At 66.7% G+C, this 55837-nt stretch carries 58 protein-coding genes (1 of these 58 cut by a window edge); 20 read left to right on the top strand and 38 right to left on the bottom strand.

Annotation, left to right across the window (positions count from 1 at the left end):
• The 4 genes in view from A9X01_RS19950 to A9X01_RS19935 are tightly spaced (at most 43 nt apart) and all read right to left on the bottom strand, a layout consistent with a single transcriptional unit that may run on beyond the window.
• Positions 1-758 carry the start of a glycoside hydrolase family 3 C-terminal domain-containing protein gene (locus tag A9X01_RS19950; protein ID WP_253849230.1) on the bottom strand. It extends 1342 nt beyond the left edge of the window, so 758 of the gene's 2100 nt are visible here — the first part of the coding sequence; its start codon is at positions 756-758; the stop codon falls past the left edge of the window.
• Complete coding sequence (locus A9X01_RS19945) at positions 755-1267, bottom strand: TIGR04338 family metallohydrolase (protein ID WP_065122403.1); 513 nt, start codon at positions 1265-1267, stop codon at positions 755-757. Before A9X01_RS19945 ends, A9X01_RS19950 begins: the two co-directional genes overlap by 4 nt.
• Positions 1264-2013: a DUF2786 domain-containing protein gene (locus A9X01_RS19940; RefSeq protein ID WP_065122402.1), complete on the bottom strand. Its 750-nt coding sequence runs from the start codon at positions 2011-2013 to the stop codon at positions 1264-1266. The genes A9X01_RS19945 and A9X01_RS19940 overlap by 4 nt, the downstream gene beginning before the upstream one ends.
• 43 nt (positions 2014-2056) lie before the next feature.
• Positions 2057-2896: an alpha/beta hydrolase gene (locus A9X01_RS19935; RefSeq protein ID WP_065122401.1), complete on the bottom strand. Its 840-nt coding sequence runs from the start codon at positions 2894-2896 to the stop codon at positions 2057-2059.
• Here A9X01_RS19935 and A9X01_RS19930 point away from each other — a divergent pair.
• Positions 2844-3959 carry a sigma-70 family RNA polymerase sigma factor gene (locus A9X01_RS19930; protein ID WP_081282489.1) on the top strand — a complete coding sequence of 372 codons (1116 nt, stop codon included), beginning with the start codon at positions 2844-2846 and terminating at the stop codon, positions 3957-3959. The genes A9X01_RS19935 and A9X01_RS19930 overlap by 53 nt on opposite strands.
• Positions 3956-5374, top strand: a complete 1419-nt coding sequence (locus A9X01_RS19925) for an alpha/beta hydrolase domain-containing protein (RefSeq protein WP_155772184.1) — start codon at positions 3956-3958, stop codon at positions 5372-5374. Before A9X01_RS19930 ends, A9X01_RS19925 begins: the two co-directional genes overlap by 4 nt.
• On the opposite strand, the gene A9X01_RS19920 is transcribed toward A9X01_RS19925, so the two are convergent.
• On the bottom strand, positions 5371-6513 hold the full coding sequence (locus A9X01_RS19920) for an NAD(P)H-dependent amine dehydrogenase family protein (RefSeq protein ID WP_081282488.1): 1143 nt from the start codon (positions 6511-6513) through the stop codon (positions 5371-5373). The genes A9X01_RS19925 and A9X01_RS19920 overlap by 4 nt on opposite strands.
• Positions 6514-6615: 102 nt before the next feature.
• Between A9X01_RS19920 and A9X01_RS19915 the strand changes: the two genes are divergently transcribed.
• From A9X01_RS19915 to A9X01_RS19900, 4 genes are all read left to right on the top strand, one after another.
• Complete coding sequence (locus A9X01_RS19915) at positions 6616-7437, top strand: MarR family transcriptional regulator (RefSeq protein WP_065122398.1); 822 nt, start codon at positions 6616-6618, stop codon at positions 7435-7437.
• A 20-nt stretch (positions 7438-7457) separates the two neighbouring features.
• Complete coding sequence (locus A9X01_RS19910; RefSeq protein WP_065122397.1) at positions 7458-8183, top strand: pirin family protein; 726 nt, start codon at positions 7458-7460, stop codon at positions 8181-8183.
• Between the two features lie 36 nt (positions 8184-8219).
• Positions 8220-9680 carry a YhgE/Pip domain-containing protein gene (locus tag A9X01_RS19905; RefSeq protein WP_065122396.1) on the top strand — a complete coding sequence of 487 codons (1461 nt, stop codon included), beginning with the start codon at positions 8220-8222 and terminating at the stop codon, positions 9678-9680.
• Between the two features lie 84 nt (positions 9681-9764).
• Complete coding sequence (locus tag A9X01_RS19900; protein WP_172832570.1) at positions 9765-10871, top strand: phosphodiester glycosidase family protein; 1107 nt, start codon at positions 9765-9767, stop codon at positions 10869-10871.
• Here A9X01_RS19900 and A9X01_RS19895 read toward each other — a convergent pair.
• From A9X01_RS19895 to fadD5, 14 genes are all read right to left on the bottom strand, one after another.
• A complete protein-coding gene (locus tag A9X01_RS19895; RefSeq protein WP_065122394.1) occupies positions 10845-11540 on the bottom strand; it encodes a YoaK family protein in 696 nt (231 codons plus the stop codon). The two genes, A9X01_RS19900 and A9X01_RS19895, sit on opposite strands and share 27 nt — an antisense overlap.
• 15 nt (positions 11541-11555) lie before the next feature.
• Positions 11556-12299 (bottom strand): mammalian cell entry protein, encoded by a 744-nt coding sequence (locus tag A9X01_RS19890; protein ID WP_065122393.1) that lies wholly within the window; start codon positions 12297-12299, stop codon positions 11556-11558.
• Positions 12266-12817 carry an Rv1363c family protein gene (locus A9X01_RS19885; protein ID WP_065122392.1) on the bottom strand — a complete coding sequence of 184 codons (552 nt, stop codon included), beginning with the start codon at positions 12815-12817 and terminating at the stop codon, positions 12266-12268. Before A9X01_RS19885 ends, A9X01_RS19890 begins: the two co-directional genes overlap by 34 nt.
• Positions 12814-13791 (bottom strand): RDD family protein, encoded by a 978-nt coding sequence (locus tag A9X01_RS19880; protein WP_065122391.1) that lies wholly within the window; start codon positions 13789-13791, stop codon positions 12814-12816. The genes A9X01_RS19885 and A9X01_RS19880 overlap by 4 nt, the downstream gene beginning before the upstream one ends.
• A complete protein-coding gene (locus A9X01_RS19875) occupies positions 13788-14522 on the bottom strand; it encodes an Rv1363c family protein (RefSeq protein ID WP_065122390.1) in 735 nt (244 codons plus the stop codon). The genes A9X01_RS19880 and A9X01_RS19875 overlap by 4 nt, the downstream gene beginning before the upstream one ends.
• Positions 14492-16051: a virulence factor Mce family protein gene (locus A9X01_RS19870; protein WP_065122389.1), complete on the bottom strand. Its 1560-nt coding sequence runs from the start codon at positions 16049-16051 to the stop codon at positions 14492-14494. The genes A9X01_RS19875 and A9X01_RS19870 overlap by 31 nt, the downstream gene beginning before the upstream one ends.
• On the bottom strand, positions 16045-17205 hold the full coding sequence (locus A9X01_RS19865) for a virulence factor Mce family protein (protein ID WP_065122388.1): 1161 nt from the start codon (positions 17203-17205) through the stop codon (positions 16045-16047). Before A9X01_RS19865 ends, A9X01_RS19870 begins: the two co-directional genes overlap by 7 nt.
• The gene (locus tag A9X01_RS19860) at positions 17205-18812 is read right to left on the bottom strand and encodes a virulence factor Mce family protein (protein WP_065122387.1); all 1608 of its coding nucleotides are present in this window, start codon (positions 18810-18812) and stop codon (positions 17205-17207) included. The genes A9X01_RS19865 and A9X01_RS19860 overlap by 1 nt, the downstream gene beginning before the upstream one ends.
• Positions 18809-20371 carry a virulence factor Mce family protein gene (locus tag A9X01_RS19855; RefSeq protein ID WP_065122386.1) on the bottom strand — a complete coding sequence of 521 codons (1563 nt, stop codon included), beginning with the start codon at positions 20369-20371 and terminating at the stop codon, positions 18809-18811. The genes A9X01_RS19860 and A9X01_RS19855 overlap by 4 nt, the downstream gene beginning before the upstream one ends.
• Entirely contained in the window at positions 20368-21408 is a 1041-nt protein-coding gene (locus A9X01_RS19850; protein ID WP_036361415.1) for a virulence factor Mce family protein, read from the bottom strand. The genes A9X01_RS19855 and A9X01_RS19850 overlap by 4 nt, the downstream gene beginning before the upstream one ends.
• Positions 21405-22733 (bottom strand): MCE family protein, encoded by a 1329-nt coding sequence (locus A9X01_RS19845; RefSeq protein ID WP_065122385.1) that lies wholly within the window; start codon positions 22731-22733, stop codon positions 21405-21407. The genes A9X01_RS19850 and A9X01_RS19845 overlap by 4 nt, the downstream gene beginning before the upstream one ends.
• Positions 22734-22737: 4 nt before the next feature.
• Positions 22738-23607 carry an MlaE family ABC transporter permease gene (locus tag A9X01_RS19840; protein WP_065034648.1) on the bottom strand — a complete coding sequence of 290 codons (870 nt, stop codon included), beginning with the start codon at positions 23605-23607 and terminating at the stop codon, positions 22738-22740.
• A 1-nt stretch (position 23608) separates the two neighbouring features.
• Positions 23609-24346 (bottom strand): MlaE family ABC transporter permease, encoded by a 738-nt coding sequence (locus A9X01_RS19835; RefSeq protein ID WP_390176232.1) that lies wholly within the window; start codon positions 24344-24346, stop codon positions 23609-23611.
• A gap of 298 nt (positions 24347-24644) precedes the next feature.
• Entirely contained in the window at positions 24645-26309 is a 1665-nt protein-coding gene (gene fadD5 / locus A9X01_RS19830) for a fatty-acid--CoA ligase FadD5 (protein WP_065122383.1), read from the bottom strand.
• 169 nt (positions 26310-26478) lie between these two features.
• Here fadD5 and A9X01_RS19825 point away from each other — a divergent pair, with 169 nt between their 5' ends.
• On the top strand, positions 26479-27186 hold the full coding sequence (locus tag A9X01_RS19825) for a GntR family transcriptional regulator (RefSeq protein ID WP_065122382.1): 708 nt from the start codon (positions 26479-26481) through the stop codon (positions 27184-27186).
• On the opposite strand, the gene A9X01_RS19820 is transcribed toward A9X01_RS19825, so the two are convergent.
• Both A9X01_RS19820 and A9X01_RS19815 read right to left on the bottom strand, forming a co-directional pair.
• Positions 27187-27624: an SRPBCC family protein gene (locus A9X01_RS19820; RefSeq protein WP_036361427.1), complete on the bottom strand. Its 438-nt coding sequence runs from the start codon at positions 27622-27624 to the stop codon at positions 27187-27189.
• A 29-nt stretch (positions 27625-27653) separates the two neighbouring features.
• Entirely contained in the window at positions 27654-28115 is a 462-nt protein-coding gene (locus A9X01_RS19815; RefSeq protein ID WP_065122381.1) for an acyl-CoA thioesterase, read from the bottom strand.
• Positions 28116-28129: 14 nt separating this feature from the next.
• On the opposite strand from A9X01_RS19815, the gene A9X01_RS19810 reads away from it, so the two are divergent.
• Positions 28130-29230 (top strand): alcohol dehydrogenase catalytic domain-containing protein, encoded by a 1101-nt coding sequence (locus A9X01_RS19810; RefSeq protein WP_065122408.1) that lies wholly within the window; start codon positions 28130-28132, stop codon positions 29228-29230.
• Here A9X01_RS19810 and A9X01_RS19805 read toward each other — a convergent pair.
• The 9 genes from A9X01_RS19805 to A9X01_RS19765 all read right to left on the bottom strand — a co-directional run bounded on the left by A9X01_RS19805 (position 29220) and on the right by A9X01_RS19765 (position 36680).
• Complete coding sequence (locus tag A9X01_RS19805) at positions 29220-30146, bottom strand: alpha/beta hydrolase (protein ID WP_065122380.1); 927 nt, start codon at positions 30144-30146, stop codon at positions 29220-29222. The genes A9X01_RS19810 and A9X01_RS19805 overlap by 11 nt on opposite strands.
• Positions 30128-30847: an SDR family NAD(P)-dependent oxidoreductase gene (locus A9X01_RS19800; RefSeq protein ID WP_065122379.1), complete on the bottom strand. Its 720-nt coding sequence runs from the start codon at positions 30845-30847 to the stop codon at positions 30128-30130. The genes A9X01_RS19805 and A9X01_RS19800 overlap by 19 nt, the downstream gene beginning before the upstream one ends.
• Before the next feature lie 2 nt (positions 30848-30849).
• On the bottom strand, positions 30850-31251 hold the full coding sequence (locus A9X01_RS19795; protein ID WP_065122378.1) for a nuclear transport factor 2 family protein: 402 nt from the start codon (positions 31249-31251) through the stop codon (positions 30850-30852).
• Positions 31248-31988, bottom strand: coding sequence for an HpcH/HpaI aldolase family protein (locus A9X01_RS19790; protein ID WP_065122377.1), 741 nt, complete (start codon positions 31986-31988; stop codon positions 31248-31250). Before A9X01_RS19790 ends, A9X01_RS19795 begins: the two co-directional genes overlap by 4 nt.
• Positions 31985-32953, bottom strand: a complete 969-nt coding sequence (locus A9X01_RS19785) for a zinc-binding dehydrogenase (protein WP_065122376.1) — start codon at positions 32951-32953, stop codon at positions 31985-31987. Before A9X01_RS19785 ends, A9X01_RS19790 begins: the two co-directional genes overlap by 4 nt.
• Position 32954: 1 nt before the next feature.
• Positions 32955-34163: a cytochrome P450 gene (locus A9X01_RS19780; RefSeq protein ID WP_065122375.1), complete on the bottom strand. Its 1209-nt coding sequence runs from the start codon at positions 34161-34163 to the stop codon at positions 32955-32957.
• Positions 34160-34864, bottom strand: a complete 705-nt coding sequence (locus A9X01_RS19775; RefSeq protein WP_065122374.1) for an NIPSNAP family protein — start codon at positions 34862-34864, stop codon at positions 34160-34162. Before A9X01_RS19775 ends, A9X01_RS19780 begins: the two co-directional genes overlap by 4 nt.
• A gap of 9 nt (positions 34865-34873) precedes the next feature.
• The gene (locus tag A9X01_RS19770) at positions 34874-35431 is read right to left on the bottom strand and encodes a hypothetical protein (RefSeq protein WP_065122373.1); all 558 of its coding nucleotides are present in this window, start codon (positions 35429-35431) and stop codon (positions 34874-34876) included.
• A 79-nt stretch (positions 35432-35510) separates the two neighbouring features.
• Positions 35511-36680, bottom strand: a complete 1170-nt coding sequence (locus A9X01_RS19765; RefSeq protein ID WP_065122372.1) for a CaiB/BaiF CoA transferase family protein — start codon at positions 36678-36680, stop codon at positions 35511-35513.
• 98 nt (positions 36681-36778) lie between these two features.
• Between A9X01_RS19765 and A9X01_RS19760 the strand changes: the two genes are divergently transcribed.
• The gene (locus tag A9X01_RS19760) at positions 36779-37462 is read left to right on the top strand and encodes a DUF427 domain-containing protein (protein ID WP_065122371.1); all 684 of its coding nucleotides are present in this window, start codon (positions 36779-36781) and stop codon (positions 37460-37462) included.
• Here the strand turns inward: A9X01_RS19760 and A9X01_RS19755 are convergent.
• Genes A9X01_RS19755 through A9X01_RS19745 form a run of 3 tightly spaced genes read right to left on the bottom strand, consistent with a single transcriptional unit; the run spans position 37429 to position 40409 of the window.
• Positions 37429-38601, bottom strand: coding sequence for an acyl-CoA dehydrogenase family protein (locus tag A9X01_RS19755; RefSeq protein WP_065122370.1), 1173 nt, complete (start codon positions 38599-38601; stop codon positions 37429-37431). The genes A9X01_RS19760 and A9X01_RS19755 overlap by 34 nt on opposite strands.
• Complete coding sequence (locus A9X01_RS19750; protein ID WP_065122369.1) at positions 38602-39522, bottom strand: LLM class F420-dependent oxidoreductase; 921 nt, start codon at positions 39520-39522, stop codon at positions 38602-38604.
• Positions 39523-39527: 5 nt separating this feature from the next.
• A complete protein-coding gene (locus tag A9X01_RS19745; RefSeq protein WP_065122407.1) occupies positions 39528-40409 on the bottom strand; it encodes an acyl-CoA thioesterase in 882 nt (293 codons plus the stop codon).
• 90 nt (positions 40410-40499) lie between these two features.
• Here A9X01_RS19745 and A9X01_RS19740 point away from each other — a divergent pair, with 90 nt between their 5' ends.
• From A9X01_RS19740 to A9X01_RS19730, 3 genes are read left to right on the top strand one after another with little or no spacing between them, the layout of a single operon-like run.
• A complete protein-coding gene (locus A9X01_RS19740; protein WP_065122368.1) occupies positions 40500-41357 on the top strand; it encodes an SMP-30/gluconolactonase/LRE family protein in 858 nt (285 codons plus the stop codon).
• Between the two features lie 18 nt (positions 41358-41375).
• The gene (locus A9X01_RS19735) at positions 41376-42218 is read left to right on the top strand and encodes a thioesterase family protein (protein ID WP_065122367.1); all 843 of its coding nucleotides are present in this window, start codon (positions 41376-41378) and stop codon (positions 42216-42218) included.
• A complete protein-coding gene (locus A9X01_RS19730) occupies positions 42218-42766 on the top strand; it encodes a TetR/AcrR family transcriptional regulator (protein ID WP_065122366.1) in 549 nt (182 codons plus the stop codon). The genes A9X01_RS19735 and A9X01_RS19730 overlap by 1 nt, the downstream gene beginning before the upstream one ends.
• Here the strand turns inward: A9X01_RS19730 and A9X01_RS19725 are convergent.
• From A9X01_RS19725 to A9X01_RS19715, 3 genes are read right to left on the bottom strand one after another with little or no spacing between them, the layout of a single operon-like run.
• A complete protein-coding gene (locus tag A9X01_RS19725) occupies positions 42763-44106 on the bottom strand; it encodes an FAD-binding oxidoreductase (RefSeq protein ID WP_065122365.1) in 1344 nt (447 codons plus the stop codon). The two genes, A9X01_RS19730 and A9X01_RS19725, sit on opposite strands and share 4 nt — an antisense overlap.
• Positions 44107-44117: 11 nt before the next feature.
• Positions 44118-44867 carry a glucose 1-dehydrogenase gene (locus tag A9X01_RS19720; protein WP_065122364.1) on the bottom strand — a complete coding sequence of 250 codons (750 nt, stop codon included), beginning with the start codon at positions 44865-44867 and terminating at the stop codon, positions 44118-44120.
• An 18-nt stretch (positions 44868-44885) separates the two neighbouring features.
• Complete coding sequence (locus A9X01_RS19715) at positions 44886-45971, bottom strand: NAD(P)H-dependent amine dehydrogenase family protein (RefSeq protein ID WP_065122363.1); 1086 nt, start codon at positions 45969-45971, stop codon at positions 44886-44888.
• Positions 45972-46055: 84 nt separating this feature from the next.
• On the opposite strand from A9X01_RS19715, the gene A9X01_RS19710 reads away from it, so the two are divergent.
• Positions 46056-46952: an alpha/beta hydrolase gene (locus tag A9X01_RS19710; protein WP_065122362.1), complete on the top strand. Its 897-nt coding sequence runs from the start codon at positions 46056-46058 to the stop codon at positions 46950-46952.
• Positions 46953-47043: 91 nt separating this feature from the next.
• Complete coding sequence (locus tag A9X01_RS19705; protein WP_065122361.1) at positions 47044-48477, top strand: PE family protein; 1434 nt, start codon at positions 47044-47046, stop codon at positions 48475-48477.
• Between the two features lie 4 nt (positions 48478-48481).
• Here the strand turns inward: A9X01_RS19705 and A9X01_RS19700 are convergent, their stop codons facing one another.
• On the bottom strand, positions 48482-49105 hold the full coding sequence (locus A9X01_RS19700; RefSeq protein WP_036363418.1) for a TetR/AcrR family transcriptional regulator: 624 nt from the start codon (positions 49103-49105) through the stop codon (positions 48482-48484).
• A gap of 130 nt (positions 49106-49235) precedes the next feature.
• Between A9X01_RS19700 and A9X01_RS30065 the strand changes: the two genes are divergently transcribed.
• Entirely contained in the window at positions 49236-49361 is a 126-nt protein-coding gene (locus A9X01_RS30065; RefSeq protein WP_099051159.1) for a hypothetical protein, read from the top strand.
• 3 nt (positions 49362-49364) lie between these two features.
• Here A9X01_RS30065 and A9X01_RS19695 read toward each other — a convergent pair whose 3' ends face one another.
• On the bottom strand, positions 49365-49817 hold the full coding sequence (locus A9X01_RS19695; protein ID WP_065122360.1) for a nuclear transport factor 2 family protein: 453 nt from the start codon (positions 49815-49817) through the stop codon (positions 49365-49367).
• A gap of 118 nt (positions 49818-49935) precedes the next feature.
• Between A9X01_RS19695 and A9X01_RS19690 the strand changes: the two genes are divergently transcribed.
• The 5 genes from A9X01_RS19690 to A9X01_RS30060 form a co-directional block, all read left to right on the top strand.
• Positions 49936-51156 carry an acyl-CoA dehydrogenase family protein gene (locus tag A9X01_RS19690; RefSeq protein WP_065122406.1) on the top strand — a complete coding sequence of 407 codons (1221 nt, stop codon included), beginning with the start codon at positions 49936-49938 and terminating at the stop codon, positions 51154-51156.
• Positions 51149-51979 carry a tyrosine-protein phosphatase gene (locus tag A9X01_RS19685; RefSeq protein ID WP_065122359.1) on the top strand — a complete coding sequence of 277 codons (831 nt, stop codon included), beginning with the start codon at positions 51149-51151 and terminating at the stop codon, positions 51977-51979. Before A9X01_RS19690 ends, A9X01_RS19685 begins: the two co-directional genes overlap by 8 nt.
• 78 nt (positions 51980-52057) lie before the next feature.
• Positions 52058-53698: a PE family protein gene (locus tag A9X01_RS19680; RefSeq protein WP_065122358.1), complete on the top strand. Its 1641-nt coding sequence runs from the start codon at positions 52058-52060 to the stop codon at positions 53696-53698.
• A gap of 166 nt (positions 53699-53864) precedes the next feature.
• Positions 53865-55520, top strand: coding sequence for a PE family protein (locus tag A9X01_RS19675; protein ID WP_065122357.1), 1656 nt, complete (start codon positions 53865-53867; stop codon positions 55518-55520).
• A 90-nt stretch (positions 55521-55610) separates the two neighbouring features.
• A partial coding sequence (locus A9X01_RS30060) for a PE domain-containing protein (protein WP_155772182.1) occupies positions 55611-55837 on the top strand: 227 nt, incomplete at its 3' end.

The raw sequence follows: 55837 nt of genomic DNA, 5'->3' as shown, positions 1-55837 counted from the left end.
CCACCCCAGTCCGACATCACCCAGCCCCGAAATCCCCAGGCGCCCTTGAGTATCCGATTGAGCAGGACGTCGTTCGAGGCGGCGTATTCACCGTTGATTTTGTTGTAGGCCGCCATCACCGCGCCGGGCTCACCGCGCTCGATGGCGATCTCGAAGGCCAGCAGGTCGGATTCGCGGTGCGCGTCGGGATCGATCACCGCGTCCAGCCAGTGCCGGTTCGTCTCATTGCAGTTCAGCGAGAAGTGCTTGACCGTGGAGACGACCCCGTGCCGCTGGATCCCGATGATCTGCTCGGCGGCCAGCAGCCCGGTCAGCCACGGATCCTCGGAGAAGTACTCGAAGTTGCGGCCATTACGCGGGTCGCGGGCCAGGTTCATGGCGCCGGCCAGCTGTACGTTGAGGCCGCGGCTGCGCGCCTCCGCCCCGATCACCGCCCCGGCGGCCCGGGCCAGCGCCGGATTGAAGGTGGCCGCCAACGCCAGTCCCGCCGGCAGCGCGGTGGCGGAGTCGCCGGGCCGGAACCCGGGATTGGTCACGCCCAGGCCGGCGTCACTCATCCGCAGCGCGGGCACGCCCAGCCGGGGAACGCCAGGCACGTATGCGGCGCTCATCGGCACGTCCGGCGGTATCCGCTCGTCGCGCAGCGGCCAGAAGTCCCCGGCGCCCATCACGCCGACCACCAGGGCGAGGCGCTCGTCGTCGGTCAGCTCCGCTTCAACTTCGCGCGCCCGCGCATCAGGATCGGCCCGTTCGTTCACCGCACCCCTTCCTTCGCGTAGACGACACGCAGCACATGGCCCACCTCGGGCCCCATCACCAGCTCGGTCAGCGTGCACATGGTCGTCACGAAGGCCGGGCCGTGCGGCGGGGGTTCCTGACACAGGTGATGGGCGACCTCATGCAGTATCACCAGCTCGCGCATCGCCCAGCCGGCGCTCACCCGGTCGGGGACAGCGATAACGCCTGCGCCGCCGCGGTTTTCGTAGTGCGCGGCGGTGGCGGCCCGCCGGGCCCGCACCCGCGGCGCCGAGACGCCGGGCCATTGTTGGCGCACCGCCGGCAGATCCAGCACCTCGTCGACGTACCGCTGCGCCGAGGCCACCGAGGCGAACCGGCCCTCGGGCGGCAAAGTCAGCTGGGTGCCGAAGAACTCCACGCTGGGCGAGCCGCGCTCGGTGGCACGGTCGAACATCAGCCGCACGAATTCCTCGGCCGCGTAAACCTTGGCGCGCTGCGAGTCGCGCCCGGATGGTTCGGCCCGCGTCACCGGCCCAGCGCGGTGCGCGCCCCGGGCAGCTCGGGACTGTCGCCCAACCGGGCCCGGCGGCCGGCCCGGTCACCGGCGCGGCGCGCCGCCGACGAGTATCCGGCCGAGGCCCGGTGCGCCTGCCAGGTACCGCGCGCCTTCGATGCGCTGCGGTAGTAATCTTTCAGCTCAAGTTCCTTGTCCCGCAACGCGATCGCGGTGCCCGGCGCGCGACTGCGGTCCTTGGTCACCTCCTCGCGGGCCTGCTCGCGAGCCTCGGCCAGCCGCTGGCCCACGCGCGCCCCGAAGGCCAGCTGGAAATTGAGCCGCGCGGTGATGGTCGGGGTGGGCCGGTGTGCACCCGTGGCCAGGTAGGCATCGGAGGCCCGGACCATCTGCACCACCAGGCTGGCGTAGAGGGCATGCGTGGCGTCGATGTCCTCGGCGAAGCCATACGCATAGAGGAACGTCGAGTTGGACGCGATGTCGCAGCGCACGTCGTTGGCGGCGGCAATCAGCACGAACAGCTGCACGTAGGTACGCAGGCCACGAGTGCCCGCCTCACCGATGGTGATGGTGCGCTGGGTCGGGGCCTGGGCGGCCGAGCGGTTCGCCGAATGGGAGCGCGCCACCGCCAGGTCGATGGACGATGCGGTGGCCAACCGCTGGGCGGTGCTGAGGAAAGCGTCCGCCTCGTGGGAATTGTCGGTGCCTTCGGCCTGACGCAGCAACGCCGCGATACGGGACAACATCTTGTCGTCGGTCATGTCGCCAAACTAACGCAGCCCCCGGACATCTCGAGTTCGCTATTCACAGGCGCAGATTGATCCACGACACCACGTCGTCGAGCACCTGGTTCTGCTCGGGCTCGTTGAACACCTCGTGGTACAGCCCGGGGTATTCCTTCAGCGCGACGTCGGCCGAACCCACGCACTGCACCAGGCGGCGGCTGCCCTCGATGGGTATCAGCGTGTCCCCGGTGCCGTGCACCACCAGCATGGGGGCCGTCAGGGCCGGGGCCCGCTGCGGCATCGTCTCGCCCACCTGCAGCAACGCGCGGCCGGTCCCGGCTGGGACCTTGCCGTGGTAGACGAGCGGGTCGTTGTTGTAGGCGCTCACCACGTCGGGGTCCCGTGAGATGGCGTTGAAGTCCAGAGCCTGCACCGGCAGGCCGGGCGCCAGCACGCCGAGCACCTTGGCGGCCAGCGCCACCACGCCCGGCACCATCTCCTGGGCGGCGATCGCCGGCGCGGACAGCACCATCAGGTCGTAGTTGTCCGGCCGTTCCACTCCGTAGGCGAACACGATCGCGCCACCCATGCTGTGCCCGAGCACGATGCGCTTGGCGCCCGGGTTCTCCCGGGTGGCGATGCCGACCAGGGTGTCGAAGTCGGCGGTGAACTCCGCGACGTCCTTTACCAACACCCGCTTGCCGCCGGAGCGGCCGTGGCCCCGGTGATCGAGGGCGTAGGTGATCAGGCCGGCCGCGCCCAACCGCTGCGTGACGTGGTCGTAGCGGCGGGCGTGTTCGCCGAAGCCGTGCGCAAGGATCACCACTGCACGCGCCGGAACATCCGGGGTCCAAACGTCGTAGACGATGCGCACGCCGCCGACGCCGTCGAAGGTCCGTTCAGAACGGGTGGTAGTCATCACGGGCAGCTTACGGGTTTGCCGAACGCTCCTCTCGCTGTGTTTGTCAGAGACGCTGCGTAACCTCAGACGGGTGAGTGTCCTCGCTGAGAATCCAATTGGCGAAAGCCCGGGCGGGCCCGGTGGGGATTTCTCCGCCCATGCCGAGCCCTTCCGTCGTGAACTGCTCGCGCACTGCTACCGGATGACCGGCTCCCTGCATGACGCGGAGGATCTGGTGCAGGAGACGCTGCTGCGGGCCTGGAAATCCTTCGACCGGTTCGAGGGGAAGTCCTCGGTGCGCACCTGGCTGCACCGGATCGCCACCAACACCTGCCTCACCGCACTGGAGGGCAGGCAGCGGCGGCCGTTGCCGACGGGGCTGGGCGCGCCCAGCTCAGACCCCACGGACGAGCTGGTTGAGCGCGCCGAAGTGCCCTGGCTGGAACCACTTCCGCAAGCGGCAGAGGACCCGTCGGACATCGTCGGTTCCCGGGAATCGGTGCGGCTGGCCTTCGTCGCCGCGCTGCAGCATCTGTCGCCTCGGCAGCGCGCGGTGCTGTTGCTGCGCGACGTGCTGCAGTGGAAGGCGGCTGAGGTCGCCGAAGCGATCGGCACCTCCACGGTCGCCGTCAACAGTCTGCTGCAACGGGCCCGCAGCCAGATGGACGCCGTCGCGCCCAGCGCCGACGATCGGTTGGTGGCGCCGGATTCGGCCGAGGCACAAGACCTGCTGGCCCGTTACATCGCCGCCTTCGAGTCCTATGACATCGACAAGCTGGTCGACCTGTTCACCGCCGAGGCGATCTGGGAGATGCCGCCCTACACCGGCTGGTACCAGGGCGCGCGTGACATCATCGCCCTCATCCATCAGCAGTGCCCGGCCGAGCTGCCCGGCGACATGCGGATGATCCCGTTCGAAGCCAACGGGCAGCCCGGCGCCGCCATGTACATGCGCGCCGGCGAGCACCACGTGCCGTTCCAGCTGCACGTGCTCGACATCCGGCCGGACGGGGTGTCCCACGTGGTGGCCTTCCTCGACGGCTCCCTGTTCGCCAAATTCGGCCTGCCGGAGTCGCTGTGAAGCCGGATGTGACGCCGGTGGCCGGGACGCCGACGCTGCTGCTGGGCGGCTTCGACCTCGGCGAGGCGGGCTACGTCGCGCAGGAATTCTTCGTGTCCGGGACGGCCTCGTCCTTCGCCCCGGATTCCGAACCGGGCCAAGACGGCCGGTGGAGCGTAACCCCCAAGGACACCGCCGAATACACCACCCGGATCGTGGTTCTCACCCCGGCCGATCCGGCCCGGTTCAACGGGACGGCGCTGGTGGAATGGCTCAACGTCAGCGGCGGCATCGACGCTCCCGCGGTGTGGATGATGGCCCACCGCGAGGTGCTGCGCGCAGGCTATGCCTACGTCACCGTCTCGGCGCAGAAGGTGGGCGTGGACGGCGGGCAGAACCTGCTCGGTTTCGATCTGTCCCTCAAGAGCCAGAACCCGACGCGCTACGCCGCCCTGAGCCATCCCGGTGACGCGTTCGCCTACGACATCTTTTCCCAGATCGGCGACCTGGTCCGGGACAGTGGGGCTGACGGCGTGCTGGGCGGGGTGACCGCCGAACACGTGATCGCGCTGGGCGAATCTCAGTCGGCGATGTTCCTCACCACTTACATCAACGCGGTCGACCCGCTGGTTGAGGCGTATGACGGTTTCCTGGTGCATTCCCGGCTGGGGCCCGTCGGGCCGCTGGACAGCAGCTCGATCTTCGACGAACTGCAAAACGCCAGCGCGGCACCCGCGGTGAAGTTCCGGCCGGATCTGCGGGTACCGCTGATGGCGATCATCACCGAAACCGACCTGTACGGCGCCGGACGGCAGGGCTATTACGGGGCACGCCAACCCGACCACGACCTGCTGCGGGTGTGGGAGATCGCCGGCGCCGCGCACGCCGACAACTACACGATCCAGGTCGCGGCCATCGATTCGGGCTCCGCGCCGCTCGAAGCGCTGGTGGCCGCATGGGCGCCGACCGACAACCTGATGGGTCAGCAGCTCGAGCACTTCATCAATTTCGGCCCGCAACATCACTACGTGGTCCAGGCATCGTTGGCCGCGCTCGACACCTGGGTGCGCACCGGCGCCCCGCCGCCGAGCGGCCCGCCGCTCACCGTGCGCGACAGTAACCATCGCGACGGCCATCCCGAGCCGGTGCTCGATGCCCACGGCATCGCCGAGGGCGGCGTGCGCACCCCGTGGGTGGATGTACCGATCGCCCGCACCACCGGGGTCACCAGCGACGAGAACATCATGGCGGCCATCTTCGGGTCCGGTGAGCCCTTCGACGACGCGACCTTGCAACGCCTCTACCCAGGCGGAGCCGAGGACTACGTCGCAAGCTTCACCGACGCACTCGACCGGGCCATCCAATCCGGTTTCATCCTGGCCGCAGATCGCGAGGAGATCCTGCAGCTCGCGGCCGCGTCCTACCCAGGCCGCTAGAACAGCCGACTGTCCGGCGGCGGGCCGTCCACCGCGCGCACCAGGCCCGCGCCGGTGACCAACGGCAGGTCGAGGGCGGACAGCAGCCCGGGCTTGGCCGCACACACCGCGGGGATCGCGTTGACCATGCGCGATGCACCCGCAATGCGGGCACCGAGGTCGTGGTCGCGGTCCTCGGCCATCTCGAATTCACACCGCATGCTCGGGGATCCGTCGATTTCCACGCGATACAGGCCGCGCCCGGAGGCCGGCCCGAAGCCCAGGTCTTTGGGCTCGATGCTGATGCGCGGCTGCGGCCAGTCCGGTGCGATGTCGTCGCGCATCCGGGTCACATGGTCGACGACCAGCGTCGGCGTTTGGCCGACGTAGCCGGTCAGAGTGGAGCGCATCGCCGCGATGGTGCCGGCGTCGATGTGGCCGGTGGGCGTATCGAAGGCCGTCGGACTGGCCACGCGTTCGACGTTCTCCTCGAGGCGGTCGAGCTTGATGTCCAACCCGGCGGCCAACTGATGCAGCACCGGACCCCAGCCGAAGGTGAAGATCCCCGGCGTAGCGGCGAACGGAGTGACTTCCGGCGGCTGGCCGAAGCCGAGAATTTCATACACCGCGGCCCGGTCCGGATAGGTGGCGTAGTTGAAAATCTCCGTCACCCGCACGGACTCGATCACCCGCGACACACCCGTGAGCACAAGTGGCAGAACATCGTTGGCGAATCCCGAGTCGATGCCGGTGGTGAAAAATGAGGCGCCGCCGGCCAGGGCCGCCTCCCGCAGCGGCTCGGTGAGCGCCTGACCCTCCGGTTCCGGTGCATCCGGGAACACCAGCGGCACCACCGAGCACGACACCACGTTCTTGCCGGCCCGCAGGATCGAGGCCATGTCGGCAATGGCTTCCACCGGGCGCAGGTTCGCGGCGGCGGCATACACGACCACGTCGGCGTCACCGGCCAGCATTGCCGCGGGATCCTGGGTTGCTACCACGCCCACGGGCGGCACGCCACAGAGTTCGCCGGCGTCCCGACCGGACTTGGCATCGCTGTGCACCACCAGGTCCACCAACTGCAGCTGCGGATGGTCGATGACCCCACGCAGCGCGATCAGACCCATCGATCCCGGCCCCCACACCCCCACTTTCAGCATTTTTCTCCTATTATTAGGACTGCTATAGCTATATTTCGGACGGATGGTAGGGAGCCGATACCGGTGACGTCAACCGCGAAGTCGCCGCCGACGGCCAGGGTGATGGATGTGCTTGCCGCGCTGGCGGATTCGCCCGGTCCGCGGTCCTCGGCAGAGCTGGCCAAGCACTGCCGGATCAGCACCTCGACCTGCTCGTTGATCCTGACCGAACTGGAACGACGCGGCTGGGTGGCCCGGCGCGACGACCGCCGCTACGCCCTGGGCAGCGGATTGTTCGGACTGGTGCATGGGTTACGGCGCCAGTTCCCGTTGCTGGACCGGGGTCGTGATGCGCTGAACTTCCTGCACGGCACGCTCGGCACGGGTTGCTCGATGTCCAAGATCGGCGAACGGCACCTGGTCACCATCGACGCCGTCGGACATGGCACCGACCCAGAACACGCCGTCGGTCAGCGCTTCGGCATCGACCCGCCGTTCGGGCTGGTCGCCATGGCATGGCGCGACGACGAGTCCGTGCAGGCATGGTTGCGCAGGGTGACGCCACCGCCGACGCCCGCCGAGGTCGCCGGGCATCGTCGCGTGCTGGCCGATATCCGGGCCCGCGGCTATGGCGCATGGCGGTTCGATGACACCCACCAATCGCTGCACGACCGATTGGCCGCCGTGCTGGCATCACTGGGGCCCACCGAGCGGGTGACCCGCCAACTCACCGCGCTGATGACGATGATGACGCTGCGGTCCGTGACCGACATACTCGAAACCGAGTTGAGCGCAACGGAATTCGTGGTGCTGCCAATCTTCGGTCGGGACGGCCAGCCGGAGTATCAGATCGAGATTCACCTCGGCGGCGCCGTCGGCATGACGCTGGCCGAGCTCGAGACAACGTTGCGCCATGCCCAGCGGCTGCTGTCCGCGCCGACGTAACTGTCACTACTGTGAGTGTCATGTCTGCCACCGTGGATATTCGGCGCGCCGCCGAACGGTCCGTCACCAGGACACCATGGCTGGAGTCCCGACACTCGTTCTCTTTCGGCGACCACTACGACCCAGACAACACCCATCACGGGCTGCTGCTGGTGAACAACGACGACGTCGTGGCACCGGCCACCGGCTTCGACACCCACCCGCACCGCGATATGGAAATCGTCACCTGGGTATTGGAAGGTGAACTGGCGCACCGGGATTCCGCCGGCAATCAGGGCGTGATCTATCCCGGTCTGGCGCAACGTATGTCGGCCGGTAGCGGAATCCTGCACTCGGAGAAGAACGATTCCGCCACGCGGCCAGTGCATTTCGTACAGATGTGGATCCAACCCGACGAGTCCAACATCGTGCCGGGCTATCAGCAGCAGCAGATCGACGACCACCTGCTGCGCGGCGGGCTGGTCACCATCGCCTCGGGCATCGCCCGACACGACGCCGCCATCACACTGCACCAGCGCGCCGCGGCGCTGCACGTCGCCCGACTGGACACCGGCGACACCGTCGACCTGCCCGCAGCGCCGTTTCTGCATGTGTTCGTGGCGCGCGGGACGGTGACATGCGAGAGTGCCGGGGATCTCGGACCGGGCGACGCGCTCCGGCTCACCGACACCGACGGGCGACGCCTGATCGCATCGGAGCCCGCCGAGGTGCTGGTCTGGGAGATGCACGCGAAGCTGGGCGGCTGACCGACATTAGAGTGGGCTCGACAGACAGGAGCCCGCATGTCTCAGAAACACGCCCGGCACGCGGCGCCCAAACCCAACCGGAGCACCAAGGCGCTTCGCACGGTCCGGTTCTGGCTGGCGCCGATCGTTATCACCCTGGCTTTGATGTCCGCGCTGTCCGCGCTGTACCTGGGCGGCATTCTGAATCCGACGACGAACCTGCGGCATTTTCCGATCGTGATCGTCAACCAGGACGCCGGCCCGTACGGCAAGCAGATCGCCGACGGCATGGTGGGCAGCCTGGACAAGGAGAAGTTCGACGTCCGCTTGGTCACGCAGGCCGAGGCGAAGCAACTGCTGGACCGAGCCCAGGTATACGGCGAACTGGTCATTCCGCCCGGTTTCTCGTCGCAGTTGCGGGACCTCGGCGAGAGCGCGCTGACCGCCAATCGCGCCGAGCGGCCGTCCATCACCATCTCGACCAATCCGCGGGCCGGCACGCTGGGTTCGAGCATCGCAAGCCAGACTTTCACCCAGGCCATCGGCGTGGCGAACGGCAAAGTGGGCGAACGGCTTTCGGCGGACGTGGCGGCCCAAACCGGCGGTGCGCCACTGGCCGGCGCGTCGGTGCTGGCCCTGGCCAACCCGATCGATGTCAAAGTCAACGTGTACAACCCGCTACCCAACGGCACCGGTAACGGGTTGTCGGCGTTCTACTACGCCCTGCTGCTGCTGCTCGCCGGGTTCACCGGCAGCATCGTGGTCAGCACGCTGGTCGATTCGATGCTCGGTTATGTACCAGCCGAATTCGGCCCGGTCTATCGGTTCGCCGAGCAGGTGCACATCTCGCGATTCCGCACCCTGCTGGTCAAGTGGGGACTGATGGTGACACTGGCGTTGCTGACATCCGGCGTCTACATGGCGATCGCCCACAAGCTCGGCATGCCGATTCCCCAGGGCTGGCAGCTGTGGCTGTTCGGGGTGTTCGCGATCAGCGCGGTGGGCATCACGTCCAGCTCGCTGATCGCGGTGCTGGGTTCGATGGGCCTGCTGGTCAGCATGTTGATCTTCGTCATCCTGGGCCTGCCGTCGGCGGGCGCGACGGTGCCGCTGGAAGCCACTCCATCGTTCTTCCGCTGGCTGGCCGAGTTCGAGCCGATGCATCAGGTGTTCCTCGGCGTGCGGTCGCTGCTCTATCTCAATGGCCACGCCGAAGCCGGCTTGTCCCAGGCGCTGCTCATGACGGCGATCGGGCTGGTCATCGGCCTGCTATTGGGTGGCATCGTCACCACAATGTACGACCGCAAGGGCTTCCACCGGATCCAGGGGGCTGTCGCGCTGGCAATTGCCGCCGAACACCAGGCCCAGCATCAGGCGCGCAAGCGCAAGGAGGCTCAAGCCGAAAAGGCCCAGCCCGAACCCGAACCCGAACCCGTGCCCGAGTCCGAATTCAAAGCTGAAACCGACCCCGCACCCGAGACGGACGCGAAGCCCGAAAGCCCAAGCGAGAAAACGTAATTCCGGCGCGCCCTAACCGTCACGCACCTGTTACTAAAGTTGACAGTGTGACAGATGTGACTAATCCTTGGATGGTAATTCCGGATTTCGCGGCCGAAAGGGCTCCCCGTGCTGACCCCATCCGCGGTCTTGCGCAGGCTGACGGCGAGCTTCGCCGGGCTGACAATCTGCGCGGCCCTGGCCGTCACCGCCGGGCAGCCGGTCGCCCATGCCGCCGATGCCCGGGAGATGCTCGAGCAGGCCATCGCCACCACCAAGGGTTCCTACCTGGTGTACAACTTCGGCGGCGGCCATCCGATGCCGCTGCTCGACGGGTCCGGCCACTGGTACGAGATGAACAACGGTGGTCACCTGATGATCATCAAGAACGCGTCGTCCCGGTTGCAGCCGCACCTGTTGGTCGACACCCACCGGGGTGACCAGGCCCGCTGCGAGAACAACCCGGGCGCCCGCACCGGTGAAGGATTGTGGCAGGCCTCGGAGATCTACCCACCGCTGCAGGCGTGGCAGCGCATGGGGCAACCCACCATCGCCATCAACGCCAACTTTTTCGATGTCCGGGGACAGAAGGGGGGTTCCTGGCGCAGCACCGGCTGCAGTTCCCCGCTGGGCGCCTTCGTGGACAACACCAACGGCCAGGGCCGCGCCAACCAGGCCGTCACCGGCACCGTCGCCTATCCGGGCAAGCAGGGCCTGTCCGGCGGTAACGAGTCCTGGACCTCGCTGACGACGATGATCCTGCCGGTCGGTGGTGCGCCATACGTGTTGCGGCCCAAGGGCCGAGAGGACTATGACCTGGCCACCCCGGTCGTCGAGGACCTGCTGAACAAGAACGCCAAGTTCGTCGCGGTAGCCGGGATCGGTCTACTGTCGCCGGGCAATACCGGGCAGCTGCACGACGGGGGTCCCAGCGCGGCGCGGACCGCGCTGGCCTACGCCAAGCAGCGCGACGAGATGTACATCTTCGAGGGCGGCAGCTACACCCCCGACAACATCCAGGATCTGTTCCGCGGCCTGGGCAGCGACACCGCGGTGCTGCTCGACGGCGGGGGTTCGTCGGCGATCGTGCTGCGCCGCGACACGGGTGGCATGTGGGCCGGCGCGGGGTCGCCGAAGGGTTCGTGCGACACCCGTCAGGTGCTGTGCGACTCGCGCGAGCGGGCGCTACCCAGCTGGCTTGCGTTCAACTGAATCGGGCCCGTACCGGAAGATCAGCAGACTGGTCGCCACGACGGCCGCCGCCAGCGCCAGCACCGGTGCGACGGTGATCCAGGTGAGCGTGGCGCCGACCACCGCCCCGGCGCACATCGTGCACACCACGCTGTAGCGCAGCTTCTCGCGCTGTCCGGTCCCCCCGGCCAACCGGCTGTCCACGCCGAGGCCGACGATCGTCGAGGTAAGCACCGTGGTGGTGAGCTCCTGAATACCGAACTGACGCGCGGTGGAATGCTGCACGCCGTACGCGATCGCCATCCCGCCGATCAGGACGAGTTTGGTGTTGTCGTGATAGTGCAGCACCCCGGCGCCGGCCAGCACCGACAGGGCCGCCAGCAACACCACCTCGCTGCCCAACGCGGCGGTCAGCCACGGCCTGGTGCGCTCACCGAAGTGCCGCATCAACCGTCCGCCGACGATGGTGCCGGTGACGAAGGTGGGGAACGCCACGACGGCGGCGGTGAGGTCGACGGTGGTGTTTGGGGCGAACCAGAACCCCAGGAAGATCACGTTGCCGGTCATGTTGGCAACGAACACATGCCCCAGCACCAGCACGCTGATCGCGTCGGCCACCCCGGTCGAGAAGGTCAGCAACAGCAGCGCCGTCACGGTCAACCGGTTGGACACCGGGGACGAAACGACCATCGCGGAATCGAATCGCTACAGGTGCGGGGTCACATCCAGCTGGGTGACGGTGGTCATCCGGGTCACCTTCCAGCGGTCGTCGTCGCGCTTCATCACCAACCGATAGGACAGGTATTTCAGCGCCGGGATGTTCTTGGTCAGCGGGCTGGTCGTGGTGGTGTTGGTGTACACGATCGCGACGGCGTTCGGGCCATCCAGCGACTCGACAGCCACGCCGGTCACCTCGGTGGAGTTGGTGACCTTCGCCTGCTTGTTCGGCGCGGCGATCTGGTCGACGAACTTGCGGTACTGGGCACCGAAGTCGCCGGAGAGGTAGTTCGCGGCGCGGTCGGCCAGGCTGTCCATGTTCTCCGGCGTGTAGCTCCACAGTGTGGTGATCGCGTTCGCCGCGGCGCGCGCCACCTTGAGCTTTACCTCGATGGTGGCCCGCTCGGCCAGGTACGGCTGAACCGTCGCCCCGGCAAAGGCCGCCGAACCGACGAACAGGGCGGCTATCAGCGCGAACGCTGCGGCCAGCCGCCGCCCGGTGCGCTTCTTCTTCTGTTTCTTTTCCTCGGGGGCTGCCTCGGTAGCCGCGGCCTCGTCTGACTCGTCCGTGGTCTCTTCCTGAGCTTCCTCGGCGGTCTCGGTGGTCCCCGCGGGCTCAGTGGTCTCTGCGGCGTCGTCGGTAGCCGCGGCTTCCGTGGCTTCGGCGTCCGTCGCGGCTTCCGTCTCGTCGTTGACGGTCAGATCACCTGCTGCAGGTTGCTGATCTTCCACTGATTCCCTTCCTGCTTAGCTGTTGCCGACCAACGGTTGGTGTTCTCGAAGACCTGCTTGCCGTCCGGCGACTTGGAGGTTACGTCGGTCGCAACCAGCACGGTGACGCTGCCGTCGTCGTTCCATCGTTCTACTCCGGCCTCCAGCACTGTGCCGGTGGACCGCTCCGCACGCGCCACCTGGAGCAGGATCTCGTTGGCCTTATCCTCGTACTGCTTGTGGAAGTCGCCGGTGGCCTGGGCTAGCACCCGGTCGATGTAGTCGTTCGCGTGGAACGGGTCGATCGAGGTGAAGCCGGTCATGAACCACTTCACGTAGTTGACCGCCGACGTCTCCCGCTCGGCGGTACGGTCTCGCATGACATGGTCGATCAACATCAGTGTGGATACCGTGATCGCCGCGACCATCACCAACGCGGCAAAAGTCGAGACGAGTTGCAGTTCCCAGCGCCGCCGTGGGATCGGCTGGGCGACGAGCAGCGATTCCTCGCCGGGCTTGAACTTGCGGCGCGGGCTCATTTCGGATTCTCCGGCGGCTTCGGTTTGGCCAGGACGGTGAGATCGTCCACGCGCCAGTGCTGCTGGGAGTCTTTGGCGAATTTCACCCGGACGCTGGCGGTGATGTAGCGGACGTCGTTCCCGGCGCCGCGCCGGCCCTGCATGAACAGCAGCATCGTGGCTCGATCCGCCGTCGCCGACAACACCGAGCTGGCCGACACCCAGTACTCGTTGATGACTGGGTGGCCCTTCTCCACGGTCCGCTGCTGGGCGGCCAGCTCCGGACGGTATCGCTCGGTGGTCAGTGCCAGCGCGCGGGCGAAGTCCTCGTGCAATGTCGCCGGGTCGTACGTCAGCATCTGGGCGACCAGCTTGGGGCCCTGTGTCGAGATCTCGGCGCGGGAGCGGTCACCGGCCTGCGCCTCTGCGTAGACCGCCTGGTATCCGATCCCGGTGGCGTCCAGGCACAGCGTGGCCGCGACCAAAAGCGTCACCGCGGTCCACTGCCTGACCTTGGCGGGCCGCTCGTGCGGGACGACCCGTAGCACCTCGGTGCGGGTGAGGATGTCGGCGAAGGTGCGTCGCTCGGAATCCCACAGCGGCCACAGCCAGCCGATCAGCAGCGCCGCGGTGTCGATCAGGTGCGCGAACTCGCGGACCAGCAGCCGCCACGGGCCGATCTGCGTGCCGTCGCGGCGCACCACCGCGATGCCGAACAGTGCGCGGCCCAGGCTCCAGCCGGTGATGGTCGGCAACAGCAACCGGTTGACCAGCACCAGCAGCACAACGGCCGCCAGCACAGACACGCATGCCCACCACCACGGGCTGCGTGCCGGCAGCGCAAACGAGGTCAGCGTCAGGGTGGCGATCACGGCGAGCCCCGGCAGAACGTCCACGCCGAACGCGGCGGCCCGCAACCGCCATGGCGCCGCGGCCTTCTCGGGTAGGTCCTGCGCGGTGTCCGTGGTCGGGATGTCTTCGACCACCACCGTCACTTGGTCACCTGGTCGAGCTTGGAGATCTTGTAACTACCCTCCGTCGGCGTCATCTTCACCCGCAGGCGGTAGCCGGTCTCCTGGTTCTGCGCCTCGTCGTTGGAGACCTTCACGCGCAGTGCGACGAGGATGTCGACGGTGCCGTCGGGGTTGTTGCGCTCGACGGCCGCGCGCATGTCCGACACCTGCAGATGCACGTTGGCGGCCTGGTAGGCCTGCACGAGCATGCTGCTGTACAGCAGCGCCTGGGTGCGGTACTGGTCGGTGCCGCAGTCGATGATCTTCTGTTCACTCGCGGCCATGCTGCTGGTGTCCGGCGCCTGCGTCGCCGCGACGCAGTCCTTGGCTATCTGCAGGGCCTGCGCGTCGTTGCGCGCAAACGTCTGGATCTCCTGGTGGGACCGCAACGCGAAATATCCGCCGGCGCCAATACCTCCGGCGGCCAGCACCAGCAACGCCGCCACGCCGGCGAGCCAGGTGCGATTCACCCGCGAGGGGCGGCGTTCGACGCCCGGTTCCGCCACGTCCGGTTCCTCGGCGCGAGCTTCTTCAGATTCCTCGGACGCGTCAGCCACGTCAGCCGCTTCAGCCGCCTCGGACGCCTCGGTCTCCGAAGCGTCGGGCTCAGCCTCGGCCGCTGTGGTCTCGGAATCCTCGTCCGTCGCCGTGGCCGTCAGTGAATCGTCCTCGTCGATGGGGTTCAGCCGGCTGGTGCCAGCATCTCCTTCCATCCGTCGTCTCCTGTTTTGGTTGAGTTTTCGACGGAGTATTTAACGCCGTCGGGCCCCACCAGCTCGCCGCTCTGTGGGCTGTAGACCGCCGAAGGGGGTCCGCCCGGAGTGTAGACGCAGGGGTTGGGCTGTTGGCCGTTGCACTGCACTGCCCCGGTGCCGGGGCGGGTCAGCGGGTCGCTCATCGGCGGTGGTGTCAACCCGCCTGGTGGCAGCCGGTCCGCCGGCATGGGGTTCAGGCCGTTGTTCACCGACGGTGCCGGGGTCACCAGGCCGGGCTTGACCGGCTGGTCACACCGAGCCGCCGGCGCCGGGCAGCTGAGCAGCTGGTTCGGGTCGCCGTACCACGGGTTGGTGCCCGCGGGCTCGTACGGCTTGGTGCTGCGGCACTCCCGCGGTGTGGCGGCACGCTTGCCGGGCACGTCGACACAGGGGATGTTGCGCGAGCCGCGCACACTGTTGGCCGGGGTATCCATCGGGATCTTGCAGTACGTTCCCACCGGCAACGGCTGCGGGCTGGTGTCGGCGAACGACCGCCACTGCTCGGCCGGGATGAAACCGGTCAGACACGGCGGCGGCTGGTTGATCGCCAGCGCCAGGTCCAGGGCGGCCATGTTCGGGAACGGCGCGGCCACCGTCTGCGCGATCGAGGCGCCCTGCGGCAGGAACACCAGCACCTGCTCGAGGCCCTTGTGGTAGCGCTTCAGCAGGTCGAACACCACCTCGAGATTCGCCAGCGTCTGCGGCAGCGAGTCCCGCACGTCGGTGAACACCTCATTGACCTGGTCAGCCGTCGGAGCGGCCTGGGTCAGCACGCTGCGCAGGTGCTGGTCCTCGGCCGCGCTCTGGGCCGCCAGCGTGTTGAGGTTGCGCGCCCACCGTTCGATGGAGTTGCCCGAGTCGACCTGGCTCTGCAGGATCGGCCCGGAGTGCTGAATGATGTCGTTGATGTCGCCGATCTGGTTGTGGAAGTCGCCGACCAGCGCCTGAGTGGCGTCGGTCAACCGCTGCAGCGCCGGGCCGAGTCCACCTACGGCTAGCGCGGTTTCGTCGAGCAGCTGCGGGATCTTCTCCTTGGGCAGCACTTCCAGCCCGCGGTTCGCGGTATCCAGCGCCGGACCGATCTCGCTGGGCACCGTGCCCTTGGTGATCGTCTGGCCCGAACGGAAGAACTGTCCGGGGTTGCCTTCCGAGACCAGGTCCAGGTACTGCTCACCCACCGCCGACACCGAGTGCACGTTGGCCGTGGCGTCGATCGGAATCTTGTACCGGCTGTCGATGCTCAAGATCGCCCGGGCACCGGTGGGGGTCGGCTCGACCGCGTTGACCTTGCCGATGGTGATGCCGCGGTAGGTGACATTCGCGGTCGGGTACAGGCCGCCCGAGGCCGGCAGGTCGGCCTTCAGGTCGTAGCGCCCGATCCCGACCAACGTCGGTACCTGCAGGTAGTAGATGCCCAGCACGGACAGCGCAACTACGGTCAGGGCCAGGAAGATCCACAGCTGGCGCTTGATGAACGGTGTCAGCATTGGCCTCGCTCCGCCCTTTCCACCAGCGGTCCACCCGGCGCGTCGTTGGGGTTCGACGTGTAGCGGACGTCCGGGATCATCGACTCGGGGTCGCGGCCGAACGACTGCTCGATCGCGCGCAGCACCCCGCTGAACCCGGTGCCGGTCAGCACCGCGTTGTCCACCGCGCTGAGCGTGACGTCCAGCGTGGCGTTCACGTTCTGGTAGTCACCGCGGAAGATCTTCGGCACCGCGTCGATGTCGAACGGCTGCGTCAGGATCAGCTTCAGTGCGCCGATCAGGTACGGCGAACCCTTGCCGAGTTCCCGCAGCGGGCACTGCAGCGACTCGAGGTCGGTGTGCAGGTTGCTGCGCGCCTCGCCGAGGTACTGGTCGGCCGCCGAACTCAACCGGCCCACCGAGTCCACCGCGTTGATCAACAGGTTCTTCGTGTCGGCGAAGTGCTTGAGCAACGGCGGGAAGTCGGTCAACACCCGTTCCAGCACATCGTTGCGGTTGCCGACGTAACTCAGCAGCCGGTTCGTCGAGTCGATCGCATGGGTGATGTCGTCGCGCTGCTCGTTGAGCTGGCGGGTGAAGGTGTCGAGCTTGTTCAGGAACCCGCGGATCTGCTCGCCGCGTCCCTTGAAGATCGCGTAGATCTCGTTCTGCAGCACTTCCAGGTTGGGAATGCCGCCGCCGCGCAGGATCAGCGAGACCACGGCCAGCGTCTGCTCGATGTTGGGGTACACCGACGAGTTCTTCAGCGGGATCAGGTCGCCGTTCCTGAGCTGACCCTGCGGCTTGTCCGGGGACAGCAACTCCACGTGCTGCGATCCCAGCAAACTGGTCTGGCCGATCTTCAGCAGCGCGTTCTTGGGCAGCTTGACGTCCTTCTTCAAGCCCAGGGTCAGCGTCGCGATCCAGTTCTTCAGCTCGATCTTGCGGATCGAGCCCACCTCGACGTCGGCGACCATCACCTTGCTGTTGCCGTTGATGGCCAGGGTGTCGGGCACCTGCGCGTAGACGACGTAGGCGCCGTCGCCGCTGCCCGGTGCGCCCGGGATCGGCACCTGCGAGATGCCCTTCCACCCACAGGAACTCAGCAGCACCGCGCACACCAGCAGCACGAGCACCTGCCAGCTGCGGTAGCGGAACTTACGTAGCAAGCCCATCACTGACCTCCTGCCTCAGCGGGCAGCGGTGCGCCAACCGGCGCTGGCGGCGGTCCCGGTGCGGCGGGTGTCGGAGCGACCGGCCCGGGGATCACGTTCGGGCCCGGCGCCGGCGGCGGCACCGGTACCTGTGCATTCAGCGCGACCGGCGGCACCACGGGGTACTCGTCGTAGGCGTTGGGCGGTCCCGGTGGCGTCTGCAGCGTGGACTGGACGGGCTCGATGTCCGGCCCACCCATCAACTCGGCCAGGGACTCCGGCGTCAGCAGACCGGCGGTGATCGGACCCACCTGCGTGCCCTGCATGCCGGGCGCCACGATCCAGCCGTGCTGGGTGTTGCGGTGCGACAACGGGGTGTCGGGCACCCAGATACCGGGCACGGTGGTGTCCTTATAGCCGTTCGGCGGCTGCAGCCGCGGCTCGGAGTACGCGACCATCTTCGGCAGGATCTCGGCCGTGCTGAACGTGTTCAACCCGAACGGGAAGTAGTTGAACTTGATCGCGTCGAGCACCGGCGCCAGGTACTGCGCACACAGTTCTGCCGACTCCTGGTAACCCAGTCGGCTACCCGCCTGCACCGAGCTGCAGATGAACTGCATCGGGTTGGCGAAGCTGGTGATCTCCGGGACGGCCACCACCGAACCGTGCGAGGGGTGGTAGATCATGTTGACGTTCGCCGCGGCCGTCGGAAGGACGTGCAACGCGGTCTCCAGCCCGTTCAGCGGCTCGGGCTGCAGCAGCGTGTTCGTCACCGTCGCAAGGTTGTTGACGTCGTGCGTCAACACCTCGCGGTTCTTGTCCAGGAACGGACGCACGGTGGTCAGCAGGCTGTCCAGCTGCCGCAGGGCGCTGGCCAGCGCCTGGTCCGAACTCGCCAGCCGGCCGGTGACGTCCGCCAGGTTCTGGTTGAGCGCCACGAACTGCTTGTCGTCCTGATGCAACGCGTTGACGAAAAGCGCCAGGCTCTTGACGACCGCGAAGAAGTCGCCGCGCCCCTCGTTCAACGCGGTCAGCGCCTTCGACAAGTTGTCCAGCGTGGAGTTGAGTTGCTTGCCCTTGCCGGACAGGCCGTTCGCGAACGACTCGATGACCTCACCGAACGGACCCTTCGGCTGCGCCTCGGTGGGCCCCAGCTTGGAGATGATGTTGGTGATGCTGTTGCGCAGCTCGTCCCACTCCACCGGCACCTGGGTGCGCTCGAGCGGGATCACCGCGTTGTTGGCCAGCGCCGGGCCACCCTTGTAGGGCGGCTCCAGCTGAATGGCCCGCGAGGCGACCAGGGTCGGGTTGAGGATCACCGCCGAGGCGTTGGCCGGCACCTTGTACTTGTTTTCGTAGTGGAAGGTGACCTTCATCTTGTCGCCGGCCGGTTCGATCTTGTCGATCCGGCCCACCTTCATGCCCATGATCTGGACCTTGTCCCCGGCGTAGAGCGCCTGGGCCTGGGAGAAGTACGCGACGACAGTGTTGTTGGTCAGCTTCTGGTACAGCTGCCAGCCGAAGTATGCGGCCAGCAGGGCCAGGACCAACACCAGTGATCCGATGACCACCGTGGTCCGGGACATCCGGGGAAGCCGGATGTTGCGGACATCAAAGATGGTGCTCAATTCTCGCTACCTCCCGCTGCGCCGCTACCGCCGGTGCCACCGGGGTTGATGAACGGTGCCGGTAACTGGTTGCCGGGTCCAGGTGGTGCCGGCGGACCCGGGGGCAGCCCGGGCGCGAATGTCGACGGTGGTCCGACCGGTCCCGCCGGTCCCAGCGGCTCGGTGCGCGAGCCCGGGGGTGAGTTCGGCGGCAGCGGCACGGGCGTGCCGGGCACGTCCGGAGCCGGTTCACCCGGCCGTCCGGCGATCGGGATGCCCGGTGCCGGCTGGACGCCGTTGGGGTTCGGCGGCGAGGCCTGGACATCCAGCGGTGCCGGGAAGCCCTGGCCACCGAACGGTCCGATGTTGAGCCCGAGGCATGGCAGCGGGTTCTCCGGCCGCGGCAGCCCGTCGGCGGGCGGCGTGTACGAGCAGGGCGTCCCGGGCGGGACGGCCGGTCCCGGGTGCTCCGGGGTGCCTTCCAGCACCGGCGGTGCCGGCGGCGGCGCGCCGTTCGGGAATCGGGTGCCGTTCGGGTCGGGGAACCGGTAGGCGGGTAGCCCGGCGCTGCGCCAGAACTGCTCGGGGTCCAGGCCACGCTTCTTGAAGGCGGCGTCGATGAACGGCTGGATGATCTGGCCGGGCACCAGGTTGTGGATGACGACCTTGAAGAACGGTCCCGAACCGATCGCCTCGTTCAGCGACGGCAGGAAGCCGCCGACCATCAGCAACCCGTTGGCCACGTCTTCTTTGCGCTCCACCAGCAGGTCGCTGACCGTGCGCAGCTGCTCGAGCACGTGGTTGAGGTTCGGGTTGTCGTTGATCAGGCCCTCCACCTGTGTGGAGAACGAGGCCACGTTGCTCAGCAGCGCGTCGATCGCGCGGCCGCGCTCGTTGAATGCGGCCAGCAGGGTCTTGGCGTTGACCAGCAACCGGTCCACCTGCTGGCTGCGGTCACCGAGGACGCTCGCCACCTGGTTGGCCTGGGCGAGCAGGTGCTTGATCTCCTCGTCACGCTTGCCGAGCGTGTCGGAGAACCTGGAAACGCCGTCCAGGGCCGGGCTCAGTTGCGGGTAGGTCTGGTCGATGGTTTCCGACAGCACGTGCAGCGACTTCTTGACGGTGTCGATGTCCCAGCCGGTGGCCGCCTTGGTGACGTCGAGGAAGGCGTCGTAGATCTGGTAGGGCGTGGTGCTCTGACCCAGGGGCAATGTGCCGTTGGGCCGCAGCGGCTGGTTGCCACGGGCCTCGATCTCGAGCACCTTCTTACCGAGCAGGGTGTCGGTGCGGATGTTCAGCCGGCTCTCGGTGCCGATGCTCTCGGTACCGATCGAGAACTTCATCACGATGTGGTCGCCGTCGATCTTGATGGCCTCGACCTTGCCGACGTCCATGCCGGCGATGCGGACCTTGTCGCCCTTGTTGATGCCGCCGGTGTCGGTGAATTGCCCGAAGTAGTAAGGCTTCGCCATCAACATCGGCACGCTGGTGAAGCTCTGGCCCACACCGATGACCAACAGGGTCACCACGATGCCCATGAGGCCGATCTTCAGCCGGTTGGGCGGTTCCAGGGTTCTCATTGGGGCGCGCACCTTCCAGTCGGCTGGTGGAAGAGCCGGACGGTGCGGACCGGCCCACCGGGCTGCAGGCCATTGATCCGGAGGCTGATGTCACAGGAGTAGAAGTTCACGAAGTCGCCGTAGGAGCCGATGCCGCGTCCGATCAGGTTCAGCGCGGTCGGGACCTTGTGCAGGAAGTCGTTCAGCTCCTGACGCTGGTCGATCAGCGGCTGCTGGACGGCGTCGAGGTAGTTGATCGCCTTGTGCAGCAGGGCGCGGTCCTCGGACAACAGGTCGGCCACCGTCCCGGCGGCGTTGCTGATGTTCGCGGTTCCGGCCGCGAGCGGGTCGGCGTGGTCTTTCAGACCGGTGATCAGCACCTCGAGGTTGTTGACTGTCTGGTCGAAGTCCTTGCGGTGCCGAACCGTGGTGTCCAGCACCGTGTTCAGGTTCTTGATCACTTCACCGATCGCCTGGTCACGCTCGGCGAGCTGCGAGGTGAGCTGGGCGGTCTGGTTGAGGATGTCGTTGATCGTGCCGCCCTGGCCCTGGAATACCGTGATGAGTGATGCGGCGATGGTGTTCACCTTGTCCGGGTTCAGCGCCCGGAACACCGGCTTGAAGCCACCGATCAACGCGTCCAGGTCGAGCGCCGGAGAGGTACGCGACAGCGGGATCATGCCGCCCGGCTGCATGATCTTGTCCGAACCGTCGCCCTCGCCGCGTTTGAGCTCCAGGTAGCGGTTGCCGATCAGGTCGAGGTAGCGGATCTGCGCGGTGGTCGACTGGTAGAGGGGGATCGCGCGGTCGACGTTGAAGTTCACCTTTACGCGCTTGCCGCCGTCGATGAGTTCGACCTTGCTGACCTTGCCGATTTCCACCCCGGACGCGCGGACGAACTGGCCGTTGCGCAACCCGCTGATGTTGCTGAACTCGGCGGTGTAGGAGTTTGTCCGGTCGAATCGGATCTGACCGAACACGATGATGATCATGATGCTGAACAGCAGCAGCACGAACGCGAAGGCGCTGAGTTTGACGAGGGTCCCGGTGATTTTCATGGGTTGATCGTGTTATCCCCTACTTGACGGCCCCAGACGTACTCGAGTACGTAGGGCGAACCGGTGTCCAAGTGGTTATAAGGCGCAATGCTGTTCCCGGTGTCCATGACCAGCTCGGGAGCCGGCCACAGCTGACGGGTGATCTGTTGCCAGCAACCGGGCGCGCCGCCCGGCCCACCGCGTGCGTTGACCCGCGGCAAGTTCTCTGGGTAGGTGTAGGGGTTCGGCGCACCACCGATGACACCTGCGGCAAGCCCGCCGACCTGCGACAGCAGCAGCGGTACCAGTGAAATCGGGTTCAGCATCGCGCCCAGCGCCGAGAGGATCTGGGAGTGGCTGTTCAGTGAGTAGCCGTTGCCGCCGAGGAACTGGAAGGCCTTGGGCTCGATGTCGTGGTAGTTGCGCAGCGTGCAGAACAGTTCGGGGCTGTAGGTGTCCAGCAGCTGGGCCGTCGGCACCAGGTCGGCCGCGCCCCGGGCCAGGTAGGGTCCGCCGCGCTCGAAGATGTCGGCGCCGGTGTTGCCGAAGCCGGCCGCCGCGAGCAGTGCCTGGTCGAGGTCACGCTGCTGGGCGTTGATCGTGCGGGCGGTCGGCACCGAGTTGTTCAGGAAGTCCAGCAGGTCGGGCGCGGCGTTGGCGTAGACGTCGCCGAGGGCGGCCAGCTGCTGGATGTCACGGCGGGCCTGCGGCATCTGCGGGTTGATGTCGTCAAGGATCGCGTTGCCGTTGACGATCGACTGCCCGAACCTGTCACCCAATCCGGTCAGGGCCTGCGCGGCCGCGCTCAGGGTGAGGTTCAGCTTGACCGGGTCGACCTTCTCCGAGATCGAGGTCAGCGTCTGGAACACCGTGTTGATCTCGGTCGTCACAGCCGAGGCGTGCAATTCGCTCTTAGCGGTGAGGTGACCGCGAGAGATGATGTTGCCTTGCGAGTCCTTCGGCGTGGTCAGCGACACATACTTGCCGCCGAACACCGTGGTCGCCTTGATCTGCGTGTCCACGTTCTCCGGAATGACGCCCTTGGTCCCCAGGTACTGGGGGTAGATCTCCAGGGTGAATTTGGCGGCCGGCTTGCCGTTGCGCTGGACTTCCTGGATGTCGCCGACCCGTCCGACCTGGACACCGTTGTAGGTCACCTTCGAGCCGGGGTCCATCACCAGACCGGCTCGGTCGGAGTACATCGTCAGATTGGTCTTCTTGGTGAAGTCACCACGGAACTGGAAGTAGACCAACGTGAAGATGAGCAGCAGCACCAGGAAGGCCGCCAGGCCCACCGTCTTGTAGGGCGGCGACTTGATCTTGTTGGTTTTCAACGGACCTGTCATGGCGCTACACCGTCAGTGCGAAGTTGGGGTTGACGCCGTAGAGCGCCAACGCGGCGGACAGAACGACGATCTGCACCGATACCAGCGAGAAACGCATCGACCGGCCGACAGCCTCACCGACGCCGACGGGGCCGCCGCCGGCGTTGTACCCGTAGTAGCAGTGGGTCACCATCACGATCGCCGCGATGATGATCGCCTCCAGGAACGACCAGAAGACGTCGTCGGGACGCAGGAACGTTCGGAAGTAGTGCTCATAGGTGCCCGTCGACTGGCCGTAGAGCGCGGTGGTGACGATCTGCGGTGACAGGAACGACATGATCATGGCCAGTGCGTAGAGCGGGATGATCACGACCAGCCCGGCGACGATGCGGGTCGACGTCAGGTACGAGACGGATTTGATGCCCATCACCTCCAGGGCGTCGATCTCCTCACTGATCCGCATTGCACCCAGCTCCGCCGTCGCACCGGCGCCGACGGTCGCCGCCAGCGCGATGCCCGTCACCACCGGCCCGGCGATGCGCACGTTGATCAGCGCGGAGAAGAACCCGGTGAACGCCTCGACACCGATGTTGCCCAGCGATGCGAAACCCTGGATGGCCACCAGCGAGCTACCGGACAGCGTCACGAAGCCCACGATCGCGGCGGTGCCGCCGACGACCGCCATCGCGCCGGTACCCATGCCGATCTGGGCGATCAGGCGCAGCGTCTCCTTGCGGTAGTTCTTGATCGCGTGTGGGATCTGGCCGAGGCTGGTCAGGAAGAACCAGGCGAGCTGCCCCGATTCGTCGACTCCCCGGGTGACCGCGCCCGCGTAGCGGTTGACGTTGGCTACCGCCTTCGGGAACCGCGCCTTAACTACCGTCGATGTCGACATGTCAGCGCCCCGTCCCGAATCGAACCCCGATCGTGGTCAAGATGACGTTGACCGCGTACAACGCGACCACGCAGAGCACCACGGTTTCGTTCACAGCGGTGCCCAGGCCCTTGGACCCGCCGCGGACGGTCAGTCCGCGGTAGCAACCGACCAGGCCGGCGATCAGGCCGAAAGTCGCAGCCTTGATCATGGCGATCAGCACCTCGGGCAGCCCGGTGATGGTGGTGAGCGTGGCCAGGTAGGCCCCGCCCGAAACGTTCTGCAGGTAGACGCCGAACAGGTATCCGCCGACCAGACCCACGGTGATCACCAGCGCGTTGAGCAGGGTGGCGACCACCGTCGCGGCGATCACCCGGGGCACCACCAGGCGGTGGATCGGGTCGATGCCGAGCACCTCCATGGCGTCGATCTCTTCCCGGATGGTGCGGGCGCCGAGGTCGGCACAGATGGCGGTCGAGCCGGCCCCGGCGACCACGAGCACCGTGGTCAGCGGACCGAGCTGGGTGACGGCGCCGATCGCCGCGCCGGCACCAGAGAGGTCGGCGGCGCCGAACTGGGCGAGCAGCACGTTCAGCGTGAAGATCAGCAGCACGGTCAGCGGGATCGAGACCATGATCGTGGGCAGCAGGGCGACCCGCATGATGAACCAGCACTGCAGGATCAGCTCGCGCCACTGGAACGGCCGGCGGAACAGTGCCGCGCCGGTCAGAACACACATCCGGAAGAAACCGCCGATCATCGTCAGCGGTGTTTCGAGTTGATCGCGCAGATAGCTCACCAGGCGGGGACGCGAGGATGAGGATGTCGTCACGATTGCCCCCTCACAGCGGAAGCAGAAATGCGACGGCGCTGCGGCGGATGGTGTCGCACGCCTCCTCCTTGCCCCGACCCAAAGTGTGTGACCAACGGCTCCCTACCGACAGGTAGTAACGGAGACCACAGGAATGTACCCGATGGTCGGCTAGGTGTGTATACCAACTCGGCAATTGACGTCACGTCAGCACCCGGCAAACATTTTCTGGCCCGTCGACTTCCTCTCATGACGCAGAACCCGTTGACGCAGAACGGTTTTCGGAGCCGTCCCGGGCCCCGTACCGCAAACGCAATTCGGTTTTGAGGACCTTCCCGGCGGGGTTGCGGGGCAGGGCGTCTACGATCTCGAGCGCCTTGGGGTGCTTGTAGCGCGCGAGCCGCTCGGTCAGGTACTCATCTAGCTCTTCGATCGAGAGGGGTCCGTCCGTTACAGCGGCGACCGCGATCGGCACTTCGCCCCATTTTTCGTCGGTCCGGCCGATGACGGCGACCTCGACGATGCGGGGGTGGCCGGCGAGCACGTTCTCCACCTCGGCGCAGTAGATGTTCTCGCCGCCGGAGATGATCATGTCCTTCTTGCGGTCGACGACCCATACGTAGCCGTCGGCGTCCATCCGGACCAAATCCCCGGAATGGAACCAGCCACCGGCGAAAGCTTCCGCGGTGGCCTCCGGGTTGTTCCAGTACCCGTCCATCAATGTCGGTGCGCGGTAGACGATCTCACCGACCTCGCCGATCGCCACGTCATTCATGTCGTCGTCGACAACCCGGGCCGCGACCGTCGGGATCACCCGGCCGACCGAGCCGCGTTTGCGGATGGCGTCGTCACCGAGCAGCATGCAGGTGACCGGCGACATCTCGGTCTGGCCGAAGGCAGCCAGGATCTGCGTACCCGGAAAGATCTCGGACATCTGGCGCAGCAACACATCTGGCGCCGGCGCGGCGCCCCACGACATCACTCGCAGCCGCAGCTCCCGCGGCCTGGCCTGCTGCTCGGCGCACACCGCCTGCCACTGCGCGGGCACCAGGAACAGGCCGGTGACCCTTTCGGCTTCCAGCACGTCGAGGAGTTGCCCGGGATCGAACGCGCCCAGCGGATAGATCACCGTCGGCAGGCCGAGCAGCATCCCGGAAAGCAGGTTGCCGACGCCGGCGATGTGAAAGAGCGGGACACCGATGAAGCCGACGTCGTTGTTCAGGTCGACGCCGCTGGTGTACAGCATCGTCATCGTCTGACCGGTCAGATTGGCGTGGGTGAGCACCGCACCCTTAGGCCGGCCGGTGGTGCCGGAGGTGTACATGATCAGGGCCGGCGAGTCATTGGGGATGTCCACCGGCTCGGGCTCATCGCCCGCCTCATTCATAAGGTCTTCATAGAAGAGGACATCGTCGTCGCGCGTCGCCCCGGCGGCATGCCCCGCGACGATCACCGATTTCAGCAAAGGCGCGATCCCGCGGACACCCGTTGCCACCGGCGCGAGCACCGACTCGGTGATGATCACGCGGGCGCCGCTGTCCTCCACCAGGAAGGCGATCTCGCTGGGGGTGAGCCGGAAGTTGAGCGGGACGGCGATAGCGCCGAGCAGGTTGGCCGCCAGCACCGCCTCGACGAACTCGGTGCGGTTCAGCATCAGGATCATCACCCGATCGCCGAATCCGACGCCGCGACGATTCAGCGCGCCGGCCAGCGCCACCACCCGTTGCCGCAGTTCGGCCCATGTCACCGTGCGCCCGAGGAATCTCAGCGCCGGGGCCTGCGGCTGCATCATGGCGTGCCGTTCGAGCTGATTGACCCAGTTCTGGCGCCGGGCGCGATAGGGCTGCTCGAGAGCGAGGCCCTGAGCCTGTCCGGACGTCTCAGTCCGGTGGCTGGCCAGTTGCGCGGTCAACTAGTTCCCCTCAAGTCCCTTAGCTGTCTTCCGTTTACATACGCACCGCTTGCGCCAGGCTGATATTTGATAAAACATGTGTTGTCTGGGTCACATTAACGGGCCTGGAAGTCCTTAACAAGAGCCGGATAAAAGACCCGATACGCCGCTGAAAGGCCTGGCAGGCCACGTGAACGCACCTCTTTCGGCTGCCCCGGAGCCGAAGTCCCGGAAGCGCCGTCCACTGCGCCGGGCACAGCTGTCCGATGAGGTGGCGGGCCATCTGCGCACCGCGATCATGTCCGGGACGTTGCGGCCCGGCACCTTCATCCGGCTGGACGAGACCGCCGCCGAACTCGGAGTGAGCATCACGCCGGTGCGCGAGGCCCTGCTGAAGCTGCGCGGCGAGGGGATGGTGCAGCTGGAGCCGCACCGGGGGCATGTGGTGCTGCCGCTCACCCGCCAGGACATCGACGACATCTTCTGGCTGCAGGCGACAATCGCACGGGAGCTGGCCGTCACCGCCACCGACCGCATCACCGAACGCGACATCGCCGAGCTCGAACGCATCAACGACCTGCTCGCCGCGGCGGTGACAGCCGCCGACACCGAGGCCATCGCCTCGCTGGAGTTCTCTTTCCACCGCGTCTTCAACCAGGCCAGCGGCCGGATCAAGCTGGCCTGGTTCCTGCTGAGCGCCGCGCGCTACATGCCTGCACAGTTGTATGCCGCCGATCCGCAGTGGGGAGCGTCAGCGATCGACAACCATCGCCGGCTGATCGCCGGGCTGCGAGCCCGGGACGCCGTCGCGGTGGTCGAACACACGGTGTGGCAGTTCACCGACGCGGCCCGCCGGTTGACTGAGACGCTGGACCGAACCGGAATCTTCAGTTCATAGTCAGCTGGCCAGTTGCTCGGCGCGCTGCTTGACGTTGGCGGCCAGCTGGTCCAGCACCTGGTTCAGCAGCATCTTCGCCATCGGCGCGGGCACCGGCATGCTGGGTTCGACGTCGATGTCGACCGTCAGCAGGCTGCTGGCGCCGGTGGCCACCACGCTGAACAGCTGCTCCTGCTTGGCGAACAGATCACCCTGCTGCATCACGGTCTGGATCTGGTTTTCGCCCGGGTAGTAAACGGCGTGGATGTAGACGCCCTCGAAGCCGTTGAGATTGGTGTCCAGCCGGACCTGGCTGGCTCGACCGTCGTCGTAGCGGGCCAGTACCCAGGCACCCTTGACGCCTTCGTTCCATTCCGGGTACCGCTCGATGTCGGAGACGATGCCCATGATGGCGCCGGCGTCGGCATTGACCTCGACCGTCTTGCTCATAACTGGCATTGGCGAAGCATACGTGCGGCAAACGATGGCTAATTCAGGCAGGCGGTGGCCAGCAGGGAGCGGATGACGTCGGGAATCGGCACCGGCCTGCGGCCGACCCGGTCGACGTAGACGTGCACCCAGTGACCCAGCGCGGCGATCGGCCGGGGGTCGTCGGTTGCCGGGTCTTCTTTCCAGATCGCCAAGCGGTAGGTGACGCTGCTGCGCCCCAGCCGGATCACCGCCAGCCCCACGCCGAGCCGCTCCGGGAACGCCAGCTCGGCGAGATACCTACAGCCCGATTCCGCGACGATGCCCAGCTCCGGGATGGTCAACGGGTCGACGCCCGCGCCGCTGGCGATCCAGCCGTTGATCGCGGTGTCGAAGAGCTGGTAGTACACCGCGTTGTTCAGGTGGCCGAACATGTCGTTGTCGGCCCAGCGGGTGAGAACCGGCCAGTGCACCGGAAAGTCGGCGCTGGTGAGATCGTTCGCGTCCGGCACTGACGTCATGGTTGTATTCCAACATGTTTGGCATCCGGGGCGCCGTGCTGCAGCGCATCGGAGCCCCCCGCCCGTACGCGGAATCCCGGCCGATCAGCATCGTGGACGTCGACCTCGACGAGCCGGGTCCCGGCGAAGTTGCGGTACGCATCGAGGCCGCCGGCATTTGCCATTCGGACCTGTCGGTGGTGGACGGCAACCGGGTGCGGCCGGTGCCGATGCTGCTGGGCCACGAAGCGGCGGGGATTGTCGAGGTCCTGGGTGAGGGAGTGAACGACCTGGCCGTCGGTCAGCGGGTGGTGCTGGTGTTCTTGCCGCGCTGCGGCCACTGCGCGGGCTGTGCGACCGAGGGCATGACGCCGTGCGAACCGGGCAGCGCCGCCAACAACGCGGGGACGCTGCTCGGCGGCGGAATCCGGTTGGGCCGCGACGGCCGCCCGGTGTTTCACCATCTCGGGGTGTCGGGCTTCGCGACGCACGCCGTGGTCAACCGGGCCAGCGCGGTGCCGGTGCCGCCCGACGTGCCACCCGGCGTCGCGGCGCTGCTGGGCTGCGCGGTGCTGACCGGCGGGGGCGCGGTGCTCAACGTCGGCAATCCCCGGCCGCGCCAGTCCGTAGCTGTCGTCGGGCTCGGTGGCGTCGGCATGGCCGCGGTGCTGACCGCACTCACCTACGACGGCGTGCGAGTCATCGGTGTGGACCAGTTGCCCGAAAAGCTAGGCAAGGCAGCCGCTTTGGGCGCGCACGAAACCTACACTCCGGAACAGGCGGCGGGCATCAAGGCCGATGTGGTGGTGGAAGCCGTCGGGCACCCGCTGGCATTGGAGACCGCGATCGGGCTCACCGCGCCGGGTGGGCGCACGATCACCGTGGGCCTGCCCCGCCCGGATGCCCGGATCAGCCTGTCGCCGTTGGGTTTTGTCGCCGAAGGCCGGTCGTTGATCGGCAGCTATCTCGGGTCGGCGGTGCCCAGTCGCGATATCCCCCGGTTCGTCGCGCTGTGGCGGTCGGGTCGGTTGCCGGTGGAATCGCTGGTGTCGTCGACGATCCGGCTCGAGGACATCAATCAGGCGATGGATCATCTGGCCGACGGCACAGCCGTGCGTCAGCTCATCACCTTCTGAACGCCCGCGACAGGGCGTCGCCTTGTAGCGCGAACAGGCGTTGCGACGCATGCCATTCCGGCAGCAGCGAATCGAACCCGTGACAGGCGCCGGGAAAGACGTGCAGTTCGGCGGAGACACCGGCGCGCAGCAGCCGGCACGCGTACTCCACCGCTTCGTCGCGAAACGGATCGATCTCGGCGCAGGTGATCAAAGCCGGCACCATGCCGTTCAATTGGGATCGCCGGGCCGGCGCCGACCGGGCACTCGGTGATTGACCGGCCAGATAGTGGCGCCACATCAACTCCGCGCCCTCGCCGTCGAACGCCGGGGTCGCCCGGAATTCGATCTTGGACGGGGTGGAGCGATCGTCGAGTACCGGTTGATGGAGCAGCTGAAATACCACCGGCGGTGACTGGCCGTCCGCAGCCAGGTGCGCCAGGACGGCGGCGAGGGCGCCGCCCGCGCTGCTGCCCGCCACGGCGATCCTTGTCGAATCGACGCCTAATCGGGTTGCGTTGTCCGCCAGCCAGTTCAGCACCGCGACGGCGTCGTCCAGGGCTGCCGGAAAGGGGTGCTTGGGTGCGAGCCGGTAGTCGACGGACACCACGCAGCAGCGGGCGCGGCGGGCCAGTTCCAGACACTGCCGGTGGTCGGTATCGAGGTTGCCCAACGCGAACCCACCCGCGTGGCAGTAGACGACGGCCGGCGCCTGCGTGCCGTCGCCGCGGTAGATGCGCACCGGCACATTGGCGGCGACCTCGTGTTCGACGCTCACACCGGCGGCGTCGTGGTGCGCCTGCGCGCGCTGCTGGTTCATCGACTCACGGATCAGCGGGATCGCGTCGGCGGTGAATACGGTGCGGGTCACCGCGACCTGGCGCAACTCCGGGTCCAGCCGTTCGACCTGCTTGACGCTCAGCGGATCTGCAGGCATTGCCCACCATCGACGACCAATTCAGCCCCGGTGATGAACGACGCTTCCTCGGAGACCAGGAAGGCGACTGCGTCGGCGACTTCGGCGGGACGGCCCAGCCGGCCGAACATCGCCACCGCGGCCAGCCGTTGCTGGACGTCGTCGTCGAGCATCGGGGTGGCGATCGGTCCGGGCAGGACGGCGTTGACGCGGATGCCGGCCGGGCCGAGTTCGGCTGCGGCCGTCTGGGTCAGGCCCCGCAGCGCCCACTTCGCCGAGCCATAGGCGCAGTGCTGCGGGAACGGCCGGACCGCGCTGGTGCTGCAGATGTTGACGATCGCCGCACCATGCTGCAGATGTGGGAGCGCGGCTTGGATACCCAGGAACGCGCCGAAACAGTTCACCCGCCAGGAGTTTTCGAAGTCCGCGGCCGTCTCGTCAGCCAGTGCGCCGCGGTGCAGCAGGCCGGCGTTGTTGACCAGCGTCGTCAGTCCGCCGAATCGGTCGACGGTAGCGGCGACGGCGGCCCCCCACTGCCGCTGATCGGTGACGTCCAGCGCGATGCCGAGCACCGCGTCGTCCGCTGCTCCCCTGACCGCTGCGTCCAGTTCGTCCGCTCGGACGTCAGCGGCCGCGACGGAGTAGCCGCGGTCCCGCAGCCGCTGCACGATTGCCCAGCCTTGCCCCCCGGCGGCTCCGGTGACGAATGCGACTCGCGTCATCGTTACGTGGCCTCCGGTGTGTCGCTGAGTCCGGCACCGGTGACGAACCGGCACCGACGCCGGCCGAACAACCATCGGCCGTCGCGGCGGGTCAGGTCATCGTCGTAGAGAGCCGAACGCAGTTGCTGGGTAACGGCTTGGGTAACAACATTGACGAACAGCACCTGGGAACGCGAAGTGGCGGTGTCGTGGTCGACGTCGATGCGCGAGGCCCCGGTCAGGTGCAGGCCATGGGGTGCCGCGCGAAACATACCGCCGATGTCGTCACGGCCTTTGAACGTTTTCCCGTACACCTGGAATTCGCCATCGGCGGCGAATAGTTGCAGGGCCCCGTCGAAGTCGCCCACGTCGAGGGCGAGCGCGTACTCGGACAGCAGGTTCCGGATCGCTTCGATGTCACTCATTTTCCCGTCGCCTCGCGCAGGTGTTCGGCCGCTCCCCGACGCAGCGCCTGTGATTCCGATGCCAGGGTGATCAGCTGGAAGCCAAGCTCCGCCATCGCGTTACCGGTCTTGCCATCACTGGCATGGATACCGGTGACCAGCCCGGCGGCGCCGGCGACATCGCGGGTTCGGGTGATCGCCTCGAATACCCGCTCATCTTTGGTGGCCCCGAGGGGGCTGGCGCCCAATGAGATCGCCAAATCGGCAGGCCCGAGATAGATGCCGGTTAAACCCGGTACCGCGCAGATGTTTTCGAGGTCGGCCACAGCCGCGGCGGTCTCTATCATGGCGAACACGTTCGCCCGGGATTCGAGTGCGGTTGGATCGAGGCCCAGGCCGGCCCGCAGCGGGCCGAAGCTGCGTACGCCGGCTGGGGGGTAGCGGGTGGCGGCGACCGCGGCCGCGGCCTGGTCGGCTGACTCGATCATGGCGATGATGACGGCGTCGGCGCCGGCGTCCAGCACGCGCCCGATGGGTGCCGGGTCGGCGTTGGGCAACCGGACCGCGGTCGCGATCGGTACGTGTTCGAGGTGGCGCAGCAGGTTCGCGACGTCGGCGTCGTCGAGATACCCGTGCTGGGTGTCGAATCCGACGTAATCGTAACCGGCACGGGCGAATTCCTGTGGTCCGAGCTGGGTTGGTCCGGTCACCCAGCCACCCCAGATCGGCGACTTGGAGTTGTTGCGGAACACACTCACAGCGTGACCGCGATCTTGACCCGCTCGGGGACCGGTTGGCAGGCCAGCTCGAACGCATCCTGGACGTGGTCGACGGGGAACGTGTGGGTGAGGTAATTCTCAAGCAGGCCCGGGTGTTCGGCCGCGAACCGGCTCGCTGCTTCCAGAACCCGCCGACGGTCCAGCGTGACACCGGATTTCAGGGTCAGGCTCTTGCGCAGCATGGCCCGCATATCGATCGGATACGTCGGGTCGTCGGCGACCCCGAAGTAGAACACGGTGCCGCCCGGTGCGACGGCTTCGATGGCGTGCCCCAGGGTCGCCACCTGGTGTCCGACCGCTTCGACCACCACGTCGGGCCGGTCCTCGGGCGCGAGTTGGCTTACCCACCTGTCGCTGGTTGCCCGCACCGCGTCGTCGACACCGTAGGCGTACGAGAGCTTTTCGCGATCTACCGGATCGATCCCGGTCACCCGCCGGGCTCCGGCGGCCTTAACCACGTAGGAGAAGAGCAGTCCGATAGAGCCTTGGCCGATGATGGCCACGTGGCGTCCGGTGAGGTCCGGCAACTGTCCGCATGCGTAGAGCACGCAGGCCAGCGGCTGCAGACCGACCGCCTGCGCGGGAGTGAGGGCGCTGTCGTAGCGGGCCAGCCCGTCGCCGTCGCTGATTACGCGCTCCATCAGGCCGTCGAATCCCGATGCCCAGCCCACCACGCGGTCACCCGGCCGGTGCTCGGGATGCCGGCTGGCAATGACTTCGCCGGCCACCTCGTGAATGGGGAAGCCGTCCTTCTCCGCGGCGCTGCGTCCGTCGTCGCCCGGCAGCCGTCCCTTGGCGCCGCGGAAGCCGGGCAGGTCGCTACCGCAGATACCGGCGGCCTGAAACCGGAGCAGCACTTGGCGATCCGCGAGGCATTCGGGCGTCTTGTCCGCGATCGTGGTGCGCTCGAAGAGGTAGGGAGCGATGATCCGGTAGGACCACACGTCACACCTCCACCGGAATGTTGTTCCAGCCCCACTGGAAGCTGGAGGGCAACCGGGTAGCGTCGCGGTCGCGGACGCCGAAGTCGGGAACCCGGCGCAGCCATTCCTGAACCAGCACGGCGACTTCCAGTCTGGCCAGATGGTAGCCGATGCAGAAGTGCTGCCCCCGCCCGAAGGCCAGGGAGCGCTTGATCGGGCGGTCCCAGATGAACTGGTCGGGGTCGGGGTACTCCCGCTCGTCACGGTTCGCCGACGCCAGCAGCGTGATGATGCGTTGCCCCGGCTCAATGGTGTGGCCGTGCAAGGTAAACGGCTTGCGCGCGGTGCGGGCAAACCATTGCGCCGGTGCGCAATAACGGATCATCTCTTCGCGGGCGACCGGCACGTTGGCGGGCGGGTCGGCGCGGACCGCCGCCAGTTGCTCGGGCCGCCGGCTGAGTTCCCACAGTCCGTGGGCGACGATCTTGGGCACGGTTTCGGTGCCGCCGATGAAGATGCACAGCGTCTGGGTGGCCACTTCGGTGTCGTCGAGTGCACTGCCGTCGGGCAGCCGGTAGGCGAGCAGGCCGTCGACGACGGGCAACGCGTCGTTGCGCTCCGCGCGACGACGCTCGACCACCGGAACCAGGAAGCCCAGGTAGTTCGGCCGCGCCTCGGCCGTGTCGACCCCTTCGCCGGGTTCGGCCAGGCTGCCGGCGTTGACCGCGGCCAATACCTGCGGAGCGAGATCCGTTGCGATGCCCAGCAGTTCGCAGACGATCGTAGCGACCACGATGCCGCCGTAGTCCTGGGTCAGATCGAAAGAGCCTCGCGGGATCAGCTCGTCGAGGCGTTCGTTGGCCAGCGCGCGGATCCTGCCCTCCAGCGACGCGACCGACTTGGGCCGCAGCGGTTGAGAGTGAGCACGCCGGATCTCGCCGTACAGGTCCGCGTCGAACACCGCATGGAACGGCAGCGGATGCAGTGGCGGGTCGGGCACCGGCCCGGAATTGTGCTGAGCCAGAACGGATGCCGCCGGCAACGTTCCTTCAGAGGCGACAAAGGTGCCGTCGTTGACTTCCAGCACCCGCCAGATGTCGTCGAGGCGGGACAGCGCGTAGGTGTCCCACTGCGGCATGTAGTAGAGCGGATGTTCGTCGCGCAGCGTGCGGTAGTACGGCAGCGGGTCGGCCATCACCTGCGCGTCGAACGGGTCGTAGGAGAACCTCACTGCAGTGGCGACGGCGGTAGCGCCTGCAGGATGGAGTCCTCCCAACCGTCACGCAGCGCCGGGGCCACGCTCATCCAGGTGACGATCTCGGCGGGCGGGCTGTCCTTCCAGGACGGGTAGTGGTTGGCAAAGCATTCCCAACCGCCCTCCAGCGCCCAGTAGTGGATCACCTCGTTGAACCGGAAGGTCGTGGTGAAGGAACCGAGCCAATGCTTGCCGGTGCGCTCGGACCACGGCACATACAGCCGTTCCAGTTCGCGGATGTAGTCGTCCTGCCGGCCCGGCTTGGTCTGCATGATTTCTTGAATGACCAGCGACGCATCAAAATTGGTCTCGCGCAGCTGGGCCAGGGTCCTGTTGCTCGGTCCGGCGTACATGATCCGGCCCTCCCCCTTGGCGCCGATGTCCGCCAGAAACGCCGCCCACTTGCCGGCCGCGGCCTCGTGGCTGCCGCCGCGGGTCTGCGCGGCCCCGATCCGGGCATAATCGGCGAACGCGTCGATCTCCCAGATGATCGTCACTTGCGGCCAGTGCCCGTTGTAGGGCGTGCTCTCCCAGATGGAGAAGAGCCGGGCACCCAGCTCCTCCATCAAGGGCTGATAGGTGTCGACGAAGACCTCGGTGAAGCGATCGCTTCGCCCGGAGCCCAGCTCGATCGTCTCGTGCAGGTAGAGCAGGGTGTGGCCGAAATACTTCTTCATCGCAATGCGTCAGCCCAGCCAGGCTGAGCCAGTGAACAAGGTTTCGGTGGGATCGATTGACCGGTAAGCGATTCCGGCCGCCCGCAACGCCTGCCCCTTGAAGGCCCGGGCCGCGGCGCTGAGCTGGTACTCGGTCCGGACGAGGCCGCGCTCGATCCCGAGCGGCCAGCCCTGGCCCCATAGCGCGACTTCGACCAGCCGGTTGCCCGTGGCCTTGCGTATCTTCTCGCGCAGGCACCCGTGGGCGATGAACGCCTCGCCGCTGACGGCGAGACTCTGGCTCAGTGGCGCCGAGGGCTCCAGCTCCGATTCCAGGTCCAGCACCTGCACGCCGAGGATGCGCAGCGACCGGTCGCCGCCTTCGCCGCGGCCGTCGCCCGGCAGCATCACATTCACCTGCCAGCCCGCCATCACCCGGTCGAACAGCCAGCCGCCGGCGGTCTGTACGACGTCATCCGGCCGAGCGGCGAATACGTCCAGCCGATGCCGCAGCACCTCGCCGTCGGCGGAGGTCCGGCGAGCACGGTTCGCAGGGCGCCCGCTGATGTCGAACGTTGGAGTGACCATCGATCCCTTCCTCGCCGCGCTGTCAGGGCATTGGACAGCGTGACAGTTTTAGGGAGATTTGTAAAGCTACCGCGGGCACTCAGGGCGCGCGCCGGGCGGCCAGTTCAGCGAGGACCTCGTCGGTGTGCTGACCGAGCGCCGGCGCCACCGACCGCGGTGACCAGGGCGTTCCGCGAAAATCCGCCGGGGTGGCCACCATCGGCACGCTGGAGTCGCCGTCCGGCACGTCGACGATCCCGCCGGCGGCGTGGAACTGCTCGTCGGCGACGACATCCTCGATGGAATTGATCGGCGACCAGAAGAAATCCGGCTCGGCCGCGAAGAGTTCCGACCACTCGGCCAGCGGCTTGGTCGCGAAGAGCTCGTCCAGTTCGGCGATGAGTTGCACCGCGTTGACGGCGCGCCCGCGCGCGTTGGCATACCGCGGGTCGTCCAGCCACTCGGTCCTGCCCACCACTCGGCACAACGCGGGCCAGTGCCGGTCTACCTCGAGGCCGACGATCCAGAAGCGCCGCCCGTCGCCGGCGGCGTAGTTGTTCATGCACGGGTTGCCCATGGAGGCGCGCTGTCCGATCGCGATCGGCTGACCGGTGAGCAGGTAGGTGTTGAGGTCGAAGCTCACGGTGTAGGCGCCTTGGCGGTACAGCGAGGTGGACACCAGTTGCCCGGCGCCGGTGCGCTCACGGGCCAGCAACGCCGCGCAGACCGCCGCCGCCAGGGTCATCCCGGCCGAATGGTCACCCATGCCGCCACGCTGGAAGGGCGGCGTGTCACCGGGCCTGGTGAGCAGATGCGCGATGCCGCCGCGCGACCAGAAGGCCGCCACGTCGTAGGCCGCGCGGTCGGCGTCGGGCCCGCTGTCGCCGTAGCCGGTGATCAATCCGTAGACCAGTCGGGGGTTCGCGGCCGACACCGACTCATAGTCCAACCCCAGCCGCTGCAGCGCCCCCTGTCGCACGTTGGTGATGAAAACGTCTGCGTCGGCGAGTAATTCGAGGGCGGTGCCGCGACCTGACTCGGTGGTGAGGTCCAGCACGATGCTGCGCTTGGAACGGTTGTCCATTTCGAACGGCGGGTTCACCCCGAGGTCGCAACCCAGCATCCGCCCGAAGAGCCGCCCGGGATCACCACTCGGCGGCTCGATCTTGATGACGTCCGCGCCCCAGTCGGCCAGGATGCCGCCCGTCGCCGGCCCCGCCACCCAAACCCCGAGCTCGACGACCCTGATGCCTTCAACCGGTCCGGCCATGAACGAAACCCTAACCGCGCACTAGAAGGGTGGATCGTCCGGACCGGATGCGCACCTGAAAAGGTAGAGACGAGCGCCTACACACCCGGAGGAACACCATGAGCCTGGTCGCCGGCCGCGGGCCACTGAGTGCCGATCCAGCGGGACGCTTCGCGCCGCCGATACCCGCAGAGGTGGTGTACATCGAACCTCATCCGCGCCGGATTCAGGCCGTCCACCAAGGCCGGATCGTCATCGACACCGAGAAGGCGCTCCTGGTGCATCGGCGAAATCGTCCGCTCAGCTACGCATTTCGCACCGAAGACATCACCGGCCTGCCTACCGAGCCCGAACCCGAAGCGTCCGGCTACGTGCACGTTCCGTGGGACGCGGTGGACGCCTGGTTCGAGGAGGGCCGCAAGCTGGTGAACTATCCGCCGAACCCCTATCACCGGGTCGACTGCCGCCCGACCAGCAGGCGCCTGCGCGTCACCATCCACGGCACGCCGCTGGTGGACACCGACGACACCGTGATCGTCTTCGAAACAGCGCTCGCACCAAGGCTTTACGTGGCAGCGAAGCACGTCCGCACCGACCTGCTGCAGAAGACCCATACTTCGTCGTACTGCAACTACAAGGGCGTCGCCGCATACTGGGCGGCCAGCATCGATGATCACACGACCGTCGCGGACATCGCCTGGAGCTACGACGAACCGCTTCCCGAAAGCGCCACCATCAAAGGCTATTTGAGCTTCGACGCGGAAAAGGTTCAGGTCGAGGCGGAGTTGCCGGAGGCACCGTAAACCGGGCGCCCCAGCCGCAGTTCCTGCTGAGCGATCATGTTGCGGAACACTTCCAGACTGCCCCCGTAGATCCCCATCGGCAGGGACAACCGGAAAAGGTGTTCGGTCACACCATCATCCGGCGATCCCTTGACTTCGGTCGGCAAGGCCGACGCCGGCCCCACCAGATCCATCAGATCGGCGGCAATGTCACGCATCGTCTGCCCGATCGCGACGCGGCCGTACATGCTGGGCGTGGACAGCGCCGCCTCGACACGGGCGAAGTCGCGTCCGAGCCGGTGCAGCGCGGCGTCGTCGCCCACGGAAACCAGGGCGGCGACCTGATCGACCGCCTCGGCCATCAGCATCGCGTGCCCGGCCATCGCGGCCACATCGTGCAGGCCCTCGTCGTCACGTTCGGTCAGGCCGTGTTCGGCCGCGAGCGCCGACCGCATCACCGTCCAGCCGTCGTTCACGCCGCCGATCCGGTAGAGGTCGTCGACCCGGACGTTGCTGTAGAAGACGATGTTGGTGCGATCGCCGTCGAGGGTACGGATCCCCTGAATGTCGATGCCAGGCGAATCCAGCGGGACCAGAAACATGGTCAGGTTCCGGTGTTTGGGCCTTTGGGGATCGGTGTTGGTAAGCAGGAAGACGTATTTGGCGTTCTGCGCGTTCGAGGTGAACATCTTGGAGCCATTGATGATCCATGAGCCATCCGCCTCCCGCACCGCGCGGGTCTTGCAGGTGGCGACGTCGGAGCCACCCTCGGGCTCGGTGTAACCCAGGCACAGCCGAATGTGCCCGGAAAGCACGCCTGGCAGCACCGTGTCCACCAGTTCCAGCTGGGCGAATTCGGCTACCAAGCGCGCGACCGCCGACGTGGTGCCCCAGTGATACCACGGGGTGTGCGCCCGGCCGATCTCGAGGTTGAAGATCCGCCGCCGCACCGCGGTGAAGCCGCCCTCGGCTTCGGGCATGAAATCCCCGGCCAGGTAACCGGCTTCGCCCAACGCCAGATGCACGCCCTCGTCGAAGTTTTCACCGAACTCGCGATTTCGGCGGCGCACGTCGTCGGTGACGTGTTCGGTGACAAAGGCCCTGGTCTCCCGATAAAAAGCCTCGTCTTCATCGGAGAGTGTGACGCGCGCGAAATCCATTCAGATCACATCGATTACCAGCGAGCCGAACCTGTCGATACTTTCCACCGCATGCGACACGCTGTCGCCGGGCAGTCCGACCTGTAACCAGGTGACACCCAGTGCCGCAAGCTTTTCCACACCCGCCAGGTATGCGTCGGCGTTGAAGTCGTCGGCCGCGGGGCTGCCGCCCTCGAAGTTGGTAAAGGTGATGTCGATGGCCGTTGGGTCCTTAGCGGCCGCTTCGCACCGCCGCCGCAGGTCGTCGATGCCGGAGGCGAGGGCGTCCACCGAATCGATGACAGCGGTGCCCGCGGTGCGCGCCAAGCCCGCCGGCGCCGCGAACGGACACCAACCGTCACCATGCTCGGCCACTCGCTTGCGCGCCGCAACCGTATTGCCGCCGATCCAGATCGGTGGGTGCGGCTGGGAGGTAGGACGCGGGTGCGCGGTGATCCCGCGTGCGGTGAAATGCTTTCCCTCATAAGTGATGTCGTCACCGGTCCAGACCGCGCGAATCACTGCCAGAGCCTCTTCGAACAACTCGGCGCGCTCGTCGTAATCCACTCCCAGCGCGGCGAATTCCTTCTTCAGGTAACCCACCCCCACCGCCAGCGTGAACCGGCCACCCGAGAGCAAATCGAGTGTCATCCCGGATTTGGCCACCACGAACGGATTTCGGTAAGGCAAAACCACCACGTTCGGAATCAATCGCAGGGTGGTCGTATGTGCGGCCGCAAAGCCAAGAGCCGCAAACGGATCCAGGGCATCGTGTCCGCCCGCGTCCAGCCAGCGTTGGGACGGGGCCGGATGATCGGTGAACCCGAACCCGTGGAATCCCGCCTTCTCCGCCGCGCCCGCCACCGTCGCGATACCCGACCCACTGGCCAGCTCCGGGTTGTACGGATGGCTGTGCATGGGGTGGGTGATGGTGAAGCGCATTGAAGTCAGAACCGGGCCGCGGCGTCGATCGAAGTGTCACTGGTGCGCAGCGGACGGATCAGCGCCTCCTGCGCGAAGGAACAAAGCAATTCGCCCGCCTCGGTGTGTACCGTCCCGCGCACATACGACATTCCCGCACCCACCTGGGTGCTCTCGTGCGAGTAGAGCAACCAGTCGTCCCAGCGCACCGGTTCGTGGAACGACACGAAGATCGACATCGGCGCGGTCGACACGGTCAGGTGAGCCTGACTGGTGCCGATTCCCGGGTGCGCGCGCATAGTGGTCGAAATACCCAGATGGCCAGTGAAATACGCGACGAGCGCCTTGGCCAGGTCGTCACGTTCGGGAATCGGGTCGTAATGCAGCCACGCATACAATTCCGGCGGGCCGACCTCGTCGGGACTATTGACGTCGACCACGTCGACCACCCGCACCTCCCGGCCCAGCATCGGCATCTCTGAGCTGTGCGCGTCCGCGGGTGCGGCGACGTCGGGCCGCGGCAGATGATGCCGAATAACGTCGCCGGTCGGGACGTCGGTCAGGACGGTCACGGTGACACAGCGCTTGCCGTTCTGCACGGCGGAGACGATCGCAGTGGCGGTGGACCGGCCCTCGTTCAAGACGTCGAGCACCAACTCGACCGGCGGGCCCACCAACACGGCGCGGGCGAACACCGCATGCGCGGACCGAACCGCCTTGCCCTGGAAGCGATTCGCCACGGCCACGATCGCCTGGGCAACCACTTGGGTGCCCTCCACGACCTGACGGCCGTCCTGCCCCGACAATCCGGTCTGCGCGGTGAACCGATCAGGTCCGGCCGCCTCCACCTCGAAAAGCTCCAGCAGACTCTGTACCGACCATTGGACCTGTTCAGATTCTGTCGTCAAAGCGCTCACCCCTCGTTCCGGCAGCTCACGGCTCAGCGTGACACTTTGCGCACTATTTGTAAAGTTGCCTGCGCGTTGACAGCAACGCACATGGTGCATGACACTTTTGCAGTGATTTGTAAAGGTTTGGCGCCTCCTACGCCGCTGGCCGACGGCTTTTGCTTCGGCGAGGGTCCACGCTGGTTCGAGGGGCTGCTGTGGTTCTCGGACATGCTCGGCGAAGCCGTCCACACCTCCGACATCCGTGGCTCGCTGACCACCGTCCCGTTGCCGGGACACTCGCCGTCCGGCCTGGGCTTCCGCCCCGACGGCTGTCTGCTGATCGTGTCGGCCGAGGACCGGATGGTGCTGCGCTACGACGGCGAGACCGTGCTTCCCCTGGCCGACCTGTCCGAACTGGCGCCGGCCAACCTCGGCGACATGGTCGTCGACGACAGCGGGCGTGCCTACATCGGCTCCCAGGCATTCGAGGGCGGAGCGATCCTTCGCCTCGACCCCGGTAACCACGCGACGGTCGTCGCCAACGACCTCGACTTTCCCAACGGCATGGTGATCACGCCGGACCGCAGGACGCTTATCGTCGCCGAGTCGATGGGCCGGCGGCTCACCGCGTTCACGATCGACCCGGACGGGAGCCTCAGCGACAGAAGAGTGTTCGCCGACAAACTCGACGGGCCGCCCGACGGCATCGCGCTCGACGCCGAGGGCGGAGTATGGACGGCCATGACGCTGACCCACCAGTTCGAGCGGATCACCGAAGGCGGCGAGGTGACCGACCGCATCGACATTGGCGACCGGGTCGCGATCGCCTGCGCGCTCGGCGGGCCGGAACGACGCACCCTGTTTCTGCTGTCGAGCACCGACGCGTACCCCAAGCGCCTGGTGGGCACCCGCCTGTCCCGGCTGGACGCCGTACGGGTGGACGTCCCCGGCGCTGGACTGCCCTGAGCTAAACGAAGAGGTCCCATGTCCGACTCGTACTACGAGCTGATCGACGCCGACGACGCAGCGGGTGAGAAGTTCCGGGCCACCGACCTGGCCCGGGGCACCTGGTCGGCGGCCATCCAGCACGGCGGCCCGGTTTCGGGGTTGCTGGTCCGCGCCCTGGAACGCTGCCAGGCGCGCGAGGACACCCGGCTCAGCCGGGTGGTCATCGACCTGCTTGGCCCGGTCCCGGCCGAGGGTGACCTGTGGGTGCGCTCCAGCCTGGACCGCGGCGGCCGGCAGATCGAGCTGGTGACCTCCGAGATGCTGGCGCTGGGCCCCGACGGACAACCGCGGCCGGTCGCCCGGGCCAGCGGCTGGCGGCTGCAGAAGCTCGACACCACCGCGGTGGTACATGCACCCACGCCGTTACCCCGGCCGCTGTCCGAGGCGTACAACCGCGATCTCAAAGCCATGAACTGGGACCGCAACTACGTGCACAGCCTGGAGTGGCTGTGGCTGACCGAACCGATGAAGCCAGGTCCGGGTGAATCGTGGATCAAGCCGGTCGCCGACCTCGTCGCCGGTGAGAGCATGACCCAGCTGGAGCGGCTGTTCGCGGTGGCCGACTGCGCCAACGGCATCGGCAGCAAGCTCGACATCAGCAAGTGGACCTTCCTCAACACCGACCTGGCCGTGCACGTGTTCCGGGTCCCGGAAGGAGACTGGATCGGCATCCGGGCGGAGACCAGCTACGGGCCGGACGGCATCGGAACGACGATCGGGACCCTGTTCGACGAGCACAGCGCGGTGGGCGCCATTCAGCAGTCCGTACTGGTACGACCCAGACCACCCAAGACCAACAAGCCACCGGGGGAGAACTGATGAGCCAGAATGCCCAGGTGGATGAAATCCCGGACACCGACACATCGACTCGTCAGCGGATCCTGGCCGCCACGGCCGAGGTGCTGGCCCGCAGCGGCAAGACCAAACTCAGCCTGTCCGAGGTCGCCGCCCAGGCCGGGGTGTCCAGGCCCACGCTCTACCGCTGGTTCGCCTCCAAGGAGGAGTTGCTTTCGGCGTTCTCCCGCTACGAGCGCGAGATCTTCGAGCGGGGTCTGGCCAAAGCGACCGCCGGGCTCAAGGGAGGCGAAAGGCTCGACGCCGCACTGCGGTTCATCGTCGACTACCAGTACTCCTATTCCGGCGTGCGGATGGTCGACATCGAACCCGAGCACGTTATCGCTCAGATGTCGGGCGTGATCCCGGAGATGCGCGCGGGTCTGCAGCGGTTGCTGCCCGGCCCCAACGCCGCGGTGAAGGCGGCCACCGTGATCCGGATCGCCATCTCGCACTACGTGGTGCGCAGCGACGACGGTGAGCAGTTCCTGGCGCAGCTGCGGCACGCTGTCGGCATCAAAAATGCGGATTAGAAGAGCACGGCCGGATTGAGATAACCCGTCGGGTCCAGCGCCGCCTTGACCGTCCGCATCGCCGCAATGTCGGCGGCCTCACGCGACATCGACAGGTAGGGCCGCTTGCGGGTCCCGACACCGTGTTCGGAGCTGACGTTGCCGCCGCAGCCGGCGATCAGGTCCATCATCTCGGCGTACAACGCATCCTCGCGCTCGGTCGGGAAACGCAGCACGTTCAGGTGCAGGTTGCCTTCCCCGATGTGACCGAACAGCACCGGCAGCGCATCGGACTCGTGGCGCCGAACCAGCGCGACCGCATCCCGAGCGAAACCGCTCACCGCCGACAGCGGCAGTGAAACATCGAATTTCAGCGGTGGCCCGTACACCCCGAGCACCTCGGCCAGCGTCTCGCGCACCCGCCACAGCCGTTGCTGCGCAGCCACATCCACGCCGACGGCCGGTTCCGAACCCTCGGCAGACGCAACGCCGTCGAGCAACTCGGCCAGCCGGTCGGTCTGGTCGTGGTCGCCGGCCAATTCGACGAGCAACAGCCAGTCACCGGGCACCGGAGCGCCAACCCCGGCGTGCTCCCCCGTCAGCACCGCACCCCGGGCGTCGATCAACTCCAACGCCGCGATGCCGTCGACGTCGGCGAACACCCGGCCCGCCTCGACCAGCGCGGCCAGGTCGTCGAATCCACACACCGCGGTCACCCGGTGCGACGGGGTGGGGTGCAGGCGGAGGTCCAGCGCGGTGATGACGCCGAGCGTGCCCTCCGCGCCGACGAACAGCGACGGCAGGTCGTAGCCGGTGTTGTCGCGCCGCACCGCAGAGTGCCGGCGCACCACCGAGCCGTCCGGCAAAGCCACATCCAGTCCCAGGACCTGCTCGCCCATGTTGCCGTAGCGGACGGTCCGCAAGCCGCCGGCATTCGTCGACGCCATGCCACCGAGGGTCGCGGCGTCACGCGCGGCCAGATCAACGCCGAACAACAGCCCAGCCGCCGCGGCGGCACCCTGCACCGCCGCCAGCGTGGCACCGGCGCCGGCCGTCACCCGCCGCTCCATGGTGTCCACATCGCTTATCGCACTGAGCCTTTCGGTGGACAACAACACGTCGTCATGCTCCGGCACCGTGCCGGCCACCAGCGACGTCCGGCCGCCCTGCACCGTCACGTACACGCCCGCATCGCGGCATACCCGCAACGCCGCGGCGACCTCCTCCGCCGAGCCCGGACGTACCAGCGCACTGGCCCGGCCGCGGTACCGGCCGGTGTGGTCGACACTCCGGCCGGCCAGCACGTCCGGGTCGGTGATGACGTGGTTCGAGCCCACCACGGCGGCCAGGCTCTCCAGCATCGGCTAAGGCCTCATCCGGCGCTGAAGTCCTTGTGCGGCACGTCGGTCACCAGGCCGCCGTCCATGATGAACTCGCTGCCGGTGGCGTAGGACGCCTCGTCGCTGGCCAAAAAGACGACGAATGTCGCCACCTCTCGCGCCTCGGCCGGCCGGCCCAACGGGATGGTGACCATGTCCTCGGGCAGGTGCGCGGTCATCGGGGTGCGGATGAAGCCCGGATGCAGCGAGTTGACCCGGATGTTCAACGGCGCCAGCTCCAGCGCCGCCGACTTGGTGATGCCGCGCACCGCCCACTTCGAGGCGACATACGGATGCACCAGTGGCGCGCCGCGGATCCCCTCGATCGAGGACACGTTGATGATCGACCCGCCGCCGGCCTCGGTCATCGGGTCGACGGCGGCCCGCATGCCCAGGAACGTCCCGGTCAGGTTGACGTCAATGACCTTCTGCCACTTGTCCATCCGAAACTCGCGCAGTGGCCCGGCCGCGACGATGCCGGCGTTGTTCACCAGCACGTCGAGCTTGCCGAACTCGCCGGTGGCCGTTGCCACCGCGGCCTCCCACTGATCGAGCTGGGTCACGTCGAGATGGACATAGCGCGCCGCATCACCGATCTCAGAAGCGAGCGCCTCGCCCTCCTCGTCGCGAATGTCGCCGATCACCACCTTGGCGCCCTCGGCCGCCAGCAGGCGCGCGTCCTCGGCCCCCATGCCTCGCGCGCCGCCGCTGATCAACGCGACCTTGCCGTCTACTCGCCCCATCAAAGGGCTCCTTTCCGTTTAGTTCGGTGTGACCAGACCCTTGCTGCTGATCAGTGGTAAGTCGAGCGTGGACCGGATCCCGGGCGGGGCCGCGATGACCGCCGGGATCGAATTGACGATCCGTCCCGCGGCGCCGACGATCGCGGCATGGTTGTGGTCGCCCTTGCGGCTGCTGGGCACGATATCCACCGCGTACGACGGCTCCCCGGTGATCTCGATGCGATACGAGCCACCGCCCGCTGCGGGTTGCGGCCAGTCCGGCTGCAGGTCCGGCCGGAGCCGGGTGATGTGCTCGATCACGATGGCCGGCCGGCCGTTGACCATGCCGCGAATCTCGAATTGCAGTGCGGCCAGCGTGCCTTTGGCCACGTGTCCGACCGCGATGTCGAAGTCCTCCGGTGCCGGTTCGCGGCGATACGACTCGGTGATCTCGTCAACTTCGATACCCAGTCCGGCGGCGAGTTGCCGGATCGCCGTCCCCCAGGCGATGCTGAGCACCCCGGGTTGCAGCAGCATCGGCACCTCGTCCAGCGGCCGGGCGAAGCCCATGTAGTGCATGACCTCCGCGCCGTCGTAACTCGCGTAGTCGTGAATCTCCATGCAGCGCACCTGGTCTATGCGCTGGCAGGTTCCCGCAAGCGCGAACGGCAGCAGGTCGTTGATGAATCCCGGGTCCACGCCGGTAATGAAGATACTTGAATTGCCCTGCTGCGCAGCGGCTTCCACCCGGTCGATGTACTTGTCGGGCATCACGCCCCACGGATATTGCAGCAGTCCCGGCGCCGAGCCCACCACGTTGATCCCGGCGGCCAGGATGCGCATGACGTCGGCCATCGCATCCGGGAGCCGGGTATCGCCCATCGCGCAGTAGACGACGCAGTCGGGCTTGGCGGCCAGTAGCTCGTCCAGGTCGTTCACGGCGTTGACACCGGTCTGAACCGGCTGGTCCAGTCCGACGCCGCAGAGTTCGCCGGCGTCCTTGCCCACCTTCTCCGGCGTGGAGACGCAGACGCCGGTGAGTTCGAACTGGGGGTTGGTGATGAGTGCGGCGAGGGCGAGCCCACCGACATTCCCGGTGCCGACGTGGGCGACGCGAATCGCCATGAGTGTCCTCCATCCCGACGCTGCGACTTTTCTAGACACTAGTCCATAATTTCGTCAGCACTACGGCGGCACTATGGTTGCGTCATGCCAGAGCGCGAGGACGTGTGGTTCACCTCCGGTGCCGACCGGATCAGCGCCTGGCTGTACCGGCCCGCCGGCGACGGCGCAGTCCCGCTGATCGTGATGGCGCACGGTCTGGGCGCGGTGCGCACGATGCGGCTGGACGCCTACGCCGAGCGGTTCAGCGCGGCCGGCTATGCCTGCCTGGTGTTCGACTATCGCAACTTCGGCGACAGCGAGGGGCAGCCGCGGCAACTGCTCGACATTGATATGCAGCTGGCCGACTGGGCGGCGGCCGTCGCCTTCGCCCGGACCCTGCCGGGAGTGGATTCCAACCGAATCGCCCTGTGGGGCACTTCTTTTGGCGGCGGCCATGTGATCACCTCGGCGGCACGGCTGACGGGCATCGCCGCCGCAGTGGCGCAGTGCCCGTTCACCGACGGCCTCGCGTCCATAGGTGCGATCAACCCGGCGACCGCGGCGCGCATCACGGCATTGGGGATCCGCGACGTCATCGCAAGCCGGTTGGGCAAGCGGCCGGTGGTGATCCCGACGGCCGGTCGCCCGGGCGAGGTCGCGTTGATGACCGCGCCCGATGCGTACGACGGATATCTGAATCTCGTGCCCGACGGTGTCGAGCTGCCCAACGAGGTCGCCGCGCGCGTGGGCCTGAAGGTGCTGATCTACCGTCCCGGCCGCAACGCCGCGAAGATCACCTGCCCGATCCTGTTCTGCGTCTGCGAGACCGACTCGGTCGCGCCGGCCGGCCCGACCCTGCGCTACGCCGCCAAGGCTCCTCGCGGCGAAATCAAGACGTATCCCGAGGGGCACTTCGCGATCTACGTCGACGACGCCTTCGAGCGGGTCGTCACCGACCAGATCGCGTTCTTCCACCGGCATCTGCAGAGCGCCCGCGTTTAACGGCCGAAACGCCGGATTTCCTCACGGACCAGCTTTACTCTTGCTCTGATATCTACTACCCGCGGTTTCGGGTATTGGAAGGACGGGGGCCATGTCCTATTTGCTTACAGTCCCTGAGTCGCTCGCTGCGGCGGCCACGGATGTCGACGAGATCGCGGCCGCGATACACGCCGCCAATGCCGCCGCGGCCGGCCGTACGTCGGGCCTGCTGGCGGCGGCCGGCGACGAGGTATCGGCGGCGATCGCGAATTTCTTCAACGCTTTTGGCGACGAGTACCAGACCGTCGTCAGACAGGCAGCGCTGTTCCAGAGCGAGTTCAACCGGGCGCTGTCCGACGCCGCACGCACTTACGCGCAGGCCGAAGCGTTCAACGGTGCGCTGCTGAACTCGTTCGGGGGCACCGGGACCGCGACGCCTCTCGCGGCGCCGGCCGAGCCGCTCGCCATTAATACCGCGCTCATCATGGGCGGCACCGGCAACCCGCTACCGCTGGCCAGGTACGTGGCGGATATCAACAAGAACTACATTCAACCGATCTTCAGTGGGGGCACGCCTGTCGGCCTGTTCACCCCGGAGCAGTTCTGGCCGATCACCCCCGATCTCGGCACGATGACCTATGCCCAGTCCGTCGCCAAGGGGGTGGCGCAACTCAATGCCGCGATCAACCAGCAGGTGGTGAACCTGGGCAACAAGACCGCCGTCTTCGGCTACTCGCAGAGCGCTTCGATCGTGCACAACCAGATCGTCAACATGATCGCCGCGGGTTCACCCCACGTCAACGACGTGGCCTTCATCATGGCCGCGGCCGGGAACAACCCCAACGGCGGTTTGTTGTCCCGCTTCCCGGGCTTCTACATCCCCGGTCTGGACGTGCTGTTCAACGGTGCGACGCCGGCGAACAGCCCGTACGAGACCTACATCTACACCGCGCAGTACGACGGGATCGCGCACGTCCCGCAGTACCCGACCAACATCCTGGCCGACATCAACGCGCTGATGGGCTACTTCTACGTGCACAGCAATTACCCGGACCTGCTGTCCACCACCGCGGTACAGCTGCCAACCTCACCGGGATACACGGGCAACACCGAGTACTACATGTTCCTGACGCAGAACCTGCCGATACTGCAGCCGATCCGCGACATCCCCTACGCCGGACCGGTTATCGCCGACCTGCTGCAGCCACCGCTACGAGTGATGATCGACCTCGGCTATTCCGACGGCTACGCGGATCTGCCCACACCCGCCGGCCTGATCAACATTCCGAACCCGTTCACCTTCGCCTACTACATGGGACAGGGGCTGCTGCAGGCGCCGTACGGCGCGGCCGTCGAGATCGGCGTTCAGGCCGGACTCTGGGGACCGGAGTACTTCCCGGACGCCTATCCATGGGTTCCGATGGTCAATCCGGGTCTGAACCTTTACTTCGGCCCGGCCCTGAGCCAACCTCCGGTGACGGCGCTGTCTCTGCTGAGCGGAACACTCGGCGACGTCCTGCACATCATCCCGCCGATCTTCAACTAGCCGGTCACGGCCCCAGCGGCGCGGTGGTGCGGATCTCCTCATCGCGAATCAAGCCGCGCAGCAGCGCGGTGCTGAATTCCGCCGCGATCTCCTTGGCCGTACGCCGGCCGCTCGGCCGCAGCCACCGGTAACTGCCCAGCGTCATCCCGATGTAGCCGAGCGCCACGACGTGCGAGTCGCACTCATAGAACTCGCCGCTGGCAATGCCGCGGTCGATGAGGCCGTGCACATGCTCGTAGACCTGGGCTTCCTTCTCACGCACCTCCGCGACCTGTTCGGAGGTGAACCACTCGGTGATGTAGGGCTGTTCCTGGAAGTAGACAGCGGCGCGTTCGGGGTTACTCGCGATCCCCGTCAGCAACCGCACCGTGTACTGGTAGAGCGCCTCGCGGGCCGTCCAGGACGGGTCGTCATGAACGGCGGCCAGGGTGCCCTCGGCGGCCTGGCGGTAGATGTCGAACAGGATCAGCGCCTTGCTGGCGTAATAGTGATAAACCGTCGCCTTGTTCAGCCCGATCACGTCGGCGACATCATCCATCCGAGTGCCGTGGTAGCCGCGGGCAGCAAACAGCTTGGTGGCGACCGCCAGCAACTCCTCACGGCGCGAAAGGCCATTTCCGGACGGCATCTGCACTCACTATCGTCGCTGCGTTATCAATCAACTAGTTGGACAGTTTAAGCAACACCGCGCCTGTCGCCCCGCAGCGGATGGGACTAGACTCGCTTCAGGAGAACGCAGTCGCTTGAGAGGTGGAGTAATGGACCCGGTTCCTGACTACGACGGCAGCGACGAGATCGAGTTCTTCTTCAGCTATCTCACCTGGGGTTTACGGGGTGTCGAGTCCGGTAACGGCTACCCGCCGCCGGCCTACCCACCCGTCTAGAACTCACCACAGCGGGAAGTCCGCACCGTGCTCGCTCGCCGGGCGCGGGCCGAAGATCCGTCGCTCTGATTCGGTGATCGGCACGTCATTGATGCTGGCCTCGCGCCGCGCCATCGATCCTTCCGGATTGAACTCCCAGAGTTCGTTGCCGTAACTGCGGAACCACTGCCCGGTGCGGTCGTGGCTCTCGTACTGGAACCGCACCGCGATGCGGTTGCCTTCGAAACTCCACAAGCCCTTGCGTAACGAGTAGTCGAGCTCGCGCTGCCACTTGCGAGTCAGGAACGCGACGATCTCTTCCCGTCCGACGACATGCTCGTCACGGTTTCGCCAGACCGAGTCGACGGTGTAGGCCAGGCTGACCCGTTCGGGATCACAGGTGTTCCATGCGTCCTCGGCGGCTTGCACCTTCTGCAGTGCGGTCTCGAAGGTGAACGGCGGAAACGGCGCGGGCATGCACCTTTCTACCGCGAGCAGACACAGAATCGCACCCATCAGTGCTCTCAGATGCGATTCTGCGTCTGCTCGCGGGGGTTGGTGGCCGTTGTCATATCGTGGCGGCATGGACTTCGCAATGTCGGCCAAAGCCAGCGACTACCACAAGCGGTTGACGGAATTCATGACGGACCACGTCTTCCCGGCCGAGGCCGAGTACGAGAAGTACCGCCACGCCGCCGGCCCGGGCGACCACACGGTGCCGCCGGTGATCGAGGACCTCAAGGCCAAGGCGAAGGAGCGCGGCCTGTGGAACCTGTTCCTGCCGGCCGAGTCGGGTCTGACGAATCTCGAATACGCACCGTTGGCCGAGCTGACCGGCTGGAGCCTGGAGATCGCGCCGGAAGCGCTCAACTGTGCGGCGCCCGACACCGGCAACATGGAGACGCTGCACCTGTTCGCCACCGAGCAGCAACGCAAGGACTGGCTGGAGCCATTGCTCAACGGCGACATTCGCAGCGCCTTCTCGATGACCGAGCCGGCGGTGGCCAGCAGTGACGCCCGCAATATCGAGACCTCGATCGTGCGCGACGGCGCCGACTACGTGATCAACGGCCGTAAGTGGTGGACATCGGGCGCGGCGGACCCGCGCTGCAAGATCCTGATCGTGATGGGCCGCACCAATCCCGAAGCGGCCAGCCACCAGCAGCAGTCGATGGTGCTGGTGCCGATGGACACCCCCGGCGTGACGGTGGTCCGCTCGACCGGCGTGTTCGGCTGGCAGGACCAGCACGGCCACTGCGAAATCATCTATGACAACGTCCGGGTGCCGGCCACCAACCTGCTCGGCCAGGAGGGGGCCGGCTTCGCCATCGCGCAGGCCCGGCTCGGCCCGGGACGCATCCACCACTGCATGCGAGCCCTCGGTGGGGCCGAGCGCGCGCTGGCGCTGATGGTCAACCGCGCCAACAACCGGATCGCGTTCGGCCGTCCGCTGGCCGACCAGGGTTTGGTCCAGCATGCAATTGCCAAGTCCCGCAACGAAATCGACCAGGCCAGGCTGCTCTGCGAGAAGGCGGCGTGGACCATCGACCAGCACGGCAACAAAGCCGCGCATCTGCTGGTGTCGCAGATCAAGGCGGTGGCCCCGCAAGTGGCATGCGACGTGATCGACCGGGCCATCCAGGTGCATGGCGCGGCCGGCGTCTGTGACGACACACCCCTGGCCCGGCTGTACGGCTGGCATCGCGCGATGCGGATCTTCGACGGTCCCGACGAGGTCCACATGCGCACCATCGCCCGCACCGAGTTGGGCCGCGAGCAGTCCGCGCTGGCCGCGGCGGTCACCAACCATGGCTGACGGTTTACGAGACCTCCCGGGCGCGTGGAATTTTCGTGACGTAGCGGATGCCACCACCGGGATCAGGCCGGGCCGGTTGTTCCGCTCCAGCGAGCTCAGCGGCCTCGACGACCGGGGTCGCGAGATACTGCGCGGGCTGGGCATCAGCGATGTCGCCGACCTGCGCTCCACCCGCGAGGTCAACCGGCGCGGTCCGGGACGCGTTCCCGATGGGGTCGACGTGCATCTGCTGCCGTTTCCCGATCTTGCCGACGACCAGGCCGACGAATCCGACGAGGCACCACACGAATCCGCATTCAAGCGCCTGCTCACCAACGGCGATTCCGACGAATCCGATGAAGCCATCGAAGCCAACGCGGTGCGTTACATGACCGAGGAGTACCGCGAATTCCCGACGCGCAACGGCGCCCAGCGCGCGGTGCACCGAGTGTTCACCCTGCTGGCCGACGAGCGGCCGGTACTCACCCACTGTTTCGCCGGCAAGGACCGCACCGGGTTTGTGGTCGCGACGGTGTTGGAAGCGGTGGGCGTGGACCGCGACGCGATCGTTGCCGACTATCTGCGCAGCAACGCCGCCGTGCCGCAGCTGCGCACCCGGATCACCGAGATGATCCAGCAACGCTCGGATGTCGAGCTGACTCCGGAGGTCGAGACCTTCACCAAGGCGCGGCTTTCGGACGGGGTGCTCGGCGTTCGCGCCGAATACCTGTGGGCGGCATGGCAGACGATCGACGAATCCTTCGGTTCGCTCGACGGATACCTGCGTGACGCCGGACTCTCCGAGGCCGACCTGTCGAAGCTGCGGCGCGCGCTGCTCGGCTGAGGAGTCTATGAGCTCGGGCCAAAGCCCGGACAGCAACGCGGAATCGCTTTACCCTCTACCGGTACCGGGAGGGGTCAGATGTCGTACGTGTTCGCGCAGCCGCCCGCGTTGGCTGCTGCGGCAACTGAGCTGGCGGGGATCGGGTCGGCGCTCGGGGACGCGGTCACGTCCGCGGCGGCGCCGACCAGCGTCATTGCCGCCGCCGCCGCCGACGAGGTGTCGTCGGCGATCGCCGGTCTGTTCCAAAACTTGGGCCAGGAATTCCAAACGGTCAACGCGCAATTCGGCGCTCTCTACGCCGGGATTGTTCAGCGACTGACCGCCACGGTGGAGTACTACGCCAACGCCGAGGCGATCAACACTGCCCAATTGGTGCAAAGCGTCACGGCCGGACTGACCACGCCGACCGTAGGCGCACCGACGAACGTCACCACCGCGATCATCATGGGCGGCACCGGCACCCCGATACCTGGTGCCACCTACCTCAACGCCATCAACAGTCTCTTCGTGCAACCGATTTCACCCGGAGCGATCGTCCAAGCCCTGTTCACGCCGGAAGAGCTGTATCCGATCACCGGGGTCAGGTCGCTGCCGCTGGCGACATCGGTGTCCGAAGGACTGCAGATCCTCAATACGGCCATCGGAGAGCAACTCGCAGCCGGAAACAACGTCACCGTCTTCGGTTACTCACAGAGCGCCATCATCTCGTCCCTACTGATGGAGCACTACATCTCCCTCGGCCCGAATATGCCGGACCCGTCCAAGCTCAACTTCATCCTGACCGGCAACGAAATGAACCCCAACGGCGGGATTCTGTCCCGGATCCCGGGGCTCAACATCACCACATTGGGCCTGCCCTTCTACGGCGCCACCCCGGACGGTCCGTACCAAACGACCACGTACACACTGGAATACGACGGGTTCGCCGACTTCCCGCGATACCCACTCAACATCCTGTCCGACATCAACGCGGTCTTCGGCATTCTCACCGTGCACACGACGTACGCCCACCTCACTCCCGCACAGGTGCAGTCGGCAATTCAATTGCCGACTCAGGGCCCGACGAACAACGAGTACTACATCATCCCGCACCCGGATCTGCCGCTGCTGGACCCAGTCCGAGCCATCCCCGTCATCGGGGAACCGATCGCCGCACTTGTTCAACCGAATCTGAAGGTCATCGTCAACCTCGGCTACGGCGATCCGAACTACGGCTATTCAACGTCACCGGCGAACGTGCCGACACCGTTCGGCTTGTTCCCCAATGTGCCGCCGGACGTCATCGCCAATGCTCTCGTCGCCGGCACCCAGCAGGGCATCAACGACTTCCTGGCTGTGGCGCCGACGGCACTCACCACACCGCCGGTGATCAACCCGCCCGCGTTCCCGCCGCTGATTCAGCAGTACCTGGGACCGCCGCCGCCAACCGTCCCGGCCACACCGGCCAATATCGTGAACACCTTGGCGTCGGCGGTGTCCACCGGCTACTCGGTGCTGCTCCCGACGGCTGACCTGGGCACGGCGTTCCTCACCACCATGCCGGCCTACGACGCGACGTTGTTCTTCAGCCAACTCGCGCAGGGAAATCTACGGGATGCCATTGAACTGCCGCTTGCGGCCACTGCCGGATTGGCGGCGCTGGGCGGCATGATCGAGTTCATCGCGGTCGTGGAAGCAGCGGCCGAGATTGTTCAGGATTTGCAGAGTCTCGCCATTTGACGCCAATTTCTGCACAACCGTACCATTTTTAATGCCTGTTCTCTATTAGACTTGATTCAGTAACTTTCTTCTGCGTCAAAACTCGTACATGAATGGCCGGGAGCCATTACGCTCACCAATTGTTTCCACCAGTAAGTATGGTGGCCGGGGGTACGGGGGGTAGGCGATGACGCAGCTGTTGGTGGACCCGCAGATCATCACGACGGTCACCGCGGACATCGACAGCATCGGTTCGACGATCGCAGCGGCGAGCGCGGCCGCCGCCGCGCCGACGTCCGGGCTGTTGGCGGCGGCCGCCGACGAGGTATCGGCGGCGATCGCGAATCTCTTTGGTGCACACGGACAGCAGTTCCAGGCTGTGGTCGGCCAGGTCGAGGCCTATGCCAATCAGTTCCAGCAGACGCTGGCCGCGGCGGCGAACGCCTACGTGCAAACCGAGAACGCCGCGGCCGCCGCCCTGACCGGAGCCTTGGGTGTGGCCGCCGCCCCGGCGGCACTGCCGCCGGCGCTTCCGCTCACCAATCCGCCATTCCCAGCCCTGGATACTTCGGTATTCATTGGCCCCACCGGAGTGCCCATACCGCCGCCGGCATATGCCACGCTCGCGAACGAGCTTTATGTACATGCGACCGGCCTCCAACAGATCCTGTACACACCGGAAGAGTTGTATCCGATCACCGGCGTCAAAAGCTTGACGCTGAATCAGTCGGTGTCCGAGGGGTTGACAATTCTCGGGAATTACGTGCAGTCGCAATTGGCCATACCCGGTAATTCCGTCACCGTGTTCGGCTACTCGCAGAGCGCCATCATCTCGTCGCTGTACATGCAGCAGCTGGCGGCCGCGGGCTTCCCTATCGCGCCGACCGATCTCAATTTCATCCTGGTCGGCAACGAGATGAACCCCAACGGCGGCATGCTCGCCCGGTTCCCGAACCTGACGCTGCCGACGCTGGGCCTCGACTTCTACGGCGCGACACCGTCGAACACGCCGTACGACGTGGCGATCTACACACAGGAGTACGACGGGTTCGCCAGCTTCCCGCGCTACCCGATCAACTTCATCTCGGACCTGAACGCGGTGTTCGGTATCGCCACCGTGCACACCAAATATCTGAATCTGACGCCCGCACAGGTCGACAGCGCCATCCAGTTGCCGACGTCTCCCGGTTACACCGGCAACACCACGTACTACATGATCCCGACCGAGGAACTGCCGCTGCTGACCCCGTTGCGGGCGATACCGGTGATCGGCAATCCGCTGGCCGCGCTGATCGAGCCCAACTTGGAAGTCATCGTCAACCTGGGTTATGGCGACCCGAACCTGGGTTACTCGACCGGCTACGCCGATGTGCACACGCCGTTCGGGTTGTTCCCCGAGGTCAGTCCCGGCACCCTGATCGACGCGTTCGCCAGGGGAACGCAGCAGGGCATCACCGACTTCCACACCGAGCTGCAAGCCCTGGCCGCCCAGCCGCCGCAGTTCCCCACGTTCGCCCCGCCGCAACCGATGGACATCCTGGCGAAGCTGAGCCAGCTGCCGTCACCCGAGAAGGTCGTCAACACTGCCGCCACAGTTATCTCCACCGATTACGCCGTGCTGCTTCCGGCGGCCGACACCGTGATGGCATTCGCCACCACGTTGCCGCTGTACGACTCTCAGCTTTTCGTGGAACAGCTGGCGCAAGGCAACCTCGTCAACGCGATCGGCTACCCGATCGCCGCGGACGTGGGACTGGCCACAATCGCCGGCATTGTCCAGTTCCTTGTCATCTCGAAGGCAATCTCCCAGAACATCAGCGACATTCGGGCCCTCATTCCCTGAGTTGAGCACCGGCTGGCGCTAATCGGCAGACAGCATCGCGAGATGCCTCTACGCTGACGACCGTTGCCTGTCGGGAAGGGTCGTAAATTCATGTCGTTTCTGCTTGCCGAGCCGGAGTTCATAACGACGGCTGCCGCGAACATCGAGGGGATCGGCTCAGCAATCACCACCGCCAGCGCGGCGGCCGCGGCACCGACGTCGAGTGTGCTGGCGGCCGCCGCCGCCGCGGGGGGGGGGGGCCGCGGGGGGGGGGGGGGGGGGCCGGCCGGGGGGGCCCGGGGGGCGCCCGGCCGGGTGGGGGGGGGCGGGCCCAGGTG

It is taken from the genome of Mycobacterium asiaticum, assembly GCF_001668675.1.
Lineage (GTDB): Bacteria > Actinomycetota > Actinomycetes > Mycobacteriales > Mycobacteriaceae > Mycobacterium > Mycobacterium asiaticum_D.
Note: the sequence above shows the minus strand (reverse complement) of the source record. Positions and strands in the feature narration are given on the sequence as shown.

Bases quoted from the DNA above. Each gene is read 5' to 3' on its own strand.
- A9X01_RS19845 (WP_065122385.1), bottom strand. From the start codon at position 22,733: ATGACAGGTCCGTTGAAAACCAACAAGATCAAGTCGCCGCCCTACAAG.
- A9X01_RS19760 (WP_065122371.1), top strand. From the start codon at position 36,779: ATGAGCCTGGTCGCCGGCCGCGGGCCACTGAGTGCCGATCCAGCGGGA.
- A9X01_RS19840 (WP_065034648.1), bottom strand. From the start codon at position 23,607: ATGTCGACATCGACGGTAGTTAAGGCGCGGTTCCCGAAGGCGGTAGCC.
- A9X01_RS19875 (WP_065122390.1), bottom strand. From the start codon at position 14,522: ATGGAAGGAGATGCTGGCACCAGCCGGCTGAACCCCATCGACGAGGAC.
- A9X01_RS19920 (WP_081282488.1), bottom strand. From the start codon at position 6,513: ATGCTGAAAGTGGGGGTGTGGGGGCCGGGATCGATGGGTCTGATCGCG.
- A9X01_RS19850 (WP_036361415.1), bottom strand. From the start codon at position 21,408: ATGAAAATCACCGGGACCCTCGTCAAACTCAGCGCCTTCGCGTTCGTG.
- A9X01_RS19820 (WP_036361427.1), bottom strand. From the start codon at position 27,624: ATGCCAGTTATGAGCAAGACGGTCGAGGTCAATGCCGACGCCGGCGCC.
- A9X01_RS19885 (WP_065122392.1), bottom strand. From the start codon at position 12,817: ATGAGCCCGCGCCGCAAGTTCAAGCCCGGCGAGGAATCGCTGCTCGTC.
- A9X01_RS19710 (WP_065122362.1), top strand. From the start codon at position 46,056: ATGCCAGAGCGCGAGGACGTGTGGTTCACCTCCGGTGCCGACCGGATC.
- A9X01_RS19770 (WP_065122373.1), bottom strand. From the start codon at position 35,431: ATGGTCACTCCAACGTTCGACATCAGCGGGCGCCCTGCGAACCGTGCT.
- A9X01_RS19765 (WP_065122372.1), bottom strand. From the start codon at position 36,680: ATGGCCGGACCGGTTGAAGGCATCAGGGTCGTCGAGCTCGGGGTTTGG.
- A9X01_RS19865 (WP_065122388.1), bottom strand. From the start codon at position 17,205: ATGGGCTTGCTACGTAAGTTCCGCTACCGCAGCTGGCAGGTGCTCGTG.
- A9X01_RS19810 (WP_065122408.1), top strand. From the start codon at position 28,130: ATGTTTGGCATCCGGGGCGCCGTGCTGCAGCGCATCGGAGCCCCCCGC.
- A9X01_RS19910 (WP_065122397.1), top strand. From the start codon at position 7,458: ATGTCTGCCACCGTGGATATTCGGCGCGCCGCCGAACGGTCCGTCACC.
- A9X01_RS19725 (WP_065122365.1), bottom strand. From the start codon at position 44,106: ATGCTGGAGAGCCTGGCCGCCGTGGTGGGCTCGAACCACGTCATCACC.
- A9X01_RS19680 (WP_065122358.1), top strand. From the start codon at position 52,058: ATGTCGTACGTGTTCGCGCAGCCGCCCGCGTTGGCTGCTGCGGCAACT.
- A9X01_RS19695 (WP_065122360.1), bottom strand. From the start codon at position 49,817: ATGCCCGCGCCGTTTCCGCCGTTCACCTTCGAGACCGCACTGCAGAAG.
- A9X01_RS19905 (WP_065122396.1), top strand. From the start codon at position 8,220: ATGTCTCAGAAACACGCCCGGCACGCGGCGCCCAAACCCAACCGGAGC.
- A9X01_RS19685 (WP_065122359.1), top strand. From the start codon at position 51,149: ATGGCTGACGGTTTACGAGACCTCCCGGGCGCGTGGAATTTTCGTGAC.
- A9X01_RS19720 (WP_065122364.1), bottom strand. From the start codon at position 44,867: ATGGGGCGAGTAGACGGCAAGGTCGCGTTGATCAGCGGCGGCGCGCGA.
- A9X01_RS30065 (WP_099051159.1), top strand. From the start codon at position 49,236: ATGGACCCGGTTCCTGACTACGACGGCAGCGACGAGATCGAGTTCTTC.
- A9X01_RS19795 (WP_065122378.1), bottom strand. From the start codon at position 31,251: ATGAGTGACATCGAAGCGATCCGGAACCTGCTGTCCGAGTACGCGCTC.
- A9X01_RS19690 (WP_065122406.1), top strand. From the start codon at position 49,936: ATGTCGGCCAAAGCCAGCGACTACCACAAGCGGTTGACGGAATTCATG.
- A9X01_RS19750 (WP_065122369.1), bottom strand. From the start codon at position 39,522: ATGCGCTTCACCATCACCCACCCCATGCACAGCCATCCGTACAACCCG.
- A9X01_RS19730 (WP_065122366.1), top strand. From the start codon at position 42,218: ATGAGCCAGAATGCCCAGGTGGATGAAATCCCGGACACCGACACATCG.
- A9X01_RS19930 (WP_081282489.1), top strand. From the start codon at position 2,844: ATGCGCACGCCGCCGACGCCGTCGAAGGTCCGTTCAGAACGGGTGGTA.
- A9X01_RS19895 (WP_065122394.1), bottom strand. From the start codon at position 11,540: ATGGTCGTTTCGTCCCCGGTGTCCAACCGGTTGACCGTGACGGCGCTG.
- A9X01_RS19935 (WP_065122401.1), bottom strand. From the start codon at position 2,896: ATGACTACCACCCGTTCTGAACGGACCTTCGACGGCGTCGGCGGCGTG.
- A9X01_RS19835 (WP_390176232.1), bottom strand. From the start codon at position 24,346: ATGATCGGCGGTTTCTTCCGGATGTGTGTTCTGACCGGCGCGGCACTG.
- A9X01_RS19800 (WP_065122379.1), bottom strand. From the start codon at position 30,847: ATGACGCGAGTCGCATTCGTCACCGGAGCCGCCGGGGGGCAAGGCTGG.
- A9X01_RS19915 (WP_065122398.1), top strand. From the start codon at position 6,616: ATGGATGTGCTTGCCGCGCTGGCGGATTCGCCCGGTCCGCGGTCCTCG.
- A9X01_RS19755 (WP_065122370.1), bottom strand. From the start codon at position 38,601: ATGGATTTCGCGCGCGTCACACTCTCCGATGAAGACGAGGCTTTTTAT.
- A9X01_RS19855 (WP_065122386.1), bottom strand. From the start codon at position 20,371: ATGAGAACCCTGGAACCGCCCAACCGGCTGAAGATCGGCCTCATGGGC.
- A9X01_RS19940 (WP_065122402.1), bottom strand. From the start codon at position 2,013: ATGACCGACGACAAGATGTTGTCCCGTATCGCGGCGTTGCTGCGTCAG.
- A9X01_RS19705 (WP_065122361.1), top strand. From the start codon at position 47,044: ATGTCCTATTTGCTTACAGTCCCTGAGTCGCTCGCTGCGGCGGCCACG.
- A9X01_RS19735 (WP_065122367.1), top strand. From the start codon at position 41,376: ATGTCCGACTCGTACTACGAGCTGATCGACGCCGACGACGCAGCGGGT.
- A9X01_RS19815 (WP_065122381.1), bottom strand. From the start codon at position 28,115: ATGACGTCAGTGCCGGACGCGAACGATCTCACCAGCGCCGACTTTCCG.
- A9X01_RS19715 (WP_065122363.1), bottom strand. From the start codon at position 45,971: ATGGCGATTCGCGTCGCCCACGTCGGCACCGGGAATGTCGGTGGGCTC.
- A9X01_RS19740 (WP_065122368.1), top strand. From the start codon at position 40,500: ATGGTGCATGACACTTTTGCAGTGATTTGTAAAGGTTTGGCGCCTCCT.
- A9X01_RS19700 (WP_036363418.1), bottom strand. From the start codon at position 49,105: ATGCCGTCCGGAAATGGCCTTTCGCGCCGTGAGGAGTTGCTGGCGGTC.
- A9X01_RS19805 (WP_065122380.1), bottom strand. From the start codon at position 30,146: ATGCCTGCAGATCCGCTGAGCGTCAAGCAGGTCGAACGGCTGGACCCG.
- A9X01_RS19870 (WP_065122389.1), bottom strand. From the start codon at position 16,051: ATGCTGACACCGTTCATCAAGCGCCAGCTGTGGATCTTCCTGGCCCTG.
- A9X01_RS19775 (WP_065122374.1), bottom strand. From the start codon at position 34,864: ATGAAGAAGTATTTCGGCCACACCCTGCTCTACCTGCACGAGACGATC.
- A9X01_RS19675 (WP_065122357.1), top strand. From the start codon at position 53,865: ATGACGCAGCTGTTGGTGGACCCGCAGATCATCACGACGGTCACCGCG.